At 70.8% G+C, this 54,426-nt stretch carries 56 protein-coding genes and 5 pseudogenes (1 of these 61 running past the window's edge); 29 read left to right on the top strand and 32 right to left on the bottom strand.

Annotated features, from left to right (window positions below):
* Positions 1–318: 318 nt before the first annotated feature.
* The gene (locus E4N63_RS30670; RefSeq protein WP_268271026.1) at positions 319–453 is read right to left on the bottom strand and encodes a hypothetical protein; all 135 of its coding nucleotides are present in this window, start codon (positions 451–453) and stop codon (positions 319–321) included.
* Between the two features lie 109 nt (positions 454–562).
* Between E4N63_RS30670 and E4N63_RS18820 the strand changes: the two genes are divergently transcribed.
* Positions 563–1,657 carry a hypothetical protein gene (locus E4N63_RS18820; protein WP_230241250.1) on the top strand — a complete coding sequence of 365 codons (1,095 nt, stop codon included), beginning with the start codon at positions 563–565 and terminating at the stop codon, positions 1,655–1,657.
* 281 nt (positions 1,658–1,938) lie between these two features.
* Here the strand turns inward: E4N63_RS18820 and E4N63_RS18815 are convergent, their stop codons facing one another.
* From E4N63_RS18815 to E4N63_RS18775, 8 genes are all read right to left on the bottom strand, one after another.
* On the bottom strand, positions 1,939–2,358 hold the full coding sequence (locus E4N63_RS18815) for a hypothetical protein (protein ID WP_230241249.1): 420 nt from the start codon (positions 2,356–2,358) through the stop codon (positions 1,939–1,941).
* Positions 2,359–2,709: 351 nt separating this feature from the next.
* Complete coding sequence (locus tag E4N63_RS18810) at positions 2,710–2,892, bottom strand: hypothetical protein (RefSeq protein ID WP_230241248.1); 183 nt, start codon at positions 2,890–2,892, stop codon at positions 2,710–2,712.
* Between the two features lie 2 nt (positions 2,893–2,894).
* Positions 2,895–4,028 (bottom strand): hypothetical protein, encoded by a 1,134-nt coding sequence (locus E4N63_RS18805; protein ID WP_230241247.1) that lies wholly within the window; start codon positions 4,026–4,028, stop codon positions 2,895–2,897.
* An 89-nt stretch (positions 4,029–4,117) separates the two neighbouring features.
* Positions 4,118–6,199, bottom strand: coding sequence for a methyltransferase, FxLD system (fxlM, locus tag E4N63_RS18800; protein ID WP_230241246.1), 2,082 nt, complete (start codon positions 6,197–6,199; stop codon positions 4,118–4,120).
* Positions 6,200–6,220: 21 nt separating this feature from the next.
* Positions 6,221–7,495 (bottom strand): lanthionine synthetase C family protein, encoded by a 1,275-nt coding sequence (locus E4N63_RS18795; protein ID WP_230241245.1) that lies wholly within the window; start codon positions 7,493–7,495, stop codon positions 6,221–6,223.
* Positions 7,492–10,446, bottom strand: coding sequence for a lantibiotic dehydratase (locus tag E4N63_RS18790; protein ID WP_230241244.1), 2,955 nt, complete (start codon positions 10,444–10,446; stop codon positions 7,492–7,494). Before E4N63_RS18790 ends, E4N63_RS18795 begins: the two co-directional genes overlap by 4 nt.
* 217 nt (positions 10,447–10,663) lie before the next feature.
* On the bottom strand, positions 10,664–10,843 hold the full coding sequence (locus E4N63_RS18785; RefSeq protein ID WP_230241243.1) for an FxLD family lanthipeptide: 180 nt from the start codon (positions 10,841–10,843) through the stop codon (positions 10,664–10,666).
* Between the two features lie 605 nt (positions 10,844–11,448).
* Complete coding sequence (locus E4N63_RS18775; protein WP_230241241.1) at positions 11,449–11,895, bottom strand: ATP-binding protein; 447 nt, start codon at positions 11,893–11,895, stop codon at positions 11,449–11,451.
* A 241-nt stretch (positions 11,896–12,136) separates the two neighbouring features.
* Here E4N63_RS18775 and E4N63_RS18770 point away from each other — a divergent pair, with 241 nt between their 5' ends.
* The 5 genes from E4N63_RS18770 to E4N63_RS18750 all read left to right on the top strand — a co-directional run bounded on the left by E4N63_RS18770 (position 12,137) and on the right by E4N63_RS18750 (position 17,323).
* Entirely contained in the window at positions 12,137–13,420 is a 1,284-nt protein-coding gene (locus E4N63_RS18770) for an XRE family transcriptional regulator (RefSeq protein WP_230241240.1), read from the top strand.
* Complete coding sequence (locus E4N63_RS18765; RefSeq protein ID WP_230241239.1) at positions 13,417–13,956, top strand: GNAT family N-acetyltransferase; 540 nt, start codon at positions 13,417–13,419, stop codon at positions 13,954–13,956. The genes E4N63_RS18770 and E4N63_RS18765 overlap by 4 nt, the downstream gene beginning before the upstream one ends.
* Before the next feature lie 94 nt (positions 13,957–14,050).
* Positions 14,051–14,452 carry a hypothetical protein gene (locus tag E4N63_RS18760; protein ID WP_230241238.1) on the top strand — a complete coding sequence of 134 codons (402 nt, stop codon included), beginning with the start codon at positions 14,051–14,053 and terminating at the stop codon, positions 14,450–14,452.
* Positions 14,453–14,570: 118 nt separating this feature from the next.
* The gene (locus tag E4N63_RS18755; protein WP_230241237.1) at positions 14,571–15,563 is read left to right on the top strand and encodes a cyclic GMP-AMP synthase DncV-like nucleotidyltransferase; all 993 of its coding nucleotides are present in this window, start codon (positions 14,571–14,573) and stop codon (positions 15,561–15,563) included.
* Positions 15,560–17,323, top strand: coding sequence for a ThiF family adenylyltransferase (locus E4N63_RS18750; protein ID WP_230241236.1), 1,764 nt, complete (start codon positions 15,560–15,562; stop codon positions 17,321–17,323). The genes E4N63_RS18755 and E4N63_RS18750 overlap by 4 nt, the downstream gene beginning before the upstream one ends.
* Positions 17,324–17,415: 92 nt before the next feature.
* Here E4N63_RS18750 and E4N63_RS18745 read toward each other — a convergent pair whose 3' ends face one another.
* Entirely contained in the window at positions 17,416–18,408 is a 993-nt protein-coding gene (locus tag E4N63_RS18745; RefSeq protein WP_230241235.1) for an SAVED domain-containing protein, read from the bottom strand.
* Positions 18,409–18,677: 269 nt separating this feature from the next.
* Between E4N63_RS18745 and E4N63_RS18740 the strand changes: the two are divergent.
* A pseudogene (locus E4N63_RS18740) lies at positions 18,678–18,904 on the top strand (hypothetical protein); the annotation flags it as partial.
* Positions 18,905–18,965: 61 nt separating this feature from the next.
* A complete protein-coding gene (locus E4N63_RS18735) occupies positions 18,966–19,295 on the top strand; it encodes a hypothetical protein (RefSeq protein ID WP_230241234.1) in 330 nt (109 codons plus the stop codon).
* Between the two features lie 126 nt (positions 19,296–19,421).
* Here the strand turns inward: E4N63_RS18735 and E4N63_RS18730 are convergent, their stop codons facing one another.
* On the bottom strand, positions 19,422–20,000 hold the full coding sequence (locus tag E4N63_RS18730) for a TetR/AcrR family transcriptional regulator (RefSeq protein ID WP_230241233.1): 579 nt from the start codon (positions 19,998–20,000) through the stop codon (positions 19,422–19,424).
* A gap of 92 nt (positions 20,001–20,092) precedes the next feature.
* Here E4N63_RS18730 and E4N63_RS18725 point away from each other — a divergent pair, with 92 nt between their 5' ends.
* From E4N63_RS18725 to E4N63_RS18715, 3 genes are all read left to right on the top strand, one after another.
* The gene (locus tag E4N63_RS18725) at positions 20,093–20,539 is read left to right on the top strand and encodes a DUF1772 domain-containing protein (protein WP_125623316.1); all 447 of its coding nucleotides are present in this window, start codon (positions 20,093–20,095) and stop codon (positions 20,537–20,539) included.
* Between the two features lie 148 nt (positions 20,540–20,687).
* Positions 20,688–20,999 carry a hypothetical protein gene (locus tag E4N63_RS18720; RefSeq protein WP_308188713.1) on the top strand — a complete coding sequence of 104 codons (312 nt, stop codon included), beginning with the start codon at positions 20,688–20,690 and terminating at the stop codon, positions 20,997–20,999.
* Positions 21,000–21,139: 140 nt separating this feature from the next.
* Positions 21,140–21,619 carry a hypothetical protein gene (locus E4N63_RS18715; RefSeq protein WP_230241232.1) on the top strand — a complete coding sequence of 160 codons (480 nt, stop codon included), beginning with the start codon at positions 21,140–21,142 and terminating at the stop codon, positions 21,617–21,619.
* 350 nt (positions 21,620–21,969) lie between these two features.
* Here E4N63_RS18715 and E4N63_RS18710 read toward each other — a convergent pair whose 3' ends face one another.
* The 4 genes from E4N63_RS18710 to E4N63_RS18695 all read right to left on the bottom strand — a co-directional run bounded on the left by E4N63_RS18710 (position 21,970) and on the right by E4N63_RS18695 (position 25,765).
* On the bottom strand, positions 21,970–22,908 hold the full coding sequence (locus E4N63_RS18710; protein ID WP_230241231.1) for an ABC transporter permease: 939 nt from the start codon (positions 22,906–22,908) through the stop codon (positions 21,970–21,972).
* Positions 22,905–23,813: an ABC transporter ATP-binding protein gene (locus tag E4N63_RS18705; protein ID WP_230241230.1), complete on the bottom strand. Its 909-nt coding sequence runs from the start codon at positions 23,811–23,813 to the stop codon at positions 22,905–22,907. The genes E4N63_RS18710 and E4N63_RS18705 overlap by 4 nt, the downstream gene beginning before the upstream one ends.
* Positions 23,810–24,196 carry a GntR family transcriptional regulator gene (locus E4N63_RS18700; protein ID WP_125623312.1) on the bottom strand — a complete coding sequence of 129 codons (387 nt, stop codon included), beginning with the start codon at positions 24,194–24,196 and terminating at the stop codon, positions 23,810–23,812. Before E4N63_RS18700 ends, E4N63_RS18705 begins: the two co-directional genes overlap by 4 nt.
* 312 nt (positions 24,197–24,508) lie before the next feature.
* Positions 24,509–25,765 (bottom strand): amidohydrolase family protein, encoded by a 1,257-nt coding sequence (locus E4N63_RS18695; protein ID WP_230241229.1) that lies wholly within the window; start codon positions 25,763–25,765, stop codon positions 24,509–24,511.
* Positions 25,766–25,908: 143 nt separating this feature from the next.
* On the opposite strand from E4N63_RS18695, the gene E4N63_RS18690 reads away from it, so the two are divergent.
* Positions 25,909–26,364 carry a MarR family winged helix-turn-helix transcriptional regulator gene (locus E4N63_RS18690; protein WP_230241228.1) on the top strand — a complete coding sequence of 152 codons (456 nt, stop codon included), beginning with the start codon at positions 25,909–25,911 and terminating at the stop codon, positions 26,362–26,364.
* Between the two features lie 55 nt (positions 26,365–26,419).
* Here the strand turns inward: E4N63_RS18690 and E4N63_RS18685 are convergent, their stop codons facing one another.
* Positions 26,420–27,256 (bottom strand): AraC family transcriptional regulator, encoded by an 837-nt coding sequence (locus E4N63_RS18685; RefSeq protein ID WP_374112797.1) that lies wholly within the window; start codon positions 27,254–27,256, stop codon positions 26,420–26,422.
* A gap of 49 nt (positions 27,257–27,305) precedes the next feature.
* Between E4N63_RS18685 and E4N63_RS18680 the strand changes: the two genes are divergently transcribed.
* On the top strand, positions 27,306–27,737 hold the full coding sequence (locus E4N63_RS18680; protein WP_230241227.1) for a DUF2000 domain-containing protein: 432 nt from the start codon (positions 27,306–27,308) through the stop codon (positions 27,735–27,737).
* 118 nt (positions 27,738–27,855) lie between these two features.
* On the opposite strand, the gene amaP is transcribed toward E4N63_RS18680, so the two are convergent.
* Genes amaP through E4N63_RS18655 form a run of 5 tightly spaced genes read right to left on the bottom strand, consistent with a single transcriptional unit; the run spans position 27,856 to position 30,373 of the window.
* Entirely contained in the window at positions 27,856–28,452 is a 597-nt protein-coding gene (gene amaP / locus E4N63_RS18675; RefSeq protein ID WP_230241226.1) for an alkaline shock response membrane anchor protein AmaP, read from the bottom strand.
* An 8-nt stretch (positions 28,453–28,460) separates the two neighbouring features.
* Positions 28,461–29,210, bottom strand: a complete 750-nt coding sequence (locus E4N63_RS18670; protein WP_374112879.1) for a DUF6286 domain-containing protein — start codon at positions 29,208–29,210, stop codon at positions 28,461–28,463.
* Between the two features lie 56 nt (positions 29,211–29,266).
* On the bottom strand, positions 29,267–29,674 hold the full coding sequence (locus tag E4N63_RS18665; protein WP_125623309.1) for an Asp23/Gls24 family envelope stress response protein: 408 nt from the start codon (positions 29,672–29,674) through the stop codon (positions 29,267–29,269).
* A 3-nt stretch (positions 29,675–29,677) separates the two neighbouring features.
* A complete protein-coding gene (locus E4N63_RS18660) occupies positions 29,678–29,869 on the bottom strand; it encodes a hypothetical protein (RefSeq protein ID WP_125623308.1) in 192 nt (63 codons plus the stop codon).
* Positions 29,870–29,899: 30 nt separating this feature from the next.
* Complete coding sequence (locus E4N63_RS18655; RefSeq protein ID WP_043464946.1) at positions 29,900–30,373, bottom strand: Asp23/Gls24 family envelope stress response protein; 474 nt, start codon at positions 30,371–30,373, stop codon at positions 29,900–29,902.
* A gap of 184 nt (positions 30,374–30,557) precedes the next feature.
* Here E4N63_RS18655 and E4N63_RS18650 point away from each other — a divergent pair, with 184 nt between their 5' ends.
* The 7 genes from E4N63_RS18650 to E4N63_RS18620 all read left to right on the top strand — a co-directional run bounded on the left by E4N63_RS18650 (position 30,558) and on the right by E4N63_RS18620 (position 39,271).
* Positions 30,558–31,496 (top strand): hypothetical protein, encoded by a 939-nt coding sequence (locus tag E4N63_RS18650; protein WP_230241225.1) that lies wholly within the window; start codon positions 30,558–30,560, stop codon positions 31,494–31,496.
* A 221-nt stretch (positions 31,497–31,717) separates the two neighbouring features.
* Positions 31,718–33,190, top strand: a complete 1,473-nt coding sequence (locus tag E4N63_RS18645; RefSeq protein WP_230241224.1) for a hypothetical protein — start codon at positions 31,718–31,720, stop codon at positions 33,188–33,190.
* A 228-nt stretch (positions 33,191–33,418) separates the two neighbouring features.
* Positions 33,419–34,759 carry a ferric reductase-like transmembrane domain-containing protein gene (locus E4N63_RS18640; RefSeq protein ID WP_230241223.1) on the top strand — a complete coding sequence of 447 codons (1,341 nt, stop codon included), beginning with the start codon at positions 33,419–33,421 and terminating at the stop codon, positions 34,757–34,759.
* A 336-nt stretch (positions 34,760–35,095) separates the two neighbouring features.
* Entirely contained in the window at positions 35,096–35,869 is a 774-nt protein-coding gene (locus E4N63_RS18635) for a hypothetical protein (protein WP_230241222.1), read from the top strand.
* Positions 35,854–36,615, top strand: a complete 762-nt coding sequence (locus E4N63_RS18630; protein WP_230241221.1) for a DUF5987 family protein — start codon at positions 35,854–35,856, stop codon at positions 36,613–36,615. The genes E4N63_RS18635 and E4N63_RS18630 overlap by 16 nt, the downstream gene beginning before the upstream one ends.
* On the top strand, positions 36,612–38,261 hold the full coding sequence (locus E4N63_RS18625) for a GMC family oxidoreductase N-terminal domain-containing protein (RefSeq protein WP_230241220.1): 1,650 nt from the start codon (positions 36,612–36,614) through the stop codon (positions 38,259–38,261). Before E4N63_RS18630 ends, E4N63_RS18625 begins: the two co-directional genes overlap by 4 nt.
* Positions 38,258–39,271 (top strand): hypothetical protein, encoded by a 1,014-nt coding sequence (locus E4N63_RS18620; protein WP_230241219.1) that lies wholly within the window; start codon positions 38,258–38,260, stop codon positions 39,269–39,271. Before E4N63_RS18625 ends, E4N63_RS18620 begins: the two co-directional genes overlap by 4 nt.
* Before the next feature lie 205 nt (positions 39,272–39,476).
* Here the strand turns inward: E4N63_RS18620 and E4N63_RS18615 are convergent, their stop codons facing one another.
* Complete coding sequence (locus tag E4N63_RS18615; RefSeq protein WP_230241218.1) at positions 39,477–40,034, bottom strand: hypothetical protein; 558 nt, start codon at positions 40,032–40,034, stop codon at positions 39,477–39,479.
* A 295-nt stretch (positions 40,035–40,329) separates the two neighbouring features.
* Here E4N63_RS18615 and E4N63_RS18610 point away from each other — a divergent pair, with 295 nt between their 5' ends.
* A complete protein-coding gene (locus E4N63_RS18610) occupies positions 40,330–40,947 on the top strand; it encodes a histidine phosphatase family protein (protein ID WP_230241217.1) in 618 nt (205 codons plus the stop codon).
* 66 nt (positions 40,948–41,013) lie between these two features.
* Here E4N63_RS18610 and E4N63_RS18605 read toward each other — a convergent pair whose 3' ends face one another.
* Genes E4N63_RS18605 through E4N63_RS18595 form a run of 3 tightly spaced genes read right to left on the bottom strand, consistent with a single transcriptional unit; the run spans position 41,014 to position 42,782 of the window.
* Complete coding sequence (locus E4N63_RS18605; RefSeq protein WP_230241216.1) at positions 41,014–41,598, bottom strand: hypothetical protein; 585 nt, start codon at positions 41,596–41,598, stop codon at positions 41,014–41,016.
* A 9-nt stretch (positions 41,599–41,607) separates the two neighbouring features.
* Positions 41,608–42,207, bottom strand: a complete 600-nt coding sequence (locus E4N63_RS18600; protein ID WP_230241215.1) for a hypothetical protein — start codon at positions 42,205–42,207, stop codon at positions 41,608–41,610.
* 47 nt (positions 42,208–42,254) lie between these two features.
* On the bottom strand, positions 42,255–42,782 hold the full coding sequence (locus E4N63_RS18595; RefSeq protein ID WP_230241214.1) for a hypothetical protein: 528 nt from the start codon (positions 42,780–42,782) through the stop codon (positions 42,255–42,257).
* Between the two features lie 477 nt (positions 42,783–43,259).
* Between E4N63_RS18595 and E4N63_RS18590 the strand changes: the two genes are divergently transcribed.
* Entirely contained in the window at positions 43,260–44,921 is a 1,662-nt protein-coding gene (locus E4N63_RS18590; protein WP_374112878.1) for an ArnT family glycosyltransferase, read from the top strand.
* 91 nt (positions 44,922–45,012) lie between these two features.
* Complete coding sequence (locus tag E4N63_RS18585; RefSeq protein ID WP_230241212.1) at positions 45,013–45,183, top strand: hypothetical protein; 171 nt, start codon at positions 45,013–45,015, stop codon at positions 45,181–45,183.
* A 6-nt stretch (positions 45,184–45,189) separates the two neighbouring features.
* Here E4N63_RS18585 and E4N63_RS18580 read toward each other — a convergent pair whose 3' ends face one another.
* The 3 genes from E4N63_RS18580 to E4N63_RS18570 are packed head-to-tail and all read right to left on the bottom strand — an operon-like array spanning position 45,190 to position 46,924.
* On the bottom strand, positions 45,190–45,642 hold the full coding sequence (locus E4N63_RS18580; RefSeq protein WP_230241211.1) for a DUF6069 family protein: 453 nt from the start codon (positions 45,640–45,642) through the stop codon (positions 45,190–45,192).
* Between the two features lie 13 nt (positions 45,643–45,655).
* Positions 45,656–45,907, bottom strand: coding sequence for a hypothetical protein (locus E4N63_RS18575; protein WP_230241210.1), 252 nt, complete (start codon positions 45,905–45,907; stop codon positions 45,656–45,658).
* A gap of 3 nt (positions 45,908–45,910) precedes the next feature.
* Entirely contained in the window at positions 45,911–46,924 is a 1,014-nt protein-coding gene (locus E4N63_RS18570) for an RNA polymerase subunit sigma-70 (protein WP_230241209.1), read from the bottom strand.
* A 328-nt stretch (positions 46,925–47,252) separates the two neighbouring features.
* On the opposite strand from E4N63_RS18570, the pseudogene E4N63_RS18565 reads away from it, so the two are divergent.
* Positions 47,253–47,885: pseudogene (locus E4N63_RS18565) on the top strand (MerR family transcriptional regulator); the annotation flags it as partial.
* A gap of 1 nt (position 47,886) precedes the next feature.
* Here E4N63_RS18565 and E4N63_RS18560 read toward each other — a convergent pair.
* Together E4N63_RS18560 and E4N63_RS18555 are read right to left on the bottom strand one after the other, a co-directional pair.
* Positions 47,887–48,371: pseudogene (locus E4N63_RS18560) on the bottom strand (N-acetyltransferase family protein).
* Between the two features lie 4 nt (positions 48,372–48,375).
* Positions 48,376–48,863: pseudogene (locus tag E4N63_RS18555) on the bottom strand (ATP-binding protein).
* Between the two features lie 149 nt (positions 48,864–49,012).
* On the opposite strand from E4N63_RS18555, the gene E4N63_RS18550 reads away from it, so the two are divergent.
* The 4 genes and pseudogenes from E4N63_RS18550 to E4N63_RS18535 all read left to right on the top strand — a co-directional run.
* Entirely contained in the window at positions 49,013–49,900 is an 888-nt protein-coding gene (locus tag E4N63_RS18550; RefSeq protein ID WP_230241208.1) for a helix-turn-helix transcriptional regulator, read from the top strand.
* Complete coding sequence (locus tag E4N63_RS18545) at positions 49,897–50,103, top strand: DUF397 domain-containing protein (RefSeq protein WP_230241207.1); 207 nt, start codon at positions 49,897–49,899, stop codon at positions 50,101–50,103. The genes E4N63_RS18550 and E4N63_RS18545 overlap by 4 nt, the downstream gene beginning before the upstream one ends.
* A gap of 35 nt (positions 50,104–50,138) precedes the next feature.
* A complete protein-coding gene (locus E4N63_RS18540) occupies positions 50,139–50,345 on the top strand; it encodes a DUF397 domain-containing protein (protein WP_230241206.1) in 207 nt (68 codons plus the stop codon).
* 232 nt (positions 50,346–50,577) lie between these two features.
* Positions 50,578–52,800: pseudogene (locus E4N63_RS18535) on the top strand (UvrD-helicase domain-containing protein); the annotation flags it as partial.
* A 203-nt stretch (positions 52,801–53,003) separates the two neighbouring features.
* Here the strand turns inward: E4N63_RS18535 and E4N63_RS18530 are convergent.
* Positions 53,004–53,411, bottom strand: a complete 408-nt coding sequence (locus E4N63_RS18530) for a RidA family protein (protein ID WP_125626578.1) — start codon at positions 53,409–53,411, stop codon at positions 53,004–53,006.
* Between the two features lie 140 nt (positions 53,412–53,551).
* Between E4N63_RS18530 and E4N63_RS18525 the strand changes: the two genes are divergently transcribed.
* Positions 53,552–53,932 (top strand): helix-turn-helix domain-containing protein, encoded by a 381-nt coding sequence (locus E4N63_RS18525; RefSeq protein WP_230241205.1) that lies wholly within the window; start codon positions 53,552–53,554, stop codon positions 53,930–53,932.
* 64 nt (positions 53,933–53,996) lie between these two features.
* Here E4N63_RS18525 and E4N63_RS18520 read toward each other — a convergent pair whose 3' ends face one another.
* Positions 53,997–54,426: the 3' portion of a helix-turn-helix transcriptional regulator gene (locus E4N63_RS18520; protein WP_230241204.1), read on the bottom strand. The gene runs 1,100 nt beyond the window's last position; 430 of the gene's 1,530 nt are visible here — the last part of the coding sequence; its start codon lies beyond the right edge, outside the window; it ends in the stop codon at positions 53,997–53,999.

Here is a 54,426-nt window from a genome sequence, read left to right as displayed (position 1 = left end):
TGACACCAACAGACACGGACTGCGGCGTTCTACTACGACCCAGCGCGAACGCTAAGTCAAGAGCTCTGACCGGTCCCTACAGGCTACTGACAGCCCGTGATCGACCTGATGCGGATGAGGCCAGATCTCAAAGCCTATGTGCCGCGCGGGCGCCGACCTCAACCGATGGACGGCGGGTATCCGTAGGGAGGGTTCGTCGGTGTCCGGCTGTCACCGGGTTCGTGCGGGTGGTGCGGTGAATACACGAGGAAGCTTGCCGAGCAGGCGGAGCGTCGCACCGTGATCACCCAGAATGCCTCGCTCCGCCATCCGGCGCCTTCACTCGCTGGTGGTGTCGCCCCAGAGCATGCGGAGAATCCAGGCCACGAGAGCCCGCACGGCGCCAGAAGCGGCTCCAGTGCAGATGGCGCGGGCGGTGTCGGAACGCCGGTTGGCAGCCTGACGGTCAGTCAATTTACGTCTCCATCTTGGTGGAGCCCCCGGCGGGCCCCTCGGTAGCAAGTCAGTCATGCATGCATGCACGGACCTCGAACCAACCTCGCGGGGTTCTAAAGTGGGGCTCATGTCGAGGACTGTCCCTAGCGCTGCAGACGCAGCCCTCATCGAGAAGCTGAGCAGGAAGGGTCTGAAGGTCAGCGCTGCCCAGCTCGAACGCTGGAGGGCCGTCGGCGTCGTACCGCGAAACAGGAGAACGCACCTCGGGCGCGGAAAAGGCTCAAAATCGACCGCCGACGATGTCAGCGAAGAACTAGTTGAAGCCATGGCGATGGTCAGCCGAAATGGCCGGTCGGTGCATGAAGCAGTACTCCGACTCTTTACCGTAGACCCTCGCTCTCAGGACCTGTATGAGCCGCACCTGCCGATTCCAGAAAAAGCAATTCGGTCCGCCTTCGATTGGTTCGTTCGGCATGGAGATCAAAGCGTCCACCGGCGCATCGAGAGAGCCTTAAAGCGCACAGGAAAGCGAGGTGATGAGGCCGCTGACCTCATTGCAAGGATCGCTTCTCGGCACTACAGAAACACCGCGCTTCTTCACCCCCCGCCAACTGCGGAACATCGACCACCCACCTGGACCGCCAGGAACGAACAGAGCATTCAATTGCTTACAGCCCTGACCATTGGCAACTTTCTGGGGGCCGAAGAAATTGGGACGCAGAAGCTGGCCGAGGTACTTGCAGACGGCGGGCCTTCTACCGCCACAAACGAGGATAGGAGGGAATTTGGAGAAACAGTTGCGAAGATTCTTGCCGCCCGCGAACTAGCAGGTGGGGAGCCACTTCAGCTCTCGACGGCCCCGAGCATGGAAGTCACGATTCGCCGCCTCAAGCAGACCGATTTAGAGCGGATTCTCGAACTTCGTGACAAGATCGCCCTAATCGCCCAGGTTGGATTCATCTACTTGAAAGTTCGGGGGGCTGAGGACTTTCGGGAATTCAGTCTTCGAATCCTGGATGCAAGTACTGAAACCATCGATGCGAACATGCTTCTCTATGCTGCCACCCCTATTGCGGCGACACTAGAAAGCTCCGCCTGGCATACGATGTCAGGTCTTATCGTCATGATCCTCATGGAGGACGATGCAGAATATTTGGACACGCTTGACAAGCTGGTTAGGGGTGTAGTCCCTGAACGCCTCGCCCATAGATTTATTGAATAATTTGTAAATCCTCCAGGCTATCCTTTTTCAAGTTGCGGCGCCTGGAGGGTCAGTCACTCTGCATTTTGCGCAACGTGCGAGAAATTGTCGAGACTCAACTCAATGGATGAATGCGCGGTGATCCAACTCCAGGAGACTCAACTCCGGTCAGTGAGTCAACGTGGCTCCTGTGCTGATGAGTTGAGACGTCGAACACCTCTCTCAACAGCGCAGGAGCCTCTTGCGTTGCGGAATCCTGCCTCGTCACCCGTCCGGTGGCCACTCTGAAAAGGGTCAGGCACTCAGGCTCCGGCTTCGCCGGAGTCCTCGTCGCCTGGGCTCAGGTAGAACCACCGGCGAACCAAGGTGTAACCGGGAAGGAGGTCGTTGCCCGTCAGTTCCTTGTACCTCGCCTTGGCCGCCTCGCTGGCCTGCTGACCGGCGGGGAGCCTCCGCAGGAAGGGGTCGCGGTCAGGGTCAAGGGAGGAACGACAAGGCTCGTCCGTGGCTTCACGTCCGGAGACCGGTTCGGAATCTCCGAGGTCCTCGGCGTCGTACCTCTCGCCGTCCTGCCTCGTGGTGAGGTGGGCAACCACGGTCAGGCCCACGACCAGAGTCACGGCGCCAACGATGTGGATCTTCGGCTTGTGCCTCTCGTACCAGTTCTTCGTCTTCTCGACGAAGGAGGCGGGCTCGCAGTCCTCGGACGTGGAGTCATTCACGCATACACGTCTACCGGACACATCCCCCATCCGTCAGGCAATCAGCTGACATCGCCCGATCAAGCTCAGTGGTAGGGGCGCAGCAAGGCACACGCGCGCCTGGTCGGCCGACTCGCCCGCCGTCGTGGCTGGCTGTCGTCGGCTAGCGTCCGTGCCACTGCCGTGCCAGATGCAGCGGTCAGCCACGGTCAACAAGAGTGTCTGACAGTGGAGTTGCCGGACATCTCACCAGGCATCGAAGCCGCAGGTCACCGGCCCGACGCACCAGCCTCTCTCCTAAAGCGGGTGTCGCAGGTTCGAATCCTGCCGGGGGCACCATGTGATGTCTCAAGACAGCGGAAACCCTCGAACCTACGGGTTCGGGGGTTTCGTCGTGTTGGTGGGGTGCTGGGGCTGGTAGTCGCGGGTGGGGTCGATGGTCAGGTCGCGCAGGAGTTCTCCGGTGGTGGCGTTGACGATGCGGACGTGGAGGTCGTCGACGAGGAGGATGACGCTGGTTCGGGCGTGGGTTCGTCCGACGCCTATGTGGGACACCGTCAGAACCGCAAGGGTTGCGTTCCTCCGGGATCGGAGGAACGCACGACGCTTTCCCGGATCACGCTATCGCTGGCGCGCAGAGTTGCCGTCAGTTCTCCTCGCAGCTCGTCCGGGAGGATTCCAGCACCGAGGGCGCAGGCGCGCACCAGCGCGCGACAGTCCTGCACTTGCCGGTCCATGGCGATCTCGGTGAACAGAGGATGAGCCAAGTTCTCGCGGGCCGCGTAGCCGTCTTCGGCGCCCGTCGTCCTGCGGTGGAGGTCCTCGACGATGCGGCGCGCGGTGAGCGCCCCGGCGGAGCCGATCGCGTCGAGGACTGTAAGTCCGAGCCGGGTGTCGAAGACGGTCATCCCGGGTTCGGTCTTCCGTCCGAGGTAGGCCGTCACCAGGTCCGCCAGGTGGCCGTCGATCGGCTGCCCGGCGTCGCGGCGGCATAGAACGGTCAGGCATGCCATGACGGTTTGCTCCCACGGATCGCCGGGCATCGTGTCGGCAAGGAGGGCAGCTGCCCACGCGGTGTCACCCGCAACGAGGGCGGCAAGTACGGCGACCTGTCGACCGTCGAGCATCCGCTTTCCGATGCCCTGGTGGGCTTCGATGTGCGCCAGCGCCTCGGCCCATCGCCCCTCGGTGGTGAGGGTGCGCGTGCCGTCTGCGAGGAGGACGCGCCACAGCCATGCGCGAACCTCCTGGCGGTCTTCACCGGTCGCAGTGAGGTCCGCAGGTACGTTGACGCCCTCGAACCGGGCGGCTGTGCCCGCCTCGACGGCCTTGTACAGGTTGAGGAGTCGCTGACGGCCCTCATCGGCGTGGCCGGCGCGGATCTGGAGGCGAGCGAGATTGACGACCGGTTCCAGTCCTCGGATCGCGCTCATGCCAGGGAGGGGACAGGCGTGGAGGTAGGCGGCGGCGTGCTGGTGGCACATCTCGCGGGCGAGGTCGGGGAGGTCGAGGTCAGAGGCGATGAGCGCGGCCTGGTTGTAGACGGCCGATGCGAGCCCCTGGTCGGTCTCTTCCACCGCAGCGTCGGCCAGATCGACGAGTGCCCTTACGCGTGCAGGCAGGGGCAGGCAGGCGGGGCGGAATCGGGCGACGAGCGGGAAGCGCTGGGCTATGGGGCCGTGCGGGTCCATGGGTCCCCCGGGGTCGAGAGTGAGGACTGCTGAAGCGACGGTGCCCGCCAGCCGTGTGCCGATGGGCACCGTCCGCTACGCGTGGGACGTCATCGCCAGTCGACGACGATGCGGTTCAGCGGCGTGTCGAGGGCGAAGAGACCCGGGCGCCGCTCGATCTGAGGGGCATCGAGGGGCTGGATCTCGAACGTGGCCTCACGACCTCGGTACTCCCTGTCCCAGGTACGGATGGTGTCGGCGACCTTCGCGGCCAGCTCGTCGCCGCCGGGGCCGTGGCCGATGACGCCGAACTCCCAGAGCTTGCCACCCTCGGGAGTCTTCTTCTTCGACAGGCGCCGGGCGAGATATGTGACGGCACCCTTGTCGACGACCGCGGTCGACGAGGGGTAGGGGTCCTCGGTGAGCAGAGTGCCCTTGGCGCTCTGAGGGAACAGCATCCGGATCAGACCGGAGGGCAGGGAGCAGGTGACGAACAGTTCCATCCACTCCGGCGACTCCATGGCGCGGACCGTCATGCCGGTCCACTCCTCGGTGCGCGGCTGGTCAAGTACGCCCGCGAGGGCGTCGGCGTCAATGTTGAGCCCGGCGGGGGCCTGGAGTCGTACGGCGCCGTCCGTACTGAGAGGGATCACTCGGCGGTCGTCGTCAGCGATGCCCCGCCGAAGCGGCATGAAGGTGTTCATCTCGCTGCCGAGGGACACCCACCGGCCGTCGCGCTGCTCGTAGGCGATGGAGCGGGAGACGGTGCCCTTGAGGCGCTGGGGGACTAGGAGCCGGCCGCCGGGAGCGAGCTGCTGCAGCCAGGCGTGCGGTACGCCGTGCGCGCCGACGGTGGCGATGATCCGGTCGTACGGCGCTCCTTCGGCGTAGCCGAGGGCCCCGTCGCGGGTCACGGCCTCGGCGTTGGTGATTCCGGCGGCGGCGAGGTGCGTGCGGGCACCCTCCACGAGGTCGTCGTCGACGTCGAGGGTGGTCACGTGTCCGTTCTCGCCGACCAGGTGGGCGAGCAGACCGGCGTTGTAGCCGGTGCCGGCACCGAGTTCGAGGATGCGCTCGCCGGGCTGGGCGTCGAGCTGGTCCAGCATGAGGGCGACGACGCCCGGTTGGGAGGCGCAGGAGATGGACGTGCCGTCGGTGTCGTACTTGATGTGCACGGGTGCGTTGGCGTAGGCGTCTTCGAGGGACGCCTCGGGCACGAACACGTGGCGGGGCACGGTCCGCAACGCGGCTTCGACGGCGGGCGTGCGGGCGTGCCCGTCCGCGCGGAGCTGGTCGACCAGGGCGTTGCGGAGGCGCTCGGCGTCCGCTGTGGGGGTGGTGATCGTGTCGGTGTTCACCGCGCCGACGCTATCGATGTCGGCCGTTGCCTCGGGGGGCGACTCGGTGTGGTCACTCGTTCCCATGACTACCTCTCGTGCGATGTGGGACAGGGCGCTCTGGTCGTCCCGGAGGAGACCGGCGCGGTTGGCGTGGAAGATCACGTGGTGGGCAATGACGGCACGCAGGCCACGGGTGAGGGCGCCGCGGCCTGCGAGTTCGGCGAGCGTGGCGCCGGCCTGTTCGAAGGCGGTCACCCATTCCTCGTGAGCGTGGAGTGGGCCGCCCAGGCGGCAGACGCTGTAGGCGTCAGCGGTCATGAGCTTCCGCATGGCCGGAGTCAGTTCGGCGGCTCGTTCGGGTGGTTGTGGAGCGGTGGCCGGTCGAAGAGCTGCGACCTTCGCCCATACGTCACCCTGTTCGAACCAGTCGAGTCCAGCACCGCGCATCATGACGCTCGCCAGCAGGACGGCGGTCTCCCGGCGTCCCAAGTGCATCGGGTTCGGCTGGTAGGTGAGCAGGTGGCGGGAGTCGCTGTGGAACAGTTCGTGGGCTGCATCCATGGCCTCGGGTCCGCCGAACGTGTCGGTCTCGGGCTCGTAGATGCCGGGCAGACACGACACGGCCACGCCGTCGCCGATGAGATTGCTCAGGAGCGACTCAATCGCTGGTGAGGGCTTGCCGGCGAGGTAACGCAACGGCCAGGGCTGCTTGTTCATGAACCACCAGCTGGTGAGCTGCCCGTCGGCCTCGGCCTGGATCAGGGCGGGGCCGATGCGTTCGGCGATGGTGCGCCGGGCACTCTCGCGGTCGAAGAAGGTGATGTTGTGCTGCTGCCAGCGGTCGGGAGGCATAGAGGTCCTTCGGTCGGTGGATCAAGAGATGAGCAGGCATGCGTCCCAGGCGGACTGGGGTGGTGCTGCGGTGCTGGGCGCGAGGAGGGCCAGGGCTGTGCCGGCGGCGCCGTCGAGTAGGCCGGGTCCGCCTTTCTCGTCCTGGATGAGCGCCGTGGCCATGAGTTCGGGGTCGGTGCCCGGAGGGGTGACCGCAGCCAGGAGGGCCGGGATCGCGGCGCGGAGTCTTCCCGCGGTCGAGGGGTGGGCATCGTCGGCCGTACGCGCGGCAGTGTGGGCGAGGCCGGCGAACCCGTGGCAGAGGCCGTTGTCCGTCGTGGCCTTCAGCTGCTCGAGGTCGGTGAGGGCGGCCACGAGCGCGTTCTCCGCGTCGATCTGGCGGCTGGCATCACCGAGGGCCAGCGCGGCAAGTTGCTGGGCGCGGGCGAGGCCGGCGGTGCCGTAGCACCAGGAGGGCCGCCGGGGCGCGGAGGGGACGAGACGCCCCCTGCGCAGCTCGCCCTGAGTGACCCAGTACGGCCAGACCGGCCCGCCGTCGGCCTTCTGCTTCCAGCGGTCCAGCCAGGCCAGGATGGTGCGCAATGCTGCATGGTGGCCATCGATGACGGAGCCGTTCCGAGCGGCGAGGGCCAGGAGGGCGAGCACGCCGCCGATGCCGTGCGCCATACCGGTGTTGGCGTGCCCGCCGGGGAATCGGTCGTCCGGACTGCCCGAGGGCCCGGTCTCCGCCCACCAGCCCGGCAGGGTCTCGCCGTGGTGGGTGATCGGTTCGGTGAGCCGCACGCAGTAGTCGAGAACGGCGCGCATCGTGGAGCTGCCGGGGTTTCGGCGCAGTAGATAGGCGCCGTATCCGGTGAGGCCCCGGATGACGTCGAACTCGGCGAGCTGCGGCAGGCGTCCGGCGTCGATGCGGCGGTGCGCGGCGTCGAGACGGCGTCCGACGTCGACTGCGACCTGTCCGTCCATCGCGTCGAGGGCGCGCTGGTAGGAGCCGGGAAGGTGGTCGGCGGCACAGCTCAGGGCATGGGCGAAGGCGGGCACTCCGTAGAACGGGTGGCTGTCCGAGCCGCTGGTGAGCGGCTGCCGGGAGGCGGCGGTGAGCCAGTCGTGGGCGCGGTACCACGGGCCGAGGCCGTTCGCGGCCAGCTCAATGTGCAGGAGCGCGATTCCGGGCGGGCCGTAGGCGAGGTGCTGCCGGTCCGAGGACAGAGTCCTGGAGCCGAGGGGCACGGTGTCGGGGTCGGCGAGCTGAGCGGCGATGGCGTCGACCAGGCCGAGCGCGGGGTAGGCGGTCACGAAGCCCTCCCCCTGGTGCGGGCGGTCCAGGCCAGGGCGGCGGCACGCGCGAGGTAGAGGCACACCTCTTCCTCCGGGAAGTTCACGGCGACGTGGCGCACGAAGTGAACGTGCAGCAGGGAGGTCAGGACGTCGTCGACGGCGATGCCCTGGGTGTCCGGGCCGGGCAGGTGCGGCCGGTACGCGGCGAGTGCCGCTTCCCGGTCGGCCCGTCCGGACACGATGGCGTCTCCGCCCGGGACGCTACGCAGGGCTGACCAGTCGTCGCTCGGGTCGGCGAGCCGTACGGCCTCGGTGAACTGCGGGCGTGGAACCGGTTTGGGGGCTGTCGGCGGAATGTGGTCGATCAGCCACCGCATACCGGCTGCGGTGCTGCCGAGGAACGCAGAGGCGATGGCGACCGTGTGGGCCGCAACCAGCGTGCGCAGTCCGGGGCGCTGTGGCTGCGCGAGCTGGGCCAGGACGGCGCGCGAGTCCGCCCGGAACACCTCCTCGGCCGCCTCCCATGCGGTGCCGGAGCCCCAGCGGCCCATCTCACGGTAGGAGGTGGGATAGCGCAGGTCGGCCATCAGTCCGATGCTTCGCAGCTCGTCGGCCCAGGCGCTCACCGTTCGGGCCGTGTCGGCGAAGGCTTCCGGGTTGGGGAGGGCGATGCGTACGCGGAGGTGTTGGTCCGGGTCGCGGAAGCGGATGAACCACCACGGCGGGTTGCCGAGCTGTTCGAGGAGGCCGGGCAGGTGCCGGAAGAGCAAGACGTCTTGGCGGCGGGGGTCACCGTAGAGGGCAGCCAGAAGAACCGACGAAGAGGCAGGCGTCTGCATCTGGGCCGCAGACAGGGCACGGGCCCGGCTGGGAGCTGGCAGTGGCGGCCATGTCGACGGCCTGGTTGCTTTGAGTGGCACCACGACCTCGTGGGCTCGCCCGCCGCACCAGCCGTACGCCTCTGGTTCCGGGGCCTCGACGAGTACGGCCAGGCGCGTCCGGTCGAGGTGTTTGCGCAGGAGCGCACGGTGGCCGGCCTCGTCGAGGTCGAGGAAGAGGCGCCGGTCGTCCTCCATGAGGTAGACGCGGCGCGGCAGCCTCCGCCGGGCACGCCAGTCGCTGAGCGCGGCGTCCCACTCGGCCCGAGGGCGGGCATGGCCGGGCAGTTCGGACTCTTCCAGCCGCCAGCGTGCCGCGGCCAGCACGATGCGGCCGTACCGCAGACGTGGAAGGAACGGCATCGCCGTTGCGACGCCCCAGTCGAAGACGGTGACCTGCGCGCACTGGGCGCGGGACAGTTCGGTGAGGAACCGCACCAGTGGCGGAGTGTGGGTGCGCAGATTCAGCGCGTGCATCCCGACGGCCTCCACGCGGTGGCCTCGCTCGGGGATGGCGAGGTACATGCGGCGGCCGTCGCACCCCACGGCCAAGTCCTTCGGGGTGAGGACGGTGTCCTGCGGGGCGCGGTGCTCCTGAAGGCTGATCACGGTGGGTAGAACCTGTGGGGAGCGGGTGACGTGGGCGCTCTCGGAGAGCAGGGGCGGGAAAGAGAGCTGCGCGGGCATGGTGTTGCCGTCTGCGGCTGGGAGGTCGGCAAGCTCTGTGACTAGGGCCTCCCGGTCGGCGGGGGCCAGCACGCTGAGGAATCGGCCCGTGGAGACGCCGACACCACGGGACACGCTCACGGCCTCCAGCCGGAACCGCCCGTGCTGCAACTCCTCCAGGCTGGCTGCGTGCACCCGCACCACGATCTCCAAGTGCGGCGGCAGCCGCGGCTCGTCGGGACCCACGTCCAGGGCCTCAATCTGTTCGTCCGTGAGGATCACTTCGTCACGGCCGTCGAGCGCGGCGGCCTGAGCCAGCCGTACGAGGGCGTCATCCCGAGCGGAGACGCGGGGCCTGCGTGCGCTGGCCGGAGCGCCTGGGTAGCCGTCGGGATAGCCGGTGCCGCTGTCCGCCACGGTCTCCGCGAGCGGCACCATCGTGCCGATGCCGTACCGCTCGTAGAACCGCTGGTGGTACTCGTTCCAGGCGGCGGTCCCGTACGGGCGGATACTCAAGCGGGTCAGGATGAGAGCGGCGCGCTCGATCTCTCGGGCGACCGCTTCCGGCAGAACGATCTGCGCGTCCAGGCGGAGGTCGAGCGCGACGGGGTGGCGACGCAGGCCAGGGACGAGGCTTCGCATCCGCGCCGCGGCGCTGTCCCGGCCGCCGCGCGTGGCGCACTCCTCCAGGCCCGCCCGGACCGCGTGGAGTTCGCGTACGGTCTCCGCGACCGGGGCGAGGCGTCCGGCGTCGATCGCGTCGAGTTGGCCGAGCAGATACCCGAGGGCGTCGATCTCGGTGCTCGGAGCGTGCAGGCTCGTGATCAGTACCCGCCGCCGGATCAGCTCCGCAAGCAGTTGACACGCCTTCTCGGGACCGGCCTCGGGGAACTCCGCCTGGAGCTTGTCCACGAGGGTGCCGAACCGGATCGGCGCGCGGCTCGCGGCAAGGACCGCGCGCACCGGTCCGGTCAGGGCCAGGGACCCCTCGACAGCGCGAGTCCGGTCGTCCTGGACATCGGGCTGGAACGGCACGATGAGCCGGTCACCCCGGTACGTCACGGTGTTGTTGATGACGACGGGCAGCCGTTCGAGGAGGTCTGGGCACGACTCCAATCGTGCGACCAGGGCCGCCAGCCACTCTGCCCCCGCGCGGCCGACGGCCATGTGCTCCTCGCCCCAGTCGGCCTGCGCCTGCGGGCCGAACTCCGCGGTGGCCACGCCGGCGAACAGGCCGAAAGGCGTAGCCCGGTACAGGGCCCGCAGCAGGTAGCGGGCCACGGACAGCGCCGCGCGCTGCACATCCCGGAGGGCGGGATACTCAGCCGTGCAGAGGGCCCCCACCTGTGCGGCCAGGACCGGGCTGGAGTGCTGGAGTGCCTCGGCGACGTCCTTGTCCGCCCAAACCGCGCGTAGCCACGCCACACGGGCAGACGAACCACTGGGCGAGCGGTCATTGAGGTCAGGGCATGGAGGAAACGGCAGCGAGGGCCATGCCACGGCGCGGACGAGAGCAGTGGGACCGGTGCGGAACGCTACGGGCGGAGCAACCACCGAGTACCTCCGTACGTGAGGGGCCGGGCGGCTGGTGCCGCCGCGTGGAATCGCGGCGGCACCAGACCGGGGTGATCTCGGGACCGGGTCAGGCGACGTTGGTGGTGCAGGCGCCGCAGGTGGACCCGCAGTTGTCGTCGGTCAGGTTGACCAGGCCGGCCGGGTCGGCGATCTCGACGAGGGAGACGTCCAGGTCGAAGCCGTCCGACGCCCCGGGGATCTCTGGGCGTACTTCGGTGCGGCTGGGAACTACGGTGCTGCGCGTCATGCTTCAACTCCTCGTAATCGTTGTGGTGTTCCTGGGCCGGAGCGCCCACCAGGCGCCGCCACGGGAGTGTTGCCAGACGGCTGCTCCCCGGACGGCTCCTGGCCGCCCGGCACGAGGGGGCGTGCTCCGCGTAGGAAGTCCTCGCGGGGTGCCTGCCTCACGCCGGGAAGTCGTGTGCCGTGAGTCTGATCAAGCGGATGCCGGGCGCCGCTCCATGAAGTAGGCGAGCGCCTGGGACTTGAGGCGATCGAGGCACGGCTCGCACGCGTAGAAGGGGGCGTGCTGCCCGTCCCACTGCACAGGGCCGAGCCAGATCACCAGGACTCCGGTACGTCCGCAGCCGAGCCAGCAATCACCGGTGATCCACGGCCGCTCCATGGAAGGACATCCCCTTTCTCAGCTGGTCGGGATAGTCGATCTGGCGGCCTGGCAGTTGGGAGCGCAGGCCCAGAGCTGGAACGGCAGGCCCCGGTGGCGTATCTCGCCCAGCCGTCGACCGCTCGCTCCCAGCGGCCGGGCGCAGAGGGCACAGTCCATGGCCATCTGCTGGCGGGGTCGGAGTCGGGCGAGATCCGGAAGGGGCGAGGGTGCCGTGGCCGGGATGCTCACTTGCCGCCCTCGGTGCGAAGTTCCGCCCAGACCTCTTTGCCCCAGGGGCGTCTGCCCGAGCCGTTCAGGTCGTAGCCCCACCGGTCGGCGACAGCATCGACGAGGAGCAGTCCGCGGCCCGACTCGTCGTCGTCAGCCGCCTGGCTGAGTATGGGCAGACGCGATGCTTCCCGGTCGACGATCCCGATACGCAGTCGTGTCGCGTCCGGCCGCCCAACCGTGAGGCGGACCTCGGGACACGGAGTGTGCCTGGAGGCGTTCGCGATCAGCTCCGTGACGATCAGCGCGGCACGGTCGGCGAGGCCGTCGAGATGCCACACACTGAGGAGGTCTCGGACGAGTTCGCGGCCGATCTCGGCCGTGGTCGGCTCGCACGGAAAGGTCTGGGTGTACGTGGGGTGGCCGACGGAGAGGGCCTCAACTGGTGTTCTCAGACTCGTCATTGGGGTGGAGCCTTCGTGTCGTCTCGGCGCCCGGCCCACCCCCGCGGGGGAACCTCAGGGGCGGGCCGGGCCGTCAACAGCCGCCCGCACGGTGCGGCGTAGAGGGCGACCGGTGCCCATACAACTCCCTTGCCCAGCAGATTGGTTAGGACGTTCAGAGGTTCAGCCGACGGACCGACCTAGGGCGTTTTGACCTCTGCTTTACCTGGCGGGTGGGGATCGCGCGGACTACCGTGCCCGCATGGACACCACCCGCAATACCGTTTTTGAGGCGTGGATGACCGAACACGGCTACAGCTCCAACAGCCTCGCCGAGGCCGTGAACAGGGCCATTGAGCGGTTGACCGGGCGCCCTGGAGGACTCGACGGCTCATCGGTCCGAGCATGGAAAGCGGGCCGGGTCACGTGGCCAAAGTCAGCCTCCCGTAAGGCCCTTGAGGACGTCAGCGGCCTGCCCGCCGTCGCTTTAGGGTTCGTGCCACGGGGCCGGCCTTCGTCCACCCCGGCCCCACCGCAGCAGGAGGACCCCGATATGAAGCGCCGTACCCTCGTCGGCAGCATCGCGGCGGCTGCCGCAGCAGCAGCCGCACCCGGCACCGCATCGCCGCGCCGCATCGGCATGAGCGACGTCAATCGCCTCAACAAGCGCTTCGCCGAGATCATCGCCAGCGACCACCGCCACGGCGGACAACTCGGTATCGAGCAGCGGGCCGCCTCCCTCGCCGACGAGGCACTCAACCTCCAGAACGCCGGCAGCGCCACCCAGCGCGTACGAAGCAACCTCTACGCCTCCGCAGCCGCCTTCCGCTCCTCCGCGATGTGGGCCGCCATCGACGGTCGGCGCTACGACGTGGCCAAGGCCCACATGCGCGAGGCCCAGGCCCTCGCCGAGATGTCCGGCGACCAGGCCATCAAGTTCCGCATCTGGAGTCACGCGGGCACCATGTACCGGCACCTGGGTCGGCCCGCCGACGCGTTCGCCGCCAACGACGTCGCCCGCAACCTGCACCTCACTCGCCGAGACCCCATGTTCGCCTCCCTCGGCCTGGCCCGCCAGGGCGCCATCCAAGGCACGGCGCAGGACCGCACCGGCACCCGCCGGGCGTTCGATCAGGCGCAGGACGCCATGCTGCGCGCCGACCCCGTCGACTACCGGCCGGTGTGGATGCTCGCCTTCTACGACCAGGCCGAACTGGACTCCCTGGCCCTCTCTGCGCACCTGGCGCTCGGCAACTACTCGACCGCCGAGTACCACGCCCACCGCTGCCTGTCCGCCCTGCGGCCCCACATGGTCCGATCCCGGGCCATCACCACGACCCGGCTCGCGCACGCCCAGCTCGCGCAGGGCGCCCCCGACGCCGCCACGGCCACCGCGATGAAGGTCCCCGCCGAAGCCGCCACCCAGCACGCCCGGGTCACGCGCATGCTGCAGGAGTTCGGAGCCGCACTGCGCGCCACCGCGCCGGGCATCTCCACCGTGCAGACCTGGACCGAGCACACCGCCACCTGGAGGATGGCCGCATGACCACGGCGCCCGCCATCGAACTGCGCACGTTCACGACTCTCGACACCGCCCGAGGCGACCTCCTCGACGTGTACGCCGAAGTCCGCGCCCCGCTCCTCCACTTGCCGAACTACGCGGTCACCGCCTTCGGCGAACGCCTGGACCGGCACGGCACCGAGCCAGGGTTCACGGCCGTCCTCGCGTATGCGGACGGGTATCCGGTCGGCTACGCCTACGGCAACACCATCGAGCACGGCGACCGCTACTGGCAGCGCACCAGCCCGACGCCGGCGGAGAAGTACACCGAGCGTCCGGCCGTGGCCCTGAAGGAGATCGGCGTCCGACTGGCCTGGCGGAAGACCGGCACGGCCCGGCGTATCCACGACGCCCTCCTCGCCACCCGCGACGAGCCGTACGTCACGCTCATGGTCAACCCGGGCGCTGGCGATGGAAGGGTCCACACGCTCTACAAGTCGTGGGGTTACGAGGACATCGGACAGAGCCAGCCGTCACCGGCCTCACCGCTCCTCACCGTGATGATCCGCGCCATCCACTGACCAGCCCAAAGACGGAACTGCCGGGGCACGTGGCCGAGCAACGGAACAACGAAGTCAGCCGGTGTTGTCAGTGGGGCAGTGCAGACTGGATGCCGTGACGACACCCGACGTCCGAGGGCTGGAGCAGCTTGAGCGCACCGTCCTGGACGACACCGCTTCTCTCGCGACCGCTCCCCTCCGCCAGTGCCTCATGCTCGCTGGCTACGCCCACCACGCGGAACTGCGTGCCTGGGCGTTGAAGGAGTTGGAAGGGTACACGGCGACGGATGAGCTGCCGCCGTACCGCAAAGTGCCAGCAGCACTCGAAGTCGCGGTGGATCTAAACCCCCCGGGCCAGATCATTCAGGGCAACACCCGGCGAATCAGCCCCCACCAACTTCCCCAGCACGCTCGTGATCGCGGTATCGGGGAGAGCGCACCGATCCGGCAAGGCGTCCGAGAACTAGCTCCCAGCTGTGCTCGCGTTGACGACGGCGTCGGGGAAGCTTGGAGCTGACGACGGCGTGATGTCAGTGGTGACGCCTAGGCTGGATGAGGCAAGTGTGTTGCACCGTCAGCTCCCTTTCTTTGATGTGCTCCGGGGGCGATCGGCCCGTTCGAATCTGAGGACAACCATGCAGCTCGCCGACCATTTCAATGAGTTCCTGCGCACCACGGTGAACCTGGGCCAAGTCAAGCTCGACCTTCTCGATACCAGGGTGGAGGCGATCTACCGGGCGCTGAAGGCGGACGAGGAAATCGGCTCGCTGATCCTGGGCAAGATTCCGCAGGGCTCATGGGCGCATCGCACGATCATCGACCCGGTCGGCGGGACGGAGTTCGATGCTGACGTGATGCTGCTGATGGCCGAGAACCCGGACTGGTCGCAGAGCCCCAAGACCTATATCGAGGAGGTGTACGCGGCCCTGCATCGGCACAGCATCTACAAAAACATGCCGCACTCGCGTAAGTGCCGATGCGTGCGGCTGGTCTACAGCAACTCCATGCACGTGGACATCGTTCCCTACGTGGTGCTGGTCGACGGCCGAGAGGTCATCGTCAACCGCGACGAGGACATCTGGGAGAACACCGACTCGCAGGGCTTCACCACTTGGATGCGCACTCAGGACCAGATCGCACAGGGGAATCTGCGCAAGGTCATCCGGTTGATGAAGTTCCTGCGCGATCACAAGGGATCGTTCACCGGGACGCGGTCGGTGATCCTGACGACGCTGCTCGGCAACCAAGTGCATGCCTACAAGAAGTTCTCCGATCCTGGCTACTACCGTGACGTGCCCACTGCGCTATTGCACATCGTCGGTGACCTGGACACCTATCTGCAGGCCAACGAGACCAAGCCCTCGGTCGCCGACCCCTCCGGGTCTGGGCTGACCTTCGACCACCGTTGGGAGCAGAACACGTACTCCTACTTCCGCGACCGCATCCATAAGCACGCCGCCGAGATCCACGACGCTTACCACGCCGAGGACAAGGACACGAGCCTACGGCTGTGGCAGGACCTTTTCGGCCCCGAGTTCAAGGCCCCGGCCACGGCAACCAGCAGCTCCAAGTTCCCGGTGGCTGCCGCCGCGGTCACCGCTGTCGCGCGGCCCGGTCGCGCCGGGTGAGCAGCGGAAAGAACCGACCCGCACCGACGGACTGGCAGAAAAGGGCCCTGGCCGAGCTGCGCGAGGCGGCGGCCGAACAGCCGGACGTGCTGCGTCTGGTGGGGGTTCCAGCCCGCGGCCAGAACGGTGTGGTCCGGGTGACGCTGCGGCTTCACACTGGGCCCTTGGCCACTGCTGACGGCGGCTTGGTTCTGCAGGAGCACGAGGAGTTCGTCCTGACCCTGCCGGCCTCACCGCTGTCCGCAACCACCGTCGAAGTCGAGCACTGGAGGTTCGCAGGCTACCCGCATGTCCTCCAGGGGCGCCGACTGTGCATCTTCCTGGATCCCGCCCGCGAGTGGGATCCGCTGCGCGGGGGCATGCGGGCGTATCTAAACCGGCTGTGGTCCTGGCTGAGCGACGCGGCAGCAGGCCAGTTCAACGCATCAAAGGCGATGTACCACGCCGTCGGCGGAGTGCCTCACCAGACGCCCGGAACCCCGACGCTGGTCGTACGCGTTCCCGGCCCCGATCAGAGAATCCAGACTGGCTACCTGACCGCGCGCACCGAGCAGCGCCTGGACCTGGCCTACAGCCCGCCCCCGGACGGCGGGGCCGTACGGGTACCAGTAGTCACTGTTGCAGGCGCACTGCCGCTCGGCGGCGGCTCCACCTTGGCCGAGTTGCTGACCTACGTGGACAACTCTCCGTTTGATCGCCAGCAGAGAAGCTCATCGCAGGTAATCGCCCAGTCTCCGGCGATCTTGACCACGCTCGCGGCCAGCGCGGTCCGCAATCCCGACGGCTCCCCGCAGTACCTGATCCTGGCGGTTCCGCACCCTGCAGGCGGCCCGCCCCATCTGTTGGGCGCACGTCTTCCCGCGCCTGCCGCGGACGCGCTAAGGCGCATGGCCCACGAGCAGGGTTCTGCGCTGAACATCGACGCCTCCCGGATCCGCTCGGACCTACTGATCGAGTGGTGTCCTGTGTCCGATGAACGGCCCGCCGTGACCACACGTCGCGACGTCGGGAGCCCCATCGGGGGCTTCTTCGGCAAACAGGTACACGTCTGGGGCTGCGGCGGTCTTGGCTCCTGGATCGCCGAGTTCGTCGTCCGTGCCGGCGCCTCACAGGTGACTGTGTGCGACCCCGGAACAGTCACTGGCGGACTGCTGGTGCGGCAGAACTACGTCGAGGCTGACGTCGGAGCCTCCAAGGCCCAGGCCCTGGCCCGACGGCTGCGAGCAGTCGATGACACCGTCGCGATCCACGTCCACGACGGCGCTCTGCCCGACGATGCAGCTCTGGCGACTGCCGAAGTCATTATCGACGCGACTGTCAGCATTGCTGTGGGCTACGTCCTGGGGCACCTCGCAGCTAGCGAGGGACCCCACCCGGTGCTGGCTCAGGTAGCCACCGACACCCGCACCGGCACCTTGGGCCTGCTGAGCGTCTCCGCGCCCACCACCGCGCAGGGGCCCAGCAGCATCGACTCTGCCGCCGGAAAGATCGTACTGGCCGACCCCGACCTGGAGCTCTATCACCGCCTGTGGCAGGACACCCCGGACGGCGATGAACTTGTACCGACCCGCGGCTGTTCGGTGCCGACCTTCCACGGGTCATCGGCCGACCTGGCCGCTGTCGCCGGAACACTGACCTCCTTCCTGGCGATGCACCTGACCACTCCCGGCTCAGGCACGCACCTGGTCGCGCTCCCTCACGCAGCCGGATCGCCCCATCACCGTTTCCTGCCCCACGACCCGGCACCGACCACGTCCTGACCCGTCCCACGTGCGCTGGAGGATTTCGCTGTATCACCAAGGCAAACGGGAACGCAGTAACTGGCTATCGGCTCGACAGCGTGTGCCAGATGTCAGGGAATCTCCAAGGCTCGTCGATATCCGCTCGGCGTGCGATCGTAGAGCACCAGCGCCGGGTGCACCTGACGGTCGCGTACCCGTCCCAGGCTTACCCCGGCCGAGAGCGGCACCGCGAACAGCACGTGCAGGCGCCGCACTTGCTTCGCGCTCGCCTCCAGATCCGCGAACAGGGACCGCAGCACCTCCTGGAACTGGGTCAAGGAAGCACGATTGCGCAACACGTCCGGCGCGGCAGCAACACCAACAGGGCTGATGCGGTACCGGCGCAGTCCGGCGAGCTGGTGTGGGACCTCCTCGGGCTGGATCGTGCCTGAGAGGTTTAGCACGAGCACCGCCTCATGCGCGGGCGGCTTGTCTACGTCGAGGTGGATCGCGAAGCCGACCATAGGCGCTGTCGAAGACCACGACCAGGACTCGTCCTCGCGGTGACGCTGATACACATCGGTGGGAACGGTGTCGTCCAGACGGGATCCGAGGTAGACAAGCAGTGGCAGCCGGGCGAAGCCGAAGACGCTCAAGTGCGCAACTTTGTCTCGGGCGATGCCGCGGTTGAGCTGGTTGTCGATGACCTCGTCGATGACAGCGATGGCTGCCCGGTAGTAGAGCGAGCCTCCAATCTCCTCGTCGGGGATGTCGCGCAGATCGATCGTCATCTCGCCAGCCACGTGGCGCAGGTCGATCTCCACACCGTGCCGCTCATAGGACTCCAGGAACAGCGGGAACCGGTCCCCAGAGGTGATCACCGCGGTAGCAGCGGTCTGCCGGGTCAGCTCGACTTCTTGGCCACGCACCCGGCCCACCATCCGCAGCACCGTGGTCGCCCGGTCGTCGCCCAGCCCGGTGACATGCTTTATGCGGTCCTCGTGAGCACGTTTGAGCGCGCGCAGCCGTTCCACGGTAAATACGTCCAGGGTGCCGGAAGCGTCGATCTCGTCGTGCTCGTCAGCGCAGACCAGCATCAAGTTGTCGGCAGTGTCGCGCTCCACCAAGTCGTGTTTACCTCGCGGGGAGCCTGCGGTCTCTTGTTGGCCCACGATGTGTGCCAACTCCCCCTGCCGCACGGTGCGGCCCGTCATCCCACCGTCGAGCAGGTACCTGTTGCAGATCGCGCACCGGCCACCACTGCGCACCCACACCTCCAAGCGCACAGGCGCTGGGATAGCTCGTCTCCCGCCGCCCTGCCCGCCAGCCTTCTTCGCCATACCTTGTCTCCCGTCTCGGAGCGCGTCCGCCGGAACCATTGTGCGTTCCCGTCTACGACCAGGCCGAGCTGGACTCCATGGCCCCGTCCGCCTACTTGGCACCCGGCGACTACCCGACCGCCGAGTACCACGGCCACCGCTGTCTGTCCGCTCTCCGGCCCCACATGGTCCGGTCCCGGGCCATCACTACGACCCGGCTCGCACACACCCAGCTCGCCCCGACGCCGCAACGACCACCGCAATGAAGGTCCCCACCGACGCAGCTGCCGGGTTCATCCGAAGCCCGGTGGAAGCAGGACGCGTGGACACGGCTGGGGAGCAGTCTGCTGATCGTCACGGCGGTGCTCGGCACGACGTGGGGAACGGTGGACGATCTGATCTCGGGCGCGGAGTACCACGTGCTGCGCCCCGCGGGGCCGGAGGGCTGCACGGTCGTGGTGCGGGAGACGTCCTTCCTCGTGATCGGCAATGGCGAGGCGTACGCGGTGGGGGCCACCGGCCTGGCCCTGGGCGAGTCGGGATCCTGGGTGGTCGACGATGGTTACCGGCCCTTCGACGCAGGCACGTACGAGTTGGACTGGGGCCGGGACGGCGGTCTGCTGCGGGTCAGCGGTACGGGCACCGATCCGGTGGTCAGCGGGGGACTGACCGACATCGGCTGCGGGTGGTGAGGCGGGTCCCCTCACCGGCTGTCTGTCACAAGACCTGCCCGTGGGCGCGGGTGACCGGAAGCGATGCCGCGGGCAGACGGTGGCGTGGCACGAGGGCCCCGGCCGCGTGCCCGCCGGGATGGCGTGTCAGAGCACGGCCAGCCGGTCCGCCAGCAGCTCCACCCTCTGCTCGGTGTCCTCCGGCGGCAGCCGTCCGGCTCGGGTCAGGGTGGCCAGTCCGTGCAGGGCCGCCCAGAAGACCTCGGTGAACAGTCCCGGGTGGACCCCGTCCCCGGCGACCTCGTCGAGGTTCTCCAGCAGCGCGGCGAAGGCGTCCTTCAGGGGCTCCGGGGTGTCCTCGTGTGCGAAAGCCAGGCCGCCGTCGAGCCGGAACATGGCGTCGTAGACCGCCGGATTGCGTTCGGCGAAGTCGAGATAGGCGCGGGCCAGGGCGGAGACCCGGGCGCGCGGGCCGTTCGCGGTGCGGGTCGCGGCTCTCAGCGCCGCGGCCATCTCGGCGGCGCCTTCGAGGGCGACGGCGCCGATGATCTCCCGCTTGCCGCGGAAGTGGCTGTAGAGGACGGGCTGGCTGTACTCGATGCGTTCGGCAAGCCGGCGCGTCGTGACCGCGTCCCAGCCCTGCTGCTCGGCGAGTTCGCGGGCTGTCGCCACGATGAGGCGTTCGCGGCCCGCCCGTTCGCGCTCCTTGCGCTCCTGTACCGACATGACTCAGATCCTAGCATCGCTAGACAATCGAGCGGCAGCAGCGCTAGCGTTGCCTCATTCGCTAGCGATGCTAGAAACCAGGAGGGCTCATCATGCTCAACGCACTCGAGGTGTTCACCACCGTGGTCGTCGGCGTGATGGTGGGGGTGGAGTTCTCCGTCTCCTTCGTCGTCAACCCGATCCTCAACGCGCTTCCCGACGACAGTGGCCAACTCGGCCGCGCCCACGGGGGCCGCATGCTCGGCGCCGTGATGCCGGTCTGGTACATCACCTCGCTCGTCCTCGTCGCGGTCTGGGCCATCGCCGGATGGCACCACCGCGGCACCGGCCTCGTCGTCACCGCCGGCGCGCTGCTGGCCCTCAGCGTGATCATGTCGATCCTGCTGCTCGTCCCGATCAACAACCGGGGCAAGACGTGGACCCCCGAAAACCGGCCAGCCGACTGGAAACAGCAGATGAACCGCTGGGACCGCCTCCACTACGTCCGCGTCGCCGTCATCATCGCCGCCTTCGCCCTGCTGGTCGCCGCCCTCACCTGACCCCGCTGGCCGGCACCGCGCACCCGGCGCACCATCCCCACTCCCCGGCACTCCCCCGGCGGCAGCGTGCCAACTACGCCCGGTGGATGTTCCTCGACGACGCGGCGCGGTCGCTGTTCGTCGATGGGAGGACCAGGCCCGCGTCGCCGTGGAGAACCTCCGTCTGGAGGCGGGGACCGATCCCGCCGAACGGGCGGTGATCGACGTGATCGCCGAACTGCGCGATTCCGGCCCGGAGTTCGTCCTGTGGTGGGACGAGCACCGCGTCCATCAGCGGACGTACGGCTCCAAGCGGCTGCGCCATCCCGTTGTCGGAGACCCCACCGTCGAGTACGAGACTCTGACGCTGCCCGGGGACCCCGATACAACGCTGTTCGTCTACTCGGCCGAGGCGAACTCGCCGCCGCAGCGGGCCCTGGGCCTTCTTGCCAGCTGGTCACTGACCGGTGACAGCGCTTGACCGGGTGAGGGTGATCTGCCGCCGCACTAGGGATGCTTGGCCTTCATGTGCAGAGGAATGGGAACGGACGGCGAGACATGGACGGCATACCGCGCGGAACCACTGCCGGCGGGCGGCACCAGGACGCGGCCGCGGGAAGTGTGCGGCCTCTGACGGCCGTGCTGCTGATGCTGGGGTTCGCGCTGCTGTCGGGCGCGTTCTCGGTCCTGGTCATGCTTCCGGCGGCCCAGCACCTGCGCTCCTTCCAGGACGGCGAGCAAACCTCCGCGACGCTGCACACGGAGGGCTCATGCATGATCGGCCAGTGCAAGGTCGAGTTCCGGGCCGGCGGACGGACCGTGGTGGCGGACCTGCCGGTGGGCAGCGGGGGCGGCAAGAGCTCCGTCGGAGCCCGGATGACCGTCCGCTACCACGTGAACGATCCACGGGTGGCCGTGCGGGACGGCGATGTCGGGGGCGGCGGGGCGGCCGTGCTGGCGGTGATGTCGGGCGGAACGGCCCTGCTCTTCCTGGTGATGTCGGCTGTGGCACCGGTCTACGCGTTGCGGCAGCGGCGGGCGGACCCTGTAGCCGGCGTGACGTCCCCTGAGGGTGGGCCGGCCGGTCCGGCGAGCCCGTGAGGGCCTGCCCTGCCCCGCTCACGGTGGGACTTCGGCACGCCGCGAGCCCGGGAGTGCGGCCGTCAGCCTCTGCCCCGGCCAAACGCACCGCGTCCGCCCCGGCCAGAGGCACCGCGTCTGCGCCGGCCAACGGCACCGCGCCTGCGCCCCAGCGGTGTCGCTTGCTCGCCCTTCAGGCCCATGAACTGGTCGCGGGTGTCCCGCTCCAGCGACGCCGGCAGAGCACTGCCGAAGTGGTCGGCCAGGACGGTGCCCACGCGTCACGGGGGAACTTCACGGGCCCGGATCCGCGGGCTTGGAGCAGGCTCCGGGCGCAGACGGTCGTGGAAGCCTGCGCCCGGAGCGGGCCGTCAAGGAAGCCTGCGCCGCAGCACCCAGAACGCGGCGGCCACCGCGGCGGCAGCCAGGGCCAGGGCGATGCCGGTCTCGACCAGTTGGATCGGCCAGTAGTGCGAGGTCGGGTGAATCCTCGCGTAGAAGTCGACCGCCCCGTGATCCGACAGGCACGTACCGAGGTCGCCGGGCACGGCCTGGTCGCTGCAGTCGAGACCGCTGACACGCTCCCCGGACTCCATGATCATCCCGAACTCGAGCTGATCGACATGGTTGAGTGCCGAGTCCCATGGGCCTCGCACCTCACTCGCCGGCCAGAGAGAAGACCGGAATCTGTCGCCCAGGTGGTACGCCAACCCGATGCCGGCCAGGGCCAGACCCATCGCGGGGAGGGTGCGCCGCGTGAGCAATGCCGCCGGCGCACCGAGCGCCAGTCCGAGCAGAACGTACGCCGGGCCCACTGATCCGGCGGCGTGGAAGTATTCGCTGTTCCACCGGTTGACCCCGCCGTCGGGACCTGCCCCCCACACCCACCGGAACATCAAGGTCAGCGCCGTCGTACCACCGAGGAGCGCCACCACCGGGACAGCCAGCTTCGCAGCGAGCCAGCGGGCCGGGGACACGGACTGGGTCCACGCCAAGGTGGCGGTGCCGTGTTCCAGTTCGCGGCCGATCAGCACTGCGCCGGCGCAGGCGGCGATGCCGCACGGCAGCCAGGCGAGGAGCTTGGCGGACTGGTGTTCAGAACCCCAATAGCGCATCTCCGTGGCGCATTCCGGCATCCCTGTGCCACCACAGGCGCCATACGAAGCAGCTTCCTGCCCCAGCGCGTAGAGCCAGGTCAGCCCGCCGGCCCCGGCGATGACCAGCACCGTCCAGACCCACAGCGGCACCCGGTGCAGCCGCAGTACCGCCCGGGTCGGGCCGTGGCGCGGGGAGTGCGAGAGAGTTGTCATGCGACAGCCTCCTGGCTCGGTGCGGGCGAGGCGCTCTCCGTGAACAGGGCGGGAGCGCCGGGGTTGCGCAGATGGGCCAGGACCAGCTCTTCCATGGAGGGCTGTTCGACCAGCCATGAGGCCGTATCGACCGGGCCCTGCGGGCGCACCAGCGCGGTGTGGCCGCGACCGGTCGCGCCGGACTCCACGACGGTGTGCGGCGCGAAGTCGGGTGAGGTGCCGGTGAGGCGGGCGTGCGCGGTCACGACGTCATCGCTTTCGCCGGCCAGCCTGACCTGCCCGCTGCCGAGCAGCAGGAGATAGTCGCAGGCGCCTTCCAGTTCGGCGAGGACATGGGAGGACATGACCACGCTGGTGCCGTGCTCGACGGCCGCGGCCAGCAGGACGCCCATCAACTGGTGGCGAGCGAGCGGGTCCAGGTCCGTCATCGGCTCGTCCAGCAGCAGCAGTTCGGCGCGCTTGCCCAGGGCCAGCGCGAGGGCGACTCGGGTGCGCCGGCCCCCGGAGAGGGTGCGGATCCTGGCCTCCGGATCCAGACCGGCGCCGTACGCGACGCGTTCCGCGGCCTCGTGATCCCAGCGCCCCGGGTTGAGCTCGGCGCCCAGCCGGAGCGTGGCCGCCACGGTGAGCTGCGGATACAGGGGACGAGTCTGCGCCACGTAGCCGATCCGCGGCCGGGACCCGGCCGGGTCGGCCCCGAGCACCCGCAGCGTCCCCCGCGTCGGGCGGAGCATCCCTGCCGCGAGTGCCAGCAGCGTGGACTTGCCGGCGCCGTTCGGGCCGACCAGTGCGCAGATCCGGCCGGCGGGCAGCCGGAAGGAGCAGTCCCGCAGAACCGGATCGCGGCGGCGGCCGTACCGCATGACGAGCCCTCGCGCTTCCAGCGCAGCTGGTTCCTGGCTCATTGCTCTCCCTCGGTGAACTCCTGCTCCAGAGCGGAGCTGAACAGTGCGGCGACGTCCTCACGAGCGAGCCCCCCCGTGCGGGCTCGCTTCATCCAGTCGGCCAGCTCATCGGCGAGCGGCGACTGAGCCACCGCCGCCCCCAGCGACTTCCGCACAAACGTGCCGAGGCCGCGTCGCGCCTCCACCAGGCCCTCGCGCTCCAGTTCGCGATAGGCCTTGAGCACGGTGTTGGGGTTGATGGCGGTTGCCTCGACGACCTCGCGGGCGGTGGGCAGCCGATCGCCCGGTTCGAGCAGGCCCAGCCGCAAGGCCCGCTTCGTCTGCTGGACGATCTGCAGGTAGGTGGCCACGCCGGTCCCCCGGTCGATCCGGTATTCGATCACTACAAACCCCCTTTCACTAATTAAGTAGTGAAAGCATGGCGGCGCACCGGAGTCCACGTCAAGTCACAGTGAGCATGGGCCTGTGAGGCGATCGCCGGACTGCACCCCGTTGCGCCCTACGGGGAGCGATCAGCCGAGCCGGACGCCCCCGGGCTCGTCCAGGCTCACCCCGTCCGTCAGCCTTTCGTCGAGGAGTTCCCGCAGGGCGTGGGCCACACCGCGGCCCACCTGCGGCGGAATGGAGCCAGGCCCATGGCCTGTGCGCAGCCGGGCTCCGCCGCGGCCCGGACGCCGGCCTCCACCCGGTGGCCCTCACCCCGAGTGCGCCGGGCGGCCCTCCACCGCCCGCGTGCCGCGGCGCCACACGGTGCGGATGTTCAGGGTGTCGGAGATGGTGGTGGTGGGATCACCGTCCACCAGGAGCAGGTCGGCCCGCAGGCCCTCGGCGATGCGGCCGCGGTCCTCCAAGGCGAAGCACCGCGCCGGGATGCCGGTCGCCGCGCGCAGCGCCTCCAGGGGCGCCATGCCGGCCCGGACGAGGTACTGCAACTCGTGGTGGACGCTGGCGCCATGAGCGACACCGCCCAGGAACGCCAGCGGATAGGACGCGTCGCTGCCGGCGAGGATGTCCACGCCGGCCTCGTGAAGTGCCCCGACGGAGGCCAGTACGTCGTCGAGCTCGCCCTGGCGGTAGTGGCCGAAACTGCTGCGCAAGGTGGTCAGCCACTCCTGGTCCAGGCGGGAGTTCACCCGGGGGTCGTCGGCGAGACCGGCACCGGTGATGCCCATCATGGAGGCGTTGAGGACCACACAGGGGATGACGAACACACCCGATTCGGCGATGAGTTCGATGATCTCCTCGGTGTGCGGCCGGTCCATGAACACATGGGTGAGGCCGTCGATGCCGGCCTCGATCGCCATCCGCGTCGCGTCCAGGGTGAGGGCGTGGGCGACGGTCAGCATCCCGTGCCGGTGGGCCGCGGCGACTCCGGCCTCCAGCGTGGGCCGGTCAAGCACGGGCAGGCCGGGGTGGCCCTCGACCGTGCCGTCGTCGATCATGAACTTGATGTAGTCCGACCCCGCCTCGACGAGCCGCGGGACGGCCTCGGCCGCTTCCTCGGGAGTGGTGCACAGCGGCTTCACCGGCGGTGCGGCGGAAGGCCCCGCGCCGTCCGCTCCCGGCGGGGGTCCCGGCCGGAAGCCCTCGGGGAACAGTTCGTCGGGGTGTCCGCCGGGCGGGGTGATGCCGAATCCGGACGAGCGCACGTCGGCGACCGTGTCGTCGCCCGCGATGTGCGCCCGGTTGTCCCGGGTGTGGGTGCCCTGCATCTCCAGCTCGGTGGTGACGCCGAACCGCAGCGCCACGGCGAGGGCCGGTGCGGAGGTGTGCACATGGGCGTCGACGAGGCCGGGCAGCAGCGTCCCGCCGCCGGCGTCCACGATGTCCGCGCCCTCGGGAACCGCCCCTCCGACAGCGGTGATCCGGGCTCCGTCGATGACGACGGTGGTCTGCGGCAGCACACACTCACCGTCGAAGACGCGGGCGTTGACGATGGCGGTCGTGGTCATGGCCGTTCCCCCTGTTCCGTATGCGGACCGGCTTCGGTGGGACGCCCCCTCGATGCCTTCCTGCAACTATATGCATTAGAGCACGCATATGCATAACTTCGGGCATCTGCGGGAGCCGCCGCAATCTCGTCTAGGGTGCTGCCATGACGGCAGAGAGGGACCGGGACGCGGACGCCGAGACGCTTCTGGACGGGATCGGGCCGGCGTTCTCGCGGCTGCGGAGGCACACCCCGGCCGACCGCAAGGACTTCTCCCGCAACCTCGTCCTCAACGTGGTGGCCGACGGTTCCGGCGAGACGACCGTCGGCACGGTGGCCGAGGAACTCCGGGTGGACCCCTCTGTGGCCAGCCGGATGGTCTCCGACTGCATCTCCTCGGGCTACCTGCTCCGCGCGGCTTCCCAGAGCGACGGCCGGCGCACCGTTCTGCGGCTCACGCCCGAGGGCGAGGCCCTGCGGAAGGAGTTCGCCGGGCAGCAGCGGGACGCCTTCGAACGCATCACCGCGGACTGGCCCGACTCCGAACGGCTCGAGTTCGCCCGCCTGCTGCTCAAGTACGCCGAAGCCGGCGCCGCGCTCCGCAGGCGCGAGAGTTCGTAGGCGCGAGAGTCCGTGGGCACGCGGCGGCTCCCCGCCGGCCACACCACCGTCGCGCCTATGGGGAGCGGTCAACCGGGCTGGACGTGCCCGGGGCAGCGGGCCCGGCGGCGTAGCGGCCGGGCGTCGTGCCCAGGATGCGTTTGAAGTGGCGGGTCAGATGCGGCTGGTCGTAGAAGCCGGACGCGGTCGCCGCCTCCGCGGGCGGGCGGCCGTCGAGGAGCAGCCGCCGGGCGCGTTCGACGCGGCGTGCCATCAGGTACTGGTGCGGGGCGATGCCGAAGGCGGCGGTGAAGGCCCGGACCAGGTGGGTGGGGTGGGCGTGCACCAGCTTCGCGGCCTCGTCCAGGCTCACCCCGTCGGTCAGCCGTTCGTCGAGGAGTTCCCGCAGGGTGTGGGCCACGCCGCGGCCGGCGTTCGGCGGGTGCGCGGCGAGCCGGGGCCGCAGGTGGCCGCGCAGCCGGTCTGCGACCAGGGCGAGGCGGCTCTCGGCCTCCAGTTCGTCGCCCCGCCGCGCCAGGGCCGTGTGCAGTTGTCCGACGCGGCGGCGCAGCAGGGGGTCGGCCAGATCGGGGCTGTCCGCCGCCGGGCCGATGAAGCCCTCGTCCAGCTGGGCCAGGTCCAGGTAGAGCACCCGTTTGCGGAAGCCCCGAGCGGTGGCGGACGAGCCGTTGTGCGGCACCTGCGGGGGGAGCAGCGAGACCGTGTCGTGCGGGGTGCCGTGCTCGCGGCGGTTCAGGTCGTAGCGGACGGCACCGTCGTCGACGATCAGCAGGGTCCACACGTCGTGGACGTGCATCGGGTAGGCGTGCTCGGTGAAGTGGGCGTGGAGGACTTCCGCGACGCCCGGAACCCGCGGTCGCCACGCGGAGATCTCCGGCCGTACCACCACCACGTCAAGAACGTACAAGAAGGCGCGCCGTGGTGGCGTGCAGTCTCAGGGCATGACGAACGAGAACACCCCCGTACGGTTCGACACCAAGATCGCCGTGCTGCTGCGCGACGATCTGGAGTCCTGGCAGCGGCTGAACGCCACCGCGTTCCTGGTCAGCGGGCTCGGTTCGGAGCTTCCCGAGGTGATCGGCGAACCCTACGCCGACGCCGACGGCACGCCCTATCTGCCCATGTTCCGCCAGCCCGTCCTGGTGTTCGAGGGGACGAAGGAGATCCTGACCGCCGCCCACGGCCGCGCCCTGTCCCGCTCGCTCCCCCGGTCGGTGTTCACCTCGGACCTCTTCGCCACCGGCCACGACCGGGACAACCGCGCCGCGGTGCGGGCCGTGCCGCGGGATCAGCTGGATCTGGTGGGTCTGGCCGTGCACGGGCCGCGCAACGCGGTCGACAAGGTGCTCAAGGGCGCCCGTATGCATCCCTGAGGGCGCACGGGCGCACCGGCGCACGGGCCGGCCGATCCGGGCCGGCCGATCCGGACCCTCGGTTCCCCGGCCCGCCCGCGAGGGCCGAGCCCGGGACCCGGTCACGGGCGGCGGAACGTCAGGTCACCCGGCGGGCCCGGTGGCGGACCGCGTTGAGCCGGACCTCGGCCGGAAGGCTGCCCACGCCCGCCGACTCCCGGGCGTGCCGGAGTGCCTCCCGGCTCAGCCGCTCCAGGGCGGTCGCCGGCCGGGCGTGTGGTTCGAGCCGCAGCCCGGCCCGCGTTCTCGGCGCCGCGGGGCGGCCCATCAGCCTGACGCGTGCCCGGGCGACGCCGTCCATGGCCTCCGCCTCGGCGGCCACGGCGTCCTCCAGTGCCCGTCCTCGCAGGTGTCCTCCCACGCCGTCGCCGCTGTCGACCGGGGCCGCAGCGAGGCGGTGCCGGCGCAGCTGGCTCAGCAGCCACCACAGCAGGAGCGCGAGGAGCACGCCGAGCGCCGCGAGGACGGCCGGCCACCACCACCCGTTGTCCCGGAACCGGGTCCGTGCCCCGTCCGTGAGGATCACGTCGTCCGGTCCCCCGAAGGGCCACCAGCCGGGCAGGCGGAAGTCCCAGTGCCGCTCGAGGTCGAGGCCACCGACCAGCGCGGCGCCGCCCAGGGCGAACAGGGCCAGCCCTGCCAGCCCGAGCAGCAGCCGGTTGACGGTCCTGAGCATGTGTGGCGTCACCCTTTCCTGGGGCGGTGGACGCGGACGGACAGCGAGGGCTGCCGGGCGAGACCGAGTTCCCGCACCCCGTCCGTCAGGGCCGTGTCCAGGTCGGCGCGGATGTCGTCGGGATCGCGGAAGTGGGACGTCACCCGTGCCCTGACCCTGCGGCGGCGCACGTCGATGCGGGCGGAGCGGACGCCCGGCACCTCCATGGCCCGGTCGCGCAGGATGAGGGCGGCGGCGGACCGGCCGAGTACGGCCCGTACGTCGCCGGCCCCGGCCGGGGTCCGCATCGGCAGCAGGGCGCGGAGGCCGGGGGTCACCGCGAGGACCAGCAGCCACAGCCCGACGGCCGCCGTCAGCGCGGCGCCGGCGAGCACCCAGCGGTCGTCGAGCGGCCGGGTCGCCAGTTCGTCGGCGAGCACGCGGCGCCAGCGCATCGCCGGCCCGCCGGCCCGTACGGCGGCCACGTCGTACAGGAGCAGGCCGGTGGCCGTGACGGCCACCACGGCGACGATGGCGGCGGGCACGCGCCGGGGGGACCAGAACCGGTGGGTGGCCCGTTCCCCGGCGTGCCCTGCGGCCTGCCCCTCGGCTTGTCCGCCGGTCCCTCCGCCGAATCCCGCGTCGGTCCCGGCGCCCGTCCCGCCGTCGGCTCGTTCTGCGGAGCGCCCATCGCCCCGTACGGCGGCGGCCGACGATCCGCCCGGTGCGGTCCCGCCCGCCGCCGTGGGCGAGGACGGCCCGGCGTCACCGGCCGGCAGCGGCCCGAGTGCCGGCTCCGGCGCCGGCTCCCGCCCTCGCTCCGGCTCCCGCTCGCTCATCGCACCCTCCCCCGGCCCTCGCCCCGCGTGTGGGCGGAGTGCAGTCGCTCGACCGTCACCACGACGTCATGGACCTTCATGCCCGCCAGCCCGCCGACCCGTTCGGTGACGACGCGGCGGACCGCCCCGCACTGCGCGCCGATGTCGGACGGGTAGCCCAGTTCCACCCCGATGTGCAAGCGCGCGTCACCGAGCGATGGCCCCCGCCCGAACGCGGGCCGCACGGACGCCCGCGCGCGGGGCGCCGCACGGCCGGGAGTCACGAGAGCCGCGGACTCGTCGAATCCGCTCAGGGCCTCACGGGCCGCCCGCGAAGCGATCTTCGCGACGACCCGATCGGCGACACGCGTCGCCCCTCGTTCGTGTGCGGGTACCGCCGGGGCTGCGGTCTGCGGCTGTGCCATCGGTCACCGTCGCCGGTCGGCGCGCTCACGGGACTGGAAGAAGTCGCCGGGCTCCAGATCGCCGTCCGCGAACCGCCCGGCGACGTATCCGACCGCGCCCAGCGCCGCCACGAGGAGAAAAGCCCCGAAGCCGCCGAAGTACCCTGCGAAGCCGAGCGCCATTCCGGCGACCAGGCCCACCATGGCCATGCTCATCGTGCCTCTTTCGTGTTCCGCAGGATTCGGCTAACGGAGCCGTGGCTGCTCTTGCTCTGTCTGCTCTTCCTCTTCGCCCGGGAGACTCACGTCGCTGACGAAGATGTTCACCTCGACGACTTCCAGACCCGTCATCCACTCCACGGCGGAGATCACGCTCTCCCGCACGGACGACGCGACGTCCGAGATCGAGACCCCGTAGTCGATGACGATCTCCAGATCGATCGCGGTCTGCTTTTCGCCCACCTCGACCCGGACTCCGTGGGAGACGGACTTGGCCGTCCCGGGCACGCGCTCCCGCGCCGCGTGGTAGGCCCGGGTGATGCCGCCGCCCATGGCATGCACGCCGTCCACATCACGGGCCGCCATCCCGGCGATCTTCTCGACCACACTGTCCGCGACGCTCGTCTTGCCGCGCGCCCCGCCGTCGGCGGTGTACGACCCGCCGCCCGCGGACTCCTTGCCGGAGGTGTCGGGCCTGTTCTTCTGTGCCGTTTCCGTCATGGCCGGTGATCCCTTCCTGGAAGAGAGGATTCCTCCCGGTTTCCCACGTTAAGACCGTTCTGCGCGAGATGCCCCTTGTGCGGGCATACGGTGGACCCGGCCCGCCGGACCGGCGGCGGGAGCGGCCGCACGGACCCGGTTCCGGCAGTCTGGACACGGCACGGTACGGAAGAGGTGGTGGCCGATGACGGCCGACGGATGGACGCAGGCCGGACGGAACCCGCTCGGCCCGGGCCTTCTCCTGCCCCTCGGCGGGCCCGGGGACGGAGCGTGGATCACCGAGCGCGCCGCCTGCGCGGTGCTGACCCGGGCTGCCGCCCGGGTGGACGGCGTCCGGCTCGGCGCCGTGAGAATCCGCCTGGCCGTACCGGAAGCGGCGCCGGAGCCGGCTGCCGGGGCTCACCGGGCCGCGCTGCAGCCGGAACCGCTGCGGATCGAGGCGGACTTCTCGGCGTCGGCCCGGCAGCCCCTGCCCCGCACCGCGGGGGAGCTCCGCCGGGCGCTGCTCGCCGCGGCCACCGGACGCCTGGGGCTGCCGACGGCCGAAATCGACCTGCGGGTGACGGACCTGCTGGGTGAACCCGCCCGCGCGGACCGGGCCTCGGACCGGGCTGCGGACCGGGCCTCGGACCGGGCCCCGGACCCGTCCGCAGCCCGGTTCGCGGACTGGCGTCCGGGCCCGGCCGAAGCCGCCGGCGCGGGGACGCCCCCGCCCGGAGCCGACGGCGCCGGACCGGCCCCGGTCTCCGGCTCCCCGCACCCGTCGCCGGGCCCGATGACGCACCCCTCACCCGGCCCGGTGCCCGTACGAGAGCCGGCCGCGGAGCTGGCCGACGCCGTGACGGCCGTACCCGGCGTCACCCGCCTCGCCCCCGTTCCGGAGCCGCCCGCGGGACAGACCAGCCGGTGGCTCGCCCAAGCCGTACGGATCAAGGACGGCGACGATCCCCCGAGCCGGTATGTCCGGGTGCAGCTCGCCACCGCCGAGGACCATCGCGCCCTCGACGTCGCCCGGGCCGTCCGCACGGCGGTGGCCGGAGCGGCGGAGGGCGACGCCCCCGGTCCGGTGACCGTCACCGTCCTCGTGACGACGGTGGAACCGGCCGGGGCCCCGCCGGCCTGACGGGCGCCACCGGCCGCCCCCGCCGGACCAGCCGCCGCCCCGCCCCCGCCCCAACACCTTTGTCTGGAAGGGAAGTTCACGCCGCGAGCAAGGGGGCAGGGGTCACTCACGGGCCCCCACGACGCCGCCTCCCCCGGTGCACAACCTTCGCGCCGTACCGCAGGTCTCACCATGTGGACCATCGCCTCGCCCCGTCCCGCCATGGTGCTCCTGGAGGAATCATGCGTCGCCTGCACACGCTGTGCGTCCTGGCCGCCCTTGGTCTCGGCGCCGCCCTCACCGGGGGTCCCGCCCACGCGGCCGACGGGGCCCGGCAGCCGCCGGCGGCAGCCGCGTCCGCCGGCGAGGACTTCAACGGCGACGGCTACCAGGACCTGGCGATCGGAGCCCCCGACGCCACGGTCTCCGGGCACGGGCAGGCCGGGTACGTCGTCATCACCTACGGCTCGGCGACCGGCCCCGACACCTCCTCCCGCGTGTACCTCACGCAGAGCAGCGCGGGCATCTCCGGCACCCCCGAGGAGGGTGACCGCTTCGGCGAGAAACTGATCTCCCGCGACCTCGACGGGGACGGCCTCACCGATCTCGCCGTCCACAGCGCGGGCGAGGACGTCGCCGGCACCGGCAGCCGCGGCATGGTGACGGTGCTGTGGGGCCGCACCGGCGGCCTCAGCGGTGACGGCTCCGCCGTCCTGAAGGCGCCGGCGGACAGCAGGTACTGGAGCGTCGGCTCCAACCTCACCGGCGGCGACTTCGACGGCGACGGCAACGCCGACCTCTTCATGGAGTACGGGCCCGACTGGGACGTGCGCTCCGTGCTCCGCGGCCCGTTCAGCCGGGCCGGGGAACCGGCGGGCGTGCAGAACCTCACCCTGTTCAGCACCGACAACAGCATTTCGGCGATCGCCGCGGGCGACATGACCGGCGACGGCATCGACGACCTCGCCACCTTCTACGCGTACCAGAACCACGCCGAGGGCGGGAAGTTCTGGCGCGGCACCGCCTCGGGCCTCTCCACGGTCCCGGCCGCGCTGCCCTCCGCGGCCACCGCCGTGACCGGGGACTTCGACAAGGACGGCATCGGTGACCTGGCGACCCGTGTGGTCCCCGGCGGCATCGTCGAGAACCTGCCCGACGACGCGGGCACGGTGAGGGTCCACTACGGAACCCCCTCCGGGCCGGGCACCGGCCGCGTGACGACGATCGACCAGGACACCCCGGGCGTCCCGGGCACGGGCGAGAAGGGCGACAACTTCGGCGCCCGCCTCTCCGCGGGGGACGCCAACGGCGACGGCTACGCGGACCTCGCCGCGGCCGTGCCCTACGAGGCCATCGGCAACCGGGCCGGGGCCGGAGCCGTGGTTCTGCTCAAGGGCGGCTCCGGCGGCCTCACCGGCACCGGCGCGCAGGCCTTCCACCAGGACACGCCAGGGATTCCCGGCATCGCCGAGACGGGCGACCACTTCGGCGACGCGGTCCGTCTCCTGGACGTCACCCGGGACGGCAGGGCCGAACTGGCCGCGTCCGCACCGGAGGAAAACGACACCGGCGCCGTCTGGTCCCTGCGCGGCACCGCCTCCGGCCTCACGGCCACGGGCTCGGCCGCCTTCAACCCGGTGGACCTGGGCATCCCGGCCGCGGGCTCCCGCTTCGGCGCGGTCCTCTCCCAACACACCGGCATTTACGTCGAGTAGCAGGCACCCGGTGGCCGACCGGTCCGGGCGGTGAGGCCCGACAGGTGCGCGGTCGGGCGCAGAACGCACCGAACGCCCGTAGGATTCGACGGTTCCGGCGTGAACGGGCCGGGTCCGCGCCCCGTATCCGTATACGACCGAGGTGTGCGTACAGCCGAAGCTCTCGGTCTTCATGGGGTTTGTGTACACGGGCCGCGCATACCGCGGCCGCAGGGGATGGGGGCGAACATGGCGGCAGTGGACAACGCGGTGCGGAGAGGCGGCGTGTCTCCGGTGGACGCGGCGCGCTGGGCCATGTGGACATGCGTCATCGTCAACGTGGTGATCGTCGAGGCGCTGTTCTTCGGCGCCGGTCCGGGCAAGAACGGGGTGCTCACGGTCGCCAAGTTCTTCGGAGTGCACGCGGCCCTGCTGATGCTCTGCCAACTGCTGCTGGTGGCGCGGCTGCCATGGCTGGACCGCCGCATCGGGATGGACCGGCTCACGGTGTGGCACCGCTGGGTCGGCTTCTCCCTGGTGTGGACCGTCCTCACCCACGCCACGCTGGTGGTGCTCGGCTACGCGAAACTCGACGACGCCTCCATGGGGAAGACGTTCGTCGCCCTGAGCGGGGTGCCGGCCTCCCTGCTGGGCATCCTCGCCGCGGCCGTCATCCTCGTGATCGCCGTGATCTCCACCCGGTCCCTGCGGCGGCGGCTGCGGTACGAGGTCTGGCACGGTCTGCACCTGCTGCTCTACGTGGCCCTGGGCCTGTCGTTCGTGCACCAGTTGCTGGAGACCAAGACGTTCACCTCCTCCCCGTTCGCGACGGCCTACTGGTGGATCCTGTGGCTGTTCGCCTTCGGCGCTCTGCTGACCGGGCGTGTCGCCATGCCACTGTGGCGCAATGCCTACCACCGGTTCCGCGTCGCGGCCGTGGTGCCGGAGTCGGACAACGTGGTGTCCGTGCACGTCACCGGCCGGCGCCTCGACAAACTTCCCGCCCGGGCCGGGCAGTTCTGCATCTGGCGGTTCCCCGGGCACAACCACTGGTGGTCGGCCAACCCCTTCTCCCTGTCGGCGACGCCCGACGGACAGGGGCTGCGCCTCACGGCGAAGGCTGCGGGCAGCACCAGCGCCGGCCTGCGGAACCTCCCGGTCGGCAGCCGCGTGTTCGTCGAGGGACCGTACGGGGCGTTCACCTCGCTCCACCGGACTCGGCCCGGTGCCCTGCTGATCGCCGGCGGCGTGGGCATCACACCCGTGCGTGCACTGCTGGAGGAACAGGGGACCGGCGACATCGTCGTGCTGTACCGGGTTCGCAGCGAGGCCGATGCCGTGCTGCTGGACGAGGTGCGCGAGCTGGTCGCGCTCCGGGGCGGACGGTTGCATCTGCTCACCGGCAGGACCGGCGAGGGCGGCGCCCCGCCGTTCGGCCCGGACAGCCTGCACCGGCTGGTCCCGGACATCACCGAACGCGACGTGTACGTCTGCGGCCCGCCCGCCATGACCACGGCCGTACTGTCCGGCCTGCGGGACCTGCGGGTCCCCGCGCGACAGGTGCACGCCGAGAGGTTCGGTCTGGCCTGAGCCGGAAAGGCGCCACGCGTCCAGAACGGACGCAGGTCTTTCGGACGGCGGATGTGCATCTGCCGGCGCTCGGGGACGGCGCGGCGCGGCGGATGGCCTGAGGCCGGGGGCCGGGCCTCGGGAGCCCGGAGCCGGGAGTCGGGAGCCGCAGGTCAGGAGTCGGGTGGAGTTTGTGGAGGCGGAGGCGGAGGGGTTGCGCGGCGAGCGCCGGGACATCAGGATGCAGGCCCAGTAACCGGCGGTAACCAGCCACCGGTGGCCGAAATCCCCAGCCTCCGACGCCCCACCCCGCCTCCGTCCCCGCACGTCCCGACCGACGGGAAGTAGGTCCCTGCCGTGCCCACGCCGCCTCGCGCCGTCTCCCCCGTACGCCTGCGCGCCGCCGTGGCCGGGCTGAGCGCCGCGCTGTTCCTCCCCGCGCTCCCCGCCGTGCCCGCCGCCGCTGCCGACATCGCCGAAGGCGCCGGAGCCACCGGCACGGCCGACATGACCGGCGTCGCCGAACTCGCGGGCGCCACCGGTGCTGCCGGTACCGCCGCGTCGGCCGATTCCGCCGCGTCGCCCTCCGGTTCCGCCGCGTCCCCCGGTTCCGCCGGAGCCACGGGCAGCGCCGTCCCGTTCGGCGTCGGCCTCGGCGGCTACACCGACCCCGCCTTCGCCGACGCGTGCACCTTCCACCGGTACGGCGAGGGCGAGACCCCGCCGCTCGGCCTCATCGGCACCGACCCCGTCTGCGTGGAGTACGCCAAGCGCGACATCACCGTCAGCAACGGCGGCGCCCTGCGCTTCCTGCTCGCCGAGCCCGCCCGCTTCGCCCTCGCCGTCCCCGCCTGCCGCTACTGGCAGATCGACCACTGGAGCGTCCAGACCCACCCGGGCGGCCCCGCCCTCGTCGGCTGGGACGGCAGCTACTGGTTCGACCAGTCGTCCGGCGAGGCCGCGCTCAAGGCCCGCAACATCAAGGTCGCCGGGGCACCGGCCACGGGTGAGGAGGCGGCCGACGCCCTCCGCCCGTACGATCCCGCGCTCGCCGACGCCCTGCTGCGCGCCTCCCTCGGCGTCAAGGTCGAGCTGCCGCTGAGCCCGTCCTGTTCGTGGCGGACGCGGTGAACGGGCGGATCGCGCCGCGGCCGAGCGGGGCTCCCGGCGGCACGCCGGGCCGCCACCGCCCCACCCGGCGGCAGCTCGTGCTCGGGCTGGCCGGTGCCGTCGCCGCGCTGCAGACCGGGGCGGTCGCCGCCCCCGCGCGGGCCTCGGCCGCCGGGTCGGCCGCCGCACTCGCCACCGGACCCGCCGCCGCCCCGGACATCAGTGCGTGGCGGACCGCCCTGGAGGCGTTCGCCGACACCATGGTCCCGGGCGAGAAGCGCCACTCCGGCGACCGTGCCATCGCGGGCGCCGCCGCCGGCCCCGGTGCCGTGCAGGCCGGAACCGTCGAACTGCTGTGCCTGCCCGAGCTGGGGCTCGCGCCACTGCTGCCGGTCCTCGCCGAACTGCTGGACACCCGGGCCGTGGCGTACGCGCTGCGCAAGGGCCGGGTCCTGCTGCCGGTCGCCGGCTCCGCCTTCGCCGGCCTCGGCTTCCGTGACCGCACCGCCCTCGCCGCGGAACTGCTCGAGCCGGGCGCGGCGGACCAGAAGCTCTGGGTCCTGCTCGCCCTCTTCTCCTCGCTGGCCTTCGACACCGCGGCCCACCTCCACACCACCGACGCGATCGCGCAGCGCCACCCCGGCCTGGCCTGGAGCGCGTTCCCGCCTCCGGACGCGGACGGCCTCTGGCGCCACCCGGAGTTCGGTTACGGCCGGGAACCGGCCCGCACCCACCCGCGCACCACGTCCGCAGGCCACCCCGCATGACGGCCGCCATCGAACGCACCGACGTCCTCGTCATCGGCAGCGGCTTCGGCGGCGCCATCCCCGCCTACCATCTGGCGGCGGGCGGGGCGAAGGTCACCGTTCTCGAACGCGGGCCCGAGCTGAGCGCCCAGGACTTCGCCCACGACCTGCGGATGGGCGGCTACACACGCGCCGTCGACCTCGTGCAGGGCGACGGCGTCACCGTCGTCGCCGGCAACTGCGTCGGCGGCTCCAGCGTCGTCTACTTCGCCGCCTCGCTCCGCGCCCCCGGCTTCGTCTTCGAACGCCGGGGCGGCCTCGGCCGCCGCCTGTGGCCGGCCGCGCTGACCCGCGACGCCCTCGACCCCTGGTACGACCGGGTCGAGGAGGCCATCCCCGTGGCCCGGCAGAGCTGGGACGACGTGCCGTACCCCGGCGGGCTGTTCGCGGCCGCCTGCGACCGGGCCGGGCGCAGCTGCAACCCCGTCCCGCTCGCCGTCGACCTCGCCACCTGCACCAACTGCAACTGGATGCTGAACGGCTGCCGCTTCGACGCCAAACGCTCCATGCTGCTCAACTACCTGCCCGCGGCCAGGGCGGCCGGGGCGGAGGTGCGCCCGCTGCACGAGGTGCAGACCATCGCCCCCGCCGTCACGCCCGGCTACCGCTTCCGGGTCGCGTACAGCGTGCTGGACGGGACCGACTACCGCGTCCCGGCCGGCGCGGGCATCATCGAGGCGAAGATCGTGGTGGCCGCGGCCGGCGCCATGGCGACCCCGGTGATCCTCCAGCGGTCGGCCGCCCTGCTGGGCTCCATGCCGCGCGCGGTGGGGCGCCACTTCTCCGGCAACGGCGACCGCGTGTCCATCGCGGACGTCGACGAGACGAAGGTGCGCGACCTGCTCGGACTGGAGCGGGCGCCGGGCGTCCCGTACGAGGGCTTCCCCGTCGGCAAGCCGATCGGCTCGATGTCCTACGACCGGCTCGACCCGGAGGCCCCGGAGTTCAGCCGCTTCTCGCTCCAGCAGATCTACTTCCCGGGCATCACCAACGTCCTGGCGCAGGCCACGGACGACCCGGCGACGAGTTGGTTCGGCACGGAGAAGAAGGCACTGCGGGCGCGCTGGCGCTCCTGGCTCTCCGTCCTGGCGATGACGGAGGACGACAACGAAGGGGTGTTCGGTCCGCCGCCGCCCACCGGCGCCGCCGTGCGGCTCGCCTCCTCGCTGAGCCTGTCCACGCTGAAGTACCGCCCGAACGCCAACACCCTGCGCGGCTGGGCGGAGGCGGACGAGGAGGCGCGGGCCGTGCTGGAAAAGGACGGGCTGGCGCGGGTGCGGCCGTGGAGCGGGTTCGCGGGATCGGTCAGCGCGCACCCGCTGGCGTCCTGCCGCCTCGGCGACGACCCGGCCACGTCCGCCCTGGACGACCGCAACGAACTGCGCGGCCACCCGGGCCTGTTCGTGACGGACGCCTCCGCCGTCCCGACCTCACTGTGCGTCAACCCCTCGCTGACGGTCGCGGCGCTGGCCGAGCGGGCCTGCCCGTCCATCGTGGAACGGGCGGCGGAGGCGGGGGTGGATGTGCGGTACGGGGCGCCGTCCCCGGACGGCGGGACGGCGGCGCGCGACGCGGCGCTCAGAACACTGCAGGGGAGCGGACGATGACGGGCGGAGCCGACATGGGGACGGGTGCGGGCGCGACGGCGGACCGCGAGGCGCTGGAGCGGCTGTACCGGCCCCGGCTCACCGGCAAGTCCGGCCGCCTGGAGGTCTGGTACGCGACCCTGACCGACCCGCGCACCGGCACGGGCGTCTGGATCCACCACGAGGTGGTCGCCCCGGCGGACGGCGGACCGGCCCGGCCGCACGGCTGGATCTCCGTCTTCCCGGCGGACGGCCGCCCGCCGGTGACGGAACGCTTCGGCCCGGAGTCGCCCGGGGCCACCCTGCCGGTGGCCGACAGCCCCGTCCCGTACTACACCTCCCCCGAAGTCCACGCCTCCAGCAGCCTGCTGGCGGGGGCGGCGGGCGGCATCCGCTGGCGGCTTCGCGTGGTGGAGGGCGGCGGCGCACCGCTGTACACCTTCCCCCGCTGGGCGTGGCGGACGGGGCTGCTCCCGGCCGCGCAGATCGTGCCCGCGCCGGACGCCCGCTTCTACGGCGAGGTCGACGTGCACGGCGAGAAACTGGAGTTGGCGGACGCGCGGGGCGGGGTGTCGCGAATCGCCGGGCACGGCAACGCCAAGCGGTGGGCCTGGCTCCACGCCGGCCTGGGCGGCGGCGACGTCCTGGAGATCGTGGCGGCCGTGGCCCGCCGCCCCGGGATGCGGCTGCTTCCGCCCCTCCCCCTGCTGCAACTGCGCGTGGGCGGCAAGGACTGGCCGCGCGACCCGCTGCTCGCGGCACCGCGCTTCACGGCGGACATCGGCTTGCCGGAGTGGACGGTGACCGGCCGGGCGGGCCGCCGCCGGCTCCGGGTGGAGGTCCGCCAGGACCCGGCCGACTGCGTCGCCCTCTCGTACACCGATCCGGACGGCGCGACGGCCACCTGCACCAACAGCGAACGGGCGAGCGCCGAGGTCGTGGCCGAGCGCCGCACCGGCTCCCGCTGGGAGACCGAACGCCGCTGGTCCCTGGACCACACGGCGCACGCGGAGGTCGGCGAGCGGCCGTGACCCCGAAGCGGTCGGTGTCCGGCCGAACGGAGCGAACCCCGCAGCCGTACACCTGACCGAGCCGCCGCTCCCTCCCCGCCGACGGAACCGGGGAGGGAGCGGCGGAGCGTTGACGTCGCCGAACCGGGCCACCCGGTCCGGGTCGCCCGCCCGTAGACCCGCTCCCGGGGCCGCCGCCCGTGTGCTCCGGTCGCTCCGGCCCGCTCTACGCCCCGGAGAACGTCTCCCGGCCGTCCGCGCGGCGCAACTCCCCCGCCACGAGGACGCCATACGCGGCCCCGGCGAACAGCAGCGCCGGGATCGCGAACAGGTTGCGCTGGTCGCTTTCGAGGACGGCGACGTACTGGCTGTGCGATACCTCGACCGTGCCGCGTTCCCCGGGAGTCGTGTCGAGAACGAAGTACCGCCGGTCCCTGATCTCCGGCGCCTGCAGATTCTCCGCACCGGCCAGGCCGGCGAACAGCAGCACGACACCCGAGACCGCCAGGGCCGTCAGCCCGGCCCGCACCCTTCGGGACAGACACCGAAAGGCCAGCCACATCGCGTCCCGGTCCCCTCCCGCCAGGAACATCCGCAGCAGAGCGGCGCCGAAGACGGGAAACAGCAGGGCCGTGATCACCGCCGTCGGCCATGCCGAGCCGGTCAGCGGCAAGATCCCCGGCAGCCATGTGAGCGCACCCAGCACCAGCAGCACGGCACTCGCCCCGGCCGCGATTCCCGCGTGCAGCTTGAAACTCCGCCCCATGGCCGCAGAGCCTCGCATACGCGCTGCTCCGGCTCACTGCCGCGTTCCGGCAGAGATGGCTGTCACCGTATGCCGGTCTCAGACCTCAGCGAACAGCGTGAGAAATGCGGCCTGCGGACCGGGACGGCCGCGCCGGGCCCCTCTGTCCCGTGATCCAGGGTGAGTTGGGACGCACAGCCTCTCCCCGGCCCCACCGGACTCGGGTCGACCGTCACAGCCGTCACCGCCGTCTCCGCCATCGTCCGAAGCGCAACCGGGGCGACGAGGACCGCGTCCATCCGGCAAGGCGAGACATCATCCCCGGGAGAGCGACATGGCGGCCGATCGCTACCTTTGGCTGACCCGGCACGGCGAGGCGTCCCCGGACGAGACCACCCTGACCGAGAACGGCCGCCGCCAGGCGACGGCTCTCGGCAAGCGGCTGCGGAGCTGCCCGGTCTCGGTGATCCACCACGGCCCGCTGCCCCGCGCGGCGCAGCCCGCCCGGCTGATCGCCGCACAGGTGGACGGCGTTCCCGTGCACCGCTGTGAGCCGGCCGGCGATTACGTGCCCCACGTCCCGCGCCGCGAGGAACTGCCGCCGGACTCCGCGGATCTCCTGCTCGACCGACTCTCCGGATTCCCGGCGGAGGAGCGGGAGAACGGACCGGCCCTGGCCCGGGAAGCCCTCCGGCGGTTCACCGGGCCGGTGGACGGTGCCGAACCGCGCCACGAACTGGTCGTCACCCACGCCTTCATGCTCGGCTGGCTGGTCCGCGCCGCCCTCGACGCCCCCGACTGGCGCTGGATCGGACTCAATCACGCCAACGCCGCCCTCACGGTGATCCGATATGCACCGGGCCGCCCGGCCTCCGTGCTCCTGTACAACGACACGGGGCACCTGCCGCCCGAGCTGCGGTGGACGGGCTTCCCGGACGAGCTGCGCATCTGAACATCGGAAGGCCTGCAGCCGCAGCCTCCAGCCCGACCGTTCGACTCTCCGGTCTCCGAGGAGTCCTCAGGGCTGTTCGGTCAGCAGGTAGTTCAGGCGGTGAGCCGCTCCGGCTTCGCCGGGGTGAGTTACCGTCACCTCGGTGAAGCAGCCACGGTCGACGTCGAGCAGCAGGGTCAGCGAGCGTCCGTCAGGCATGGAGAAGCCGCTGTAGGGGGAGGGCTCGTTGCCCATCGGCATGGCCTGGATCCGCACCGTTCCGTCCGGGCCGGGGCTGTCCACCGTGGACACCACGACGCGGGCGAGCAGGTCCACCGGACGCACCATCTCCACCAGCCATGTGTCCACGACCCCGAGCCAGGAGTAGAAGTACCACGGGTCGTCTGTGGAGTCGAACGTGGTCGGCACCTTCGAGCGGATCGGGTTGCCGCCGGCGATGTGCGTCATCTCCTGCCCGTCGCAGGACTGCCGGGTCTCCTCACCGTCGCTGCGGACCGTGTACGACCAGTGCAACCGGTCGTCGGCCTGGAGGCGGTGCTCGGACACTTCCCGTGCGGTCCCGCCGGGTTCGGTCAGGGTGACGGTCGCGGTCGCCGTGCTGACCGAGTCGCGCGTCACCAGTGGCAGCCATGAGGCGACATCCACTCGCATGCCGGTCTCCTATCGTCTGTTGATCTTGACCACCCACGACGCCGACACGACATCCACACCGTCCTGTGACCCCTTGCCGGCCAGTACGGGCCAGGCTGCGTGGATCACCCAGTATGCGTTGCCGGTGGAACCGAAACGCACGACCACACGGGCGGGCGCGGCGCCGTCGCCCTCCCGCCGGCATTTGGCCGTCCGGTCGGCGAAGGCGCACACGGTCTCGGTGCCCAGCGTCTCGTCCGGCACACCGTCGTCGCCGACTTGTGCGTATTCGTAGAGCACGACGCGTGAGGGCACTTGCGATGTGCCGAACTCGAACTCGGCACGGGGCTCGCCCGCATCAATGCGGGCACTGGGCCATTCGACCCGGCCGGAGCGCTCGTCAACGGGACCGGACCGGGACGACCAGTCCACGGCGATCCTGCGCGGTTCGGTCCGTCCGAGCTGGGTCACCAGACTCAGCCGCGGTGGCTCGGCCGGGGCGTCGAGCAGTCTGTCGGGAAGATACGGGGTGTCGGCCTCCCCCTCGGTGGTGGCGCTCGTACGCGGACGATCCTCGTCAACCTCCGTTTCCCCGCAGGCAGCAGAGGCGAGTATCACGACGGCCGTCACCGCGCTCGTCCACGCGGTAACGGCCGAACGGCAACGGGTGCGGCCCGTCAGTTGTTGGCTCCGCACATGATCTCGTCGTTGTTCTCCTCGTACGCGGAGGCGCTCACCGGTTGCCCGTTGAGAACCCCGCTGCCGAAGCCCTCGGTGCGCCAGCGGTGCCAGGTCCCGTACTCACAGTTCACATCCACCGTGACCCGGACTCGCCACGCCGACTTCGGACCGTTGGTCTCGCTCTTCATGTGCTCCCATCCGTACCAGCGTGAGCGGTAGCTCTTGCCGGAGATGGTGTTGTTCACGATCGTGGCGCCGTTGCAGAACGACTCGACCCGGGTGTGGATCTGGTTGTTGGTCGTGCGAGACGGGTGCGGAAGGTCGACTCTGACACCGCAGTCTTCGGCAGCCGGTTGTCTCGTGGAGGAGCCGAAGGGGGAACTGCCGGTGGAGTAGCCGGCCTGCGACCGCGATGAGATCGGTGTTGCGTCATCCGTCTGGGCGGCCAGTGCCGTGCCGGAGCTTCCTGCCAGAGCTGACGCCGTCACCGCGGCGATAACCGTCAGGCGTGTCTCTCTGCGCATAGAGCTGTCCTTTCTGAGGTCCGGACGTCTCCGCCCGAGCATCGTTCTGGACGTGTTCAGCCCCCAATCCTTGGTCATGGCCGAGTATTTACAAGGCCCCATTTCAGCCCCGATCACCGTTGCCGACCGGCGCGGCTTCGGGAGCGCAAAGGCCCCGGAAGCCGCGGAAGTGACTGCGGGGGCGCGAGTTGCTTGCGAGGGTGGGGACATGGCCACTTCGCGTTCACGTCACCCGGCTCGTTCCGCCCGGAGTGTGCGCCGGGTCGGACGGTGACACAGCAGCACGCGCTCCCCGGTCCCGGCGGTGGCGAACGGGACGGACCGCTCGCCGCGCCGGGACCGCCTGGATCATCAGCGCCCGCCCTCCTGAGCGGGCCCGCCTCCCCGCCAGCCGGGGGGCTGCGCCGCAGGACGGGATGGTTGCGGCGGCACCGCCGGTGGCTCCTCGGCCTCGTCGTGGCAGCGTTCCTCGCACAGATGGCGGTCGCCATGGTCACGACGGCCGTGCGGCAGACGCCGACCATCGACGAACCCGTGTACGTCGCCACGGCCGAGGTCTACCGGCGCGAGCACAGCCTGCGGTTCAACCCCGAGCATCCGCCGCTGGGCAAGCTGGTCATCGCGGCCGGAACGGCCTTCGCCGACGCACGTCTCGAACCGGGATTCGACGGCAATCAGACGGAGCTCGGGCGGCGTCTCCTCTACGAGTCGGGCAACGATCCGGGACGGCTGATGCTGCTGGCGCGGCTGCCGGTGATCGCGCTGACCCTGCTGTTCGGCCTCGTCGTCTTCGCCTTCGCCCGCGATCTGGCCGGTGCGCTGGGCGGTTTGGTGGCGCTCGCCCTGTACGCGTTCTCCCCCGACGTCATCGCCCACGGCTCGCTGGCCACGCTCGACGCCCCGGCGGCCGGCTTCCTGCTGACGTCCGTCTGGCTGCTGTGGCGGGCCCGGCGACGGCCGCTGCTCTGCCTCCCGCTCGCCGGTGCGGCGCTCGGCGCGGCCGTCGCCACGAAGATGAGCATGCTGGCGGCCGTTCCGGTGCTGCTGCCCCTGGCCGCGCTGTCGACCGTCGTCCGGTACCGGCGCAGAACGGACGGCGGGCCGGGGAGCGACGGCAGCCCCACCGCCTCCGGCCGCCCCGCGGCCTCCCCAACTCCCCGGGCCGCACGGCTGCTGTGGCCGGCTCTCCTGGCGGCGGCAGGCGTGGCCCTGGCCGGCATCGCCGTCGTCTGGGCCTCCTACCTGGCCGTCGATCCGCGGCTGCGCTGGACGGCGCCGGCGAGCGTTCCGGACGCGCACGGGCTGCGCGGACAGCTCGTCGCCCTGCTGCCGTTCCCCGAGCCCTTCCGGGACGGGATGCTCATCCAGTTCGCGTTCGAGGACGCCGGGTGGGAGGGCTTCCTCTTCGGCCGGCACTACAGCGGTTCGCTCTGGTACTACCTGCCGGCCGCGCTGCTGGTGAAGACACCCCTCGGCGCGCTCGCGCTGTGGGCGGCCGGCGCGGTGGCCCTGGTGGCCGTTCCCCGGCTGCGCGCTGCGGCACCGTACGTGCTCCTCCCGGCGGCCGTGCTGCTGCTCGCGGCCATGAGCGGGGACCGCGATCTGGGCGTCCGCTACGCCGTCTTCCTGCCGATGCTGCTGGCGGTCGCGGCGGCCGGGGCGGTCGCCGTCGCCAGTGGAGCCGGTGCGGCGGCCGCACTGCGGACGCGGGCGCGATGGCGACGGGTCCCCGGGGCGACGGTCGCCGCGCTGCTCCTCTTCGCCGCCGTCAGCTCGCTGCGGACGTTCCCGTACTACCTGCCGTACGCGAACGAGGCGTTCGGCGGGCCCTCGAACACCCATCGCCATCTGCACGACTCGAACGTCGACTGGGGCCAGGACCTGGGGCGGCTCGCCGACCGCCTGCGGGAGCGGTATCCGGGCGAGCGGGTCTGGCTCGTCTACAAGGGCAGCGGCGTCCCGTCCCACTACGGCATCGAGGCGTCCGATCCCCGCAAGGTGCAGCCGAGCCGGGTGCGCGGGCTGCTCGTCGTCTCGAACTCCGCGATCGCCAAGGCTGAGGGCAGACTTGCGGCGCTGGTGGAGAGCAGCAGGGCGGTCGAGCAGGTCGGCCACTCGATCACGGTCTTCCGCCGGTGAAACCCGCCGAACCGACACCGATGTCACCTCCGGGCCGTACTCGGCCCCGAGGTCCTAGCCCAGACACAGGGGAGCAACCTTCCGCCTGGACATGGACAAGCGCCTCGACCTGGCATCCACGGTGCCCCGCCCCCGCACCTCGTCGGTGCCCTCGGCCCCATCGGCCACCCTCGCCGACCGCGCCCGCCTGCGGGCGGTCAGGAACCTGGCCGGGATGGAGGAAGACCGGGCCGAGGGCACCGACGATGGCGATGTCCGTTAGAGATCGTCAACCCGCTCGGGTGCCCAGACTCCGCGTCAGGGTCGGGATCATCACCGCTGCGGGGACGAGGTGTAGCCCGAGGAGGGCGGTGGTGGTCGCCGTGGTTGCCCCGAAGAGAAGGGGCGGGATCAGCGAGATGGCGGTCAGCGACATGGCCGTCCACACGAATCGCTCGGCGGGGCGAGCGCTCAGGCGCAGCAGGGCGGCGGCAATGACGATGCCCACGGCCGAGAAGAAGCCGGCCACGACGGCGATGCCGGACAGCGGGATGGTCTCGCCACCATGGACCTCGAAGTCGGCGCCGGCGGCCCGGGCGAGCGCGGCGGCGAGAGTGGTGGCCGCCGCCGCTGCGAGCGTGGCGATGAAGCCGGTGCCGACGAGGCGGCGGAGTCGGTGGGGGTGGCTGGTGCGGTCGGCGCCCGGGTCGGTTACGACGGCGGTTTCCTTCATGCTGTTCATGTCGTTCCTCTCGTCATTCGGTAAGGGCCTGGCTTCCGGGCGGAGTGATGATGCGCACCCTGGCCGTGCGACGGTAGGGGTTGTGCAGGGCGCGGACGCCGGTGCCGCGGAGCCAGAACGCGGCGTCGTGTCCGAGGACCGGCCCCGGCTCGCCGTCACGTAGCTCCAGCTGCACCCGGCCACGGGTGACGACGCAGAACGCGTTGTGCCATTCCTCCGCGATCACGGCGATGCGTGCGCCGGCGCGCAGCGCGAGCGTTTGCACCGGTTACTCGGTGCCGTCGGCCGGCAGGCGCTCCGGCAGTCCGAGCCGCGGGAACTGGTCGTCGTGGAACGTGGTGATCTCGGTGATCGTCCCGCCGGTAACGCGCAGGACGTCGATCGTCAGCGGCAGGTACGCGCCCTCGGACTGCTGCCAGAGGTAGAAGGCCAGGGCGGGCTGCCGGTTCACCGAGGTGGGAACGGCGCGCAGGCCGGTCATGCCCTCGAAGCCGCTCTCGATCAAGAAGTTCACCACTGCGTCGCGGCCGACGTACAGGCCGGGCGTGGGCGGCATCGAGAAGCGGACGTCGTCTCGCAGCATCGAGGCGAGCGCCTTGACGTCCGTGGCCACGCTGGCCTCGGTGTAGCGGTGCACCAGCTCACGCATGGTGGCGTCCTCCTCTCCGCCGGTCCAGTCCTGCCGCTCCGCGGGCAGGTGCTCCCTCATCCCTGCCCGGGCGCGCTGCAGCGCGCTGTTCACGGAGTTGACGGAGTCGCCGAGGAGTTCCGCGACGTCCTTCGCCGGCCAGCCGAGCACGTCCCGCAGGATCAGCACGGCCCGCGGGCGCGGCGCGAGGTGCTGGACCGCGACCAGGTACGCCAGCTCGATCGTCTCCCGCGCGACGGCGACGGTCTCCGGCTCGTCCGCGTCACCCGCGGGCAGTTCGTCGAGCAGCCGGTCCGGGTAAGGCTGCAGCCACCGCGCCTCGCCGCCGGTCGCGGGCTCGGGGCGGCGCTTGGCGAGCAGGTCCAGGCAGGCGTTGGTGGCGATCCGGTATAGCCAGGCCCGGAACGTCGACCGCCCCTGGAAGGTCTCCCGCCGCCGCCAGGCACGTAGGAACGTCTCCTGCACGGTGTCCTCGGCGTCCTCGAACGACCCGAGCATCCGGTAGCAGTGCACGTGCAGCTCCCGCCGGTGCCGCTCGGCCAGCCCCGAAAACCCCGGCTCGTCGGCCTCGCCCAGACCGCGCGTACCCAGCCCGCTCATACCCAGCTCCTCCAGCATGGTGTCCGCGCTCATCACGTCATCCTTCCGTCTCACCCTGTCCGGTCATACATGTGACGGGTGCGGTCGCGAAAACTCATCACCAGGGTCGGTCGGCATGGCTGAGCAGCCGGCATGCCCCGCCATCCAGGCCGACGACGTCCGCCCGCTACCCGACTCCGGAGTGTCGGCAGACGGTCGTCTGTCGACACTCGCCGGCGTGATCACGAACCCGCAGGTGGGCAGTGTCGACAACTCGCGCCGCAGAACATTGGGCGGAGCGGTGTGTATGGGGTTGCACCTTCCGCAGCGGCATGTGGTCCGGTGGACTTACGCCCCGATGCCTTGAGGAAGGTCCCTGCTCATGCATGCGTCTTTCATGCCGCCCCGCCGGGTCAAGATCGGTGACGCGGCGGCCTTCGCCGGCAGCACGCCACGGGCGATTCGCCATTACCACGAGATCGGGCTGCTCCCCGAGCCCGAGCGGGGCGGCGACGACCGCCGCCGCTACGGGTACGAGGACATGATCCGCCTGCTGTGGATTCGCAGGATGGCCGATGCCGGGATCGCCCTGGACGACATCCGTGACGCCTTCACCACCGGCACGGCTTCCGCCGGTGCGGACAGCGAAGAAGGTATCGCGGGCATCCTGGAGCGGTTGGAGGAAACCCTCGCCGAGCGGGAGGCGGAATTGCGGCGGCAGCGGACCGCCGTGCAGCGGATGCGCACCGAAGGCAGCCGGATGGGCCTGCTCTCCGACTTCGTCACCGAACGCCTCAAGGGCCTGCCCGAGGGCTCCCTGCGTCAGGCGGACCTGGACAGTCTGCTGGTCACCGAGCGGATCTTCGGCCCGCTCGGCGCGGCCGTCCAGGCCACCCGCTTCGTCGTCCTGGCCACGCATCCCACGCTGCGGGAGGATTCCGACCGCATCGATGACGCCGAGGAGGCACTCGATGACAGTGTCGCCGTCGATGATCCACGGGTGGCTCACGTGGCTGTCAGCGCAGCGCCTTGACCATCACCCGCTCCCGTGTCACCCCGTCGGACAGGACGTCTCCCCACTCCCCCGTGGAGATGAAGCCCTGTCGCCGGTAGAGCGCGATGGCCGCGTCGTTGCCGGGAATGACGGCCAGTCTCAGTTCCGTGGCGCCCGCCTGCCGGGCCTGCCGCTCGACCGCCGCCAGCAGCCGGTCCGCGACGCCCCGGCCGCGTGCCCCGGGGCCGACCCAGACGGAGCGCAGTTCCCAGGTGCGCCCGCCGTCGCCCGGGACACCACTGGCCACTCCAACGGCCGGCCGTCCAGCAGCGCGACGACGTTGTACGCGTCCGGCTGCTCCAGGCGGGCACGCCACCGCTTCTCGCCACCCCGGTCCCACTCCGCGAGCCGGGCCTTGAACGCGTGGGGCGCCTCGGTCAGCGCGGCGAGGCGGACCTCCCGCCACAGCGGCCAGTCGTGCTCGGTGAGAACCCGCAGACGCACCACGGCCTCAGTGTGTCCCTGCCCTGGCGTCGTCACAGCGAGCCGCGTCGTATGAGCGGTTGCGGGCGAAGAGGTCGAGCTCGGCCCAGACGGTTTTGTGGGGCGGCGGGCCCGTGGTGACGCCCCAGCGATCGGCCAGGGCTTCGACGAGGAGCAGACCGCGGCCCGATTCCGCGTCCGGTCCGGAGCGGCGGGGAGCGGGGGCGGACGGGAGGGTGTCATCCCGGGTGTCGGTCACCTCAATACGGAGCGTGTCGGCGTCCAGGAGGGTGAGCGCCAAGTGGAAGTCGCGCCCCGGTACGCGGCCGTGGAGCGCGGCGTTGGCGGCCAGCTCGGCCACGATGTGCTCGGCTGTCTCGTACGGCAGCTGCCACGAGCACAGTTGCGCCACGGCGAGGCGCGGGCGAGCCGTGCGCCCCGGCGGGTGGGCGACAGCCGGACGCTGAACTCCCGGGCTGGAGCGGAATTTCCGGTTCGGGTGATTTCTTGCTTCACGTCACTCAGCGTGGCCGTTCCAGGTCTACCGTGACCAGTAACGGCGGCGGCACGCAGCGTATGTGTCGGCCGCGTGCGGAATCGGTACCGCCCGTCGGTCGTGTCGTCCTCCGCACGCCGCCGTTCCACACATGACGAAGGGGGTCTTCATGAGCGTGGACGGAAACGGTACGAGCGAGCGCGGTCCGGAGTACACGACGGACGGGGCGGACAGCGCCTGTTGGGATTCCGCCGTGGACGACGACGGGGCGGTACTGCGGACGGTCGGCCGCCAGATCAAGCTGTGGCGGGAGGCCGCGGGCCTCAAGCAGTCGGAGCTGGGCAAGGCCATCGGGTACGGCGAGGACCTGGTGTCGTCGGTGGAGCGCGCCCGTCGCGTACCGCAGCCGGAGTTCCTGAAGAACGCGGACCAGGCACTCCAGGCCGGCGGCCGGATCGCGGCGATGGCGAAGGACGTGGCGGAGGCCCGCTACCCGAAGAAGGTCCGGGATCTGACCCGGCTGGAGGCAGAGGCCGTCGAGATCGGCGCGTACATCAGTACCGTCATCGACGGGCTCTTGCAAACGGAGGAGTACACGCGGGCGTTGTTCAGCCTGCGGCGACCGCCCTATGGAGAAGAGGAACTCGAACGCCTCGTCGCAGCCCGCATGGCCAGGCAGGCGCTTCTTGAGCAGCAGCCTCCTCCCATGCTCACCTTTGTCCAAGAAGAGGCGACGCTCCGCAGGCCGATCGGGGGCAGAATGGCCCTGCGGCGCCAACTCGAACACCTATTGGATGTTGGGCAGTTGAGGCACGTAGCGATCCAGGTGATGCCCACAGCGGTTGAAGAACACTCGGGTCTCGGCGGCTCGCTGCGAGTGCTGAAGCTCAAGGACGGCACGACAGTCGGGCAGAACGAAGTCCAGCTCACCAGCCGGCTGATCGCAGATCCCAAAGAAGTGCAGATTCTGGAGATGCGGTATGGGACCATCCGGGCGCAGGCACTCACGCCGCGTGAGTCGTTGGCCTTCATCGAAAAAGCGCTGGGAGAGACATGACCTTCAAGCCCTCCGTCGAAGACGGTCCCGAGCCGCAGTGGCTCAAGAGCAGTTACAGCACCGACGACGGGCCAGCCTGCGTCGAGGTAGCCGCCATACCCGGAACGATCCTGGTCCGTGACTCCAAGAACGTCCAAGGACCGCAGCTCGGCTTCGAGCCCGGCGCCTGGGCCCGCTTCCTCTCGTACACCGCCGAGCGCTGACCCCGTGACCCCGCCGAAGATCCGTTGGAGAGGACATGACCCTCAGTCCTTCACTCGGAGACGATCCCGCCCTTGAGTGGCACAAGAGCAGCCACAGCAGCAACGACGGCCCCGACTGCGTGGAGGTAGCCGCCGCACCCGGGGCCGTCCTCGTCCGCGACTCCAAGGATCCACAGGGCCCAAGGCTTGCGTTCAGGTCCGGCGCGTGGGCCGGCTTCGTCCGCTTCGCCGCCGAGGGCTGACCGCGGATCCTCGCCCTCGGGCGGCCCCTGTCGCGGCCCGGGTTGTCCACCACGCCGCTGTTCGTGCGAAAAGAAATACCCCGGACGCAATTGACGTCCGGGGTATTTCTTTGCGTATATTAGAGGTTTCCGTGTCCAGACCGAACGGTGGCACGGAGAAGCTTTATGGAGTCATCATATCGGGGTGGGAGTTGCATTGTCAAACGCGGAATTGGGTCGCGAGCAGGAATTCATGAATGTGCTGTACGCGCGGCTCGAAGAGCTGCGGGAACAGGCCGAGGCCGCGCTGCGCTCGGCCATGGCCCCCGCCGGGGAAGCGGGCGGCGGCACGTTCCAGGCGCGGCTGGAGCGGGACGTCATGGTGGCCGAGCAGTCGGGGCTGCTGGCGGCGTTCAACGCCGGTGAGCGCGGGCTCTGCTTCGGGCGGCTGGTGTTCCGGGACGGCCCGGACCACCACATCGGCCGGATCGGCATCCGCCGCGACGACGCCGAGCGCACCCCGCTCGTGATCGACTGGCGGGCCGATGTCGCGCGGCCGTTCTATCTCGCCACCGGACACACTCCGATGGGGCTGCGCCGCCGGCGGCACATCACCACCGAGGGTCAGAAGGTCACCGCCCTCCACGACGAGATCCTCGACCTGGGCGACAGCGAGCGCACCGGCCACGAGGGCACCGACGCCGACGCCGTGCTCCTCTCCTCCCTCGACGCGGCCCGCACGGGCCGGATGCACGACATCGTGCAGACCATCCAGGCCGAGCAGGACCGGATCATCCGCGCGCCGCACCGGGGCGTGCTGGTGGTGGAGGGCGGGCCCGGCACGGGCAAGACCGTCGTCGCGCTGCACCGGGCCGCGTATCTCCTCTACGCCCAGAGGGAGTTGCTGGCCCGCCGCGCCGTGCTGATCGTCGGGCCCAACCCGGCCTTCCTCGGCTACATCGGCGAGGTGCTGCCCTCGCTCGGCGAGACGGGCGTGCTGATGGCCACCCCCGGCGAGCTGTTCCCCGGCGTCACCGCCACCGCGACGGACACCCCCGAGGCCGCCGAGGTCAAGGGCCGGGCCGAGATGGCCGACGTCCTCGCCCGGTATGTACGGGACCGGCAGACGCTGCCCGAGCCCGGGACCGTCATCGGCACCGAGGACGGTGATCTGCTGCTGGACGCCGACATCGTGACCCTCGCCCGCCACCAGGCCCGCGAGACGAAGCTGCCGCACAACCTCGCCCGGCCGCACTTCGCGTTCCGCGTCATCGACGAGCTGACCGCCCAGCTCGCCGACCGCATCGGCGCCGACCCGTTCGGCGGTCCCAACTTCCTCGGCCCGGACGACATCGCCCAGCTCGGCATCTCCGTCGCAGCGAGCAGCGAGGTGCAGGCGGCCATCGATGAGTTGTGGCCGCTGCTGACGCCGCAGGAGCTGGTCGCCGGGTTCCTCGCCGACCCCGTCCATCTGCCGGAGGCCGACGCCGAGGCCATCCGGCGCACCGGCGGTGAGTGGACCACGGCCGACATCCCGCTGCTGGACGAGGCCGCCGAACTGCTCGGCGAGGACGACTCGGCGGCCCGCGCCCGCGCCGAGGCCGAGCGGCAGGAGCGCGTCGCCTACGCGCAGGGCGTGCTGGACCTGTCGTACGGCTCCCGGACCCAGGAGTTCGAGGACCGCGACGACGAGGACTCGGAGGTGCTGGCCGCGCACAACCTGATCGACGCCGAACGGCTGGCCGACCGTGCCGAGGAGGCGGACCACCGCAGCGCCGCCGAACGCGCGGCGGCGGACCGCACCTGGGCGTTCGGGCACATCATCGTGGACGAGGCGCAGGAGCTGTCCCCGATGGCGTGGCGGCTGCTGATGCGGCGCTGCCCGACCCGTTCCATGACCCTGGTCGGCGACCCGGCGCAGACCGCCGAGCCCGGGAGCTGCGGCTCGTGGGAACGGATCCTTCAGCCGTATGTGGGCGAGCGGTGGGAGCACGTCCGGCTGGGGGTCAACTACCGCACGCCCAGCCAGGTCATGGACGTCGCGGCCGGGGTGCTGCGGGCCGTCGACCCGTCGTTCCGGCCGCCGCGTTCGATCCGTACGACGGGCAGCGCGCCGTGGGCGCACCGGGTGGCGGAGGAGAAGGAGCTGGCGGACGCCGTCGCCGCGGCGGTGGACCGGGAGGCCGCACAGCTCGGTGACGCGGCCGGGCAGGGACGGCTCGCCGTGATCGCGCCCGGGGAGCTGGTGGAGACGCTGGCCGCCGCGCTGCCGGAGTCCTCCGCCGGGCCCCGGCCGGATCTGACCCGCCCGGTGGTGGTGCTCGGCCCGCGGCAGGCGAAAGGGCTGGAGTTCGACGCGGTGATCGTCGTGGAACCGGCGGAGTTCGGGGGGAGCGATCTGTATGTGGCGCTGACCCGGGCGACGCAGCGGCTGGGCATCGTCCACGCGGCGGCGCTGCCGGAAGGGCTGGAGGCCGGGCTCGCGACGGGGGCGGGGGTGAGGTGGGGGCGTCGGCCGAGGGGTGAGCCGGGGGTCGGGGCCGGCTGTCCGGGGCTGAGCCGCGGGGCCGGGCCCGGGAGCCGGGGCCGGGGTGGGGCAGCCGGACCCTGCCCCGGCCCCGGACCGGCCCCCTCCGGGCCCTCCCGGCTTCGCCGCAGCGTCGGGGCGGCGCCCCCTGCTCAGTCGATGACCGCGGTGGCTTCGATCTCCACCAGGTGTTCGGGGACGTCCAGTGCCGCGACGCCCAGCAGGGTGGCCGGCGGGGCCGGGGTGACCTTCAGCTTCCCGGCCGCCCGGGAGATTCCCTCCAGGAGCAGGGGCATCTTGTCGGGGGTCCAGTCGACGACGTAGACGGTCAGCTTCGCCACGTCGTCGAAGCCGGCGCCAACCCCGGCCAGGGCCGTGCCGACGTTGAGGTAGCACTGCTCGACCTGCGCGGCGAGGTCGCCCTCGCCGACCGTGGCGCCCTCGGCGTCCCAGGCGACCTGCCCGGCGATGAAGACCAGCTTCGACCCGGTCGCGACCGACACCTGCCGGTACACGTCGATCTCCGGCAGGCCGCTGGGGTTCACCAGGGTGATGGCCATCTGTCCGTCTCCTTGTCGTAGGAACCCGTGGGTTCATTCCTCGTCACCACGGAGCAGGCGCTCTCTTGTGGTTACTCGGGAACCGTAGGAGAGTGGCGGCTGACATGGAAGAACGCACTTTTCAGTGACTGGGGAACCTCATGGTGACCAAGCAGTTCACGGGCTCACCCGATGAAGCGGATCTGCTGCGCGCGGACTCCCTGGCGCGGGAGATCTTCTCGGACGTCGCCAACAAATGGGCGTTGCTGATCACCGAAATACTCGGGGACCGCACGCTGCGTTTCAGCGAGTTGCGGAACGAGATCGAGGGCATCAGCCACAAGATGCTCACCCAGAACCTGCGCATGCTCGAGCGCAACGGCCTGGTCTCCCGGACGGTGCACCCCACCGTGCCACCGCGCGTCGAGTACACCCTCACCGAGGCCGGCACGGCCCTGAGGAAGACGGTCGACGGCATGTGCGACTGGACCCACCGGTACCTCGGCCACATCGAAGCCGCCCGCCACCGCTTCGACAGCTGACGGGCGGAGCGAGCGCAACATCCGGATGCCGGCCGCCGCCCGGGGCCGGCCGCCCCGGCAGCGGTCAGTCATCCAGCGGGGTGATCCAGCCGTCGCCGCCCAGCGGGTAGCCGTAGTCCGGGCGGCCCTTCGCGGACGTGGTGCGGAACGGCTTGCCGTTGTCGTCGATGCGCAGAATCCCGTGGCGGCCGCCGCTCGACCACTCCAGCTCCGCGTACCAGCTCACGTACTGGGAGTCGGCCTCGGCGGTGACGTACAGAACCTCCGGGTCGCTCTCGCTCACCTTGTACGGGAAGTCGCGCTGGCCGGCCTTCGGCACGGGCGCCGGGTTGCCCGCCGCCAGGTCGACGGCGAACGTCCTCGTGGGGACGTCGCCCCCACAGCCGATACCCATCCGGTACGCGTTCCAGGCCGGCACGCCCGCGCGCTCCACCACGCGGACGCGCAGGGCCTGAAGCACCACCGTCTTCTCGCCGGTGCCCTGCACGGTGAGT

It is taken from the genome of Streptomyces sp. MNU89 (genome assembly GCF_020982505.1).
Taxonomy (GTDB): domain Bacteria; phylum Actinomycetota; class Actinomycetes; order Streptomycetales; family Streptomycetaceae; genus Streptomyces; species Streptomyces xinghaiensis.
Note: the sequence above shows the minus strand (reverse complement) of the source record. Positions and strands in the feature narration are given on the sequence as shown.

Bases quoted from the DNA above. Each gene is read 5' to 3' on its own strand.
- E4N63_RS18820 (WP_230241250.1), top strand. From the start codon at position 563: ATGTCGAGGACTGTCCCTAGCGCTGCAGACGCAGCCCTCATCGAGAAG.
- E4N63_RS18805 (WP_230241247.1), bottom strand. From the start codon at position 4,028: ATGGACCCGCACGGCCCCATAGCCCAGCGCTTCCCGCTCGTCGCCCGA.
- fxlM (WP_230241246.1), bottom strand. From the start codon at position 6,199: ATGCCTCCCGACCGCTGGCAGCAGCACAACATCACCTTCTTCGACCGC.
- E4N63_RS18785 (WP_230241243.1), bottom strand. From the start codon at position 10,843: ATGACGCGCAGCACCGTAGTTCCCAGCCGCACCGAAGTACGCCCAGAG.
- E4N63_RS18775 (WP_230241241.1), bottom strand. From the start codon at position 11,895: ATGACGAGTCTGAGAACACCAGTTGAGGCCCTCTCCGTCGGCCACCCC.
- E4N63_RS18770 (WP_230241240.1), top strand. From the start codon at position 12,137: ATGGACACCACCCGCAATACCGTTTTTGAGGCGTGGATGACCGAACAC.
- E4N63_RS18765 (WP_230241239.1), top strand. From the start codon at position 13,417: ATGACCACGGCGCCCGCCATCGAACTGCGCACGTTCACGACTCTCGAC.
- E4N63_RS18755 (WP_230241237.1), top strand. From the start codon at position 14,571: ATGCAGCTCGCCGACCATTTCAATGAGTTCCTGCGCACCACGGTGAAC.
- E4N63_RS18730 (WP_230241233.1), bottom strand. From the start codon at position 20,000: ATGTCGGTACAGGAGCGCAAGGAGCGCGAACGGGCGGGCCGCGAACGC.
- E4N63_RS18725 (WP_125623316.1), top strand. From the start codon at position 20,093: ATGCTCAACGCACTCGAGGTGTTCACCACCGTGGTCGTCGGCGTGATG.
- E4N63_RS18710 (WP_230241231.1), bottom strand. From the start codon at position 22,908: ATGACAACTCTCTCGCACTCCCCGCGCCACGGCCCGACCCGGGCGGTA.
- E4N63_RS18705 (WP_230241230.1), bottom strand. From the start codon at position 23,813: ATGAGCCAGGAACCAGCTGCGCTGGAAGCGCGAGGGCTCGTCATGCGG.
- E4N63_RS18695 (WP_230241229.1), bottom strand. From the start codon at position 25,765: ATGACCACGACCGCCATCGTCAACGCCCGCGTCTTCGACGGTGAGTGT.
- E4N63_RS18690 (WP_230241228.1), top strand. From the start codon at position 25,909: ATGACGGCAGAGAGGGACCGGGACGCGGACGCCGAGACGCTTCTGGAC.
- E4N63_RS18680 (WP_230241227.1), top strand. From the start codon at position 27,306: ATGACGAACGAGAACACCCCCGTACGGTTCGACACCAAGATCGCCGTG.
- amaP (WP_230241226.1), bottom strand. From the start codon at position 28,452: ATGCTCAGGACCGTCAACCGGCTGCTGCTCGGGCTGGCAGGGCTGGCC.
- E4N63_RS18665 (WP_125623309.1), bottom strand. From the start codon at position 29,674: ATGGCACAGCCGCAGACCGCAGCCCCGGCGGTACCCGCACACGAACGA.
- E4N63_RS18660 (WP_125623308.1), bottom strand. From the start codon at position 29,869: ATGAGCATGGCCATGGTGGGCCTGGTCGCCGGAATGGCGCTCGGCTTC.
- E4N63_RS18655 (WP_043464946.1), bottom strand. From the start codon at position 30,373: ATGACGGAAACGGCACAGAAGAACAGGCCCGACACCTCCGGCAAGGAG.
- E4N63_RS18650 (WP_230241225.1), top strand. From the start codon at position 30,558: ATGACGGCCGACGGATGGACGCAGGCCGGACGGAACCCGCTCGGCCCG.
- E4N63_RS18645 (WP_230241224.1), top strand. From the start codon at position 31,718: ATGCGTCGCCTGCACACGCTGTGCGTCCTGGCCGCCCTTGGTCTCGGC.
- E4N63_RS18640 (WP_230241223.1), top strand. From the start codon at position 33,419: ATGGCGGCAGTGGACAACGCGGTGCGGAGAGGCGGCGTGTCTCCGGTG.
- E4N63_RS18625 (WP_230241220.1), top strand. From the start codon at position 36,612: ATGACGGCCGCCATCGAACGCACCGACGTCCTCGTCATCGGCAGCGGC.
- E4N63_RS18620 (WP_230241219.1), top strand. From the start codon at position 38,258: ATGACGGGCGGAGCCGACATGGGGACGGGTGCGGGCGCGACGGCGGAC.
- E4N63_RS18615 (WP_230241218.1), bottom strand. From the start codon at position 40,034: ATGCGAGGCTCTGCGGCCATGGGGCGGAGTTTCAAGCTGCACGCGGGA.
- E4N63_RS18610 (WP_230241217.1), top strand. From the start codon at position 40,330: ATGGCGGCCGATCGCTACCTTTGGCTGACCCGGCACGGCGAGGCGTCC.
- E4N63_RS18605 (WP_230241216.1), bottom strand. From the start codon at position 41,598: ATGCGAGTGGATGTCGCCTCATGGCTGCCACTGGTGACGCGCGACTCG.
- E4N63_RS18595 (WP_230241214.1), bottom strand. From the start codon at position 42,782: ATGCGCAGAGAGACACGCCTGACGGTTATCGCCGCGGTGACGGCGTCA.
- E4N63_RS18590 (WP_374112878.1), top strand. From the start codon at position 43,260: ATGGCGGTCGCCATGGTCACGACGGCCGTGCGGCAGACGCCGACCATC.
- E4N63_RS18585 (WP_230241212.1), top strand. From the start codon at position 45,013: ATGGACAAGCGCCTCGACCTGGCATCCACGGTGCCCCGCCCCCGCACC.
- E4N63_RS18580 (WP_230241211.1), bottom strand. From the start codon at position 45,642: ATGAACAGCATGAAGGAAACCGCCGTCGTAACCGACCCGGGCGCCGAC.
- E4N63_RS18570 (WP_230241209.1), bottom strand. From the start codon at position 46,924: ATGAGCGCGGACACCATGCTGGAGGAGCTGGGTATGAGCGGGCTGGGT.
- E4N63_RS18550 (WP_230241208.1), top strand. From the start codon at position 49,013: ATGAGCGTGGACGGAAACGGTACGAGCGAGCGCGGTCCGGAGTACACG.
- E4N63_RS18545 (WP_230241207.1), top strand. From the start codon at position 49,897: ATGACCTTCAAGCCCTCCGTCGAAGACGGTCCCGAGCCGCAGTGGCTC.
- E4N63_RS18540 (WP_230241206.1), top strand. From the start codon at position 50,139: ATGACCCTCAGTCCTTCACTCGGAGACGATCCCGCCCTTGAGTGGCAC.
- E4N63_RS18530 (WP_125626578.1), bottom strand. From the start codon at position 53,411: ATGGCCATCACCCTGGTGAACCCCAGCGGCCTGCCGGAGATCGACGTG.
- E4N63_RS18525 (WP_230241205.1), top strand. From the start codon at position 53,552: ATGGTGACCAAGCAGTTCACGGGCTCACCCGATGAAGCGGATCTGCTG.